This window comes from Xanthomonas sontii (assembly GCF_040529055.1).
GTDB classification, from domain to species: Bacteria; Pseudomonadota; Gammaproteobacteria; order Xanthomonadales; family Xanthomonadaceae; genus Xanthomonas_A; species Xanthomonas_A sontii.
The window spans coordinates 2,967,039-3,023,540 of record NZ_CP132342.1 but is presented as its reverse complement, the minus strand read 5'-3'; the positions used below and the strand labels follow the sequence as shown (position 1 = coordinate 3,023,540).

The following is a 56,502-nucleotide window of genomic DNA, read 5'->3' as shown; positions in this document are numbered from 1 at the left end:
GGCGCCACTGGCGGCGATGCCCTGCACTTCCGCGGCGTCGACATGGGTGGCGTGCACCAGGCACCAGCGCGCATCCACCGGCGCGTGCGCCAGCAGCCATTGCACCGGGCGCTGCCCGCTCCAGGCCAGGCAGGCGTCGACTTCGCGGGTCTGCTCGGCGATATGGATGTGCACCGGGCCGTCGCACAGCGGCAGCAGCGCCGCCAGTTCGTCCGGGGTGACCGCGCGCAGGCTGTGCGGGGCCAGGCCCAGCACCGCGTCGTCCAGCCTCTGCAGGGCGCGGCGGCTGCCGTCCAGCAGTGCGGCGAACCCGTCGACGTCGTGCAGCAGGCGCTGTTGCGCCGGGTTCGGCGCGGCGCCGCCGAAATCGGCATGCGCGTAGAACACCGGCAGCAAGGTCATGCCGATACCGCTGGTCTGCGCCGCGGCAGCCAGGCGCTGCGCCATCTCGGCGCGGTCGGCGTAGGGCCGGCCGTCGGCGGCGTGATGCACGTAATGGAACTCGCCGACCCGGGTGAAGCCGGCCTCGAGCATTTCCACGTAGGCCTGCTCGGCGATGGCCTGCAGATCGTCGGGGCTCAGCCGCTGCAGGAAGCGGTACATCAGCTCGCGCCAGCTCCAGAAGCTGTCGCCGCTGCGCCCGCCGATCTCGGTGAGCCCGGCCATGCCGCGCTGGAAGGCGTGGCTGTGCAGATTGCCCAGCCCGGGCACCACGATGCCCAGGCATTGATCGCCCAGGGCTGCGGCCACGCCGTTCTGCACCGTGGCGATACGGCCGCCGCGCACGCCGATGCGCACGTCGCGCGCCCAGCCCTGCGGCAGCAGCGCGTGCGCGCACCAGAAATCGCCCGATCCCGCGTTGCCGCTGGCCTGCTGCTGCGCCTCGGTCTGCACTGGACACCCTCCATCGACCACAATATTGTATATACAAAATAACCGACGAGCCTGCCCGTGACCATGCCCTGCGACACGCTCTGGCACAACGCGCACCTGATGACGCTCGACGCCGAGGACGGCGGATTGGGCCTGGTCCACGACGGCGTGGTGGCCTGCCGCGACGGCCGCATCGTCTATGCCGGCGCCGCCGCGCAGTTGCCCGGCCCACTGTCGGCGCAGCGCAGTATCGACTGCGGCGGACGCTGGATCGGCCCCGGCCTGATCGATTGCCACACCCACCTGGTCTATGCCGGCAACCGCGCCGGCGAGTTCGAGCAGCGCCTGCTCGGCGCCAGCTACGCCGACATCGCCCGCGCCGGCGGCGGCATCGTCTCCACGGTGCGCGCCACCCGCGCCGCCGACGAGGACGCCCTGCTCGCCGCCAGCCTGCCGCGACTGGACGCGCTGCTGGCCGAAGGCGTGACCACGGTGGAGATCAAGTCCGGCTATGGCCTGACCCTGGACGACGAACTGCGCCTGCTGCGCGTGGCGCGGCGCCTGGGCGAGCTGCGCCCGGTGGACGTGTCGCCGACCTTCCTCGGCGCGCACGCGGTGCCGCCCGGCGCCGAGGCCCAGGCCTATATCGACGAGGTCTGCGAGCGCATGATCCCGGCGGTCGCCGCGCAGGGCCTGGCCGAGGCGGTGGACGTGTTCTGCGAGCACCTCGCGTTCACCCCGGCGCAGACCGAGCAGGTGTTCCAGGCCGCGCAACGCCATGGCCTGGCGCTGAAGATCCACGCCGAGCAACTATCCAACCAGGGCGGCGCGGCGCTGGCCGCGCGTTACGGCGCGCGCTCGGCCGACCATGTCGAATACCTGGACGACGCCGGCGTCGCCGCCATGGCCGCGGCCGGCACCGTCGCGGTGCTGCTGCCGGGCGCGTTCTATTTCACCCGCGACACCCAGCTGCCGCCGATCGCCGCACTGCGCGCCGCCGGCGTGCCGCGTGCGCTGGCCACCGACTGCAACCCCGGCACCTCGCCGCTGACCAGCCCGCTGCTGGCGATGAACCTGGCGGCGACGCTGTTCCGGCTGACCGTGGCCGAGTGCATCGCCGGCTTCACCCGCGAGGCGGCGCGTGCGCTCGGGCGCCAGGACCAGGTCGGCCGGCTGCGCGCCGGACTGGCCTGCGACCTGGCGATCTGGGACATCGCCGAACCGGCCGAATTGGTCTATCGCATGGGCTTCAACCCGCTGCATGCGCGTATCTGGAGAGGACAATGAGCGACGACGAGATCCTGCTGCGCCCCGGCGCGGTCAGCCTGGCGCATTGGCGCGCCGTGTACCGCGGCGCCAGCGTGCGCCTGGACCCGGCCTGCGCCGACGCGGTGCTGCGCAGCGCGCGCACCGTGGAGGCGATCGTCGCCACCGGCGCGCCGGTGTACGGCATCAACACCGGCTTCGGCAAGCTGGCCAGCGTGCGCATCGAACGCGAGGACCTGGAGGCCCTGCAGCGCAACATCGTGCTGTCGCACGCGGCCGGGGTCGGCGCGCCGATGCCGGTGCCGGTGGTGCGACTGATGATGGCGCTGAAGCTGGCCAGCCTGGCCCAGGGCGCCTCCGGCTTGCAGCCGCAGACGCTGGCGCTGCTGGAAGCGCTGCTGCAGCACGAGGTGATCCCGGTGGTGCCGTGCCAGGGCTCGGTCGGTGCCTCCGGCGATCTGGCGCCGCTGGCGCACCTGGCCACGGTGATGCTCGGCGTCGGCGAGGCCTTCGTCGGCGACGCACGCCTGCCGGCGGCGCAGGCGCTGGCCCAGGCCGGGCTGCAGCCGCTGACGCTGGGCGCCAAGGAGGGCCTGGCCCTGCTCAACGGCACCCAGTTCTCCACCGCCTACGCGCTGGCCGGCCTGTTCGAGATCGAGCGCGTGTTCCATGCCGCGCTGGTCGCCGGCGCGCTGTCCACCGAGGCCGCGAAAGGCTCGGACACCCCGTTCGATCCGCGCATCCACGCGCTGCGCGGCCAGCCCGGGCAGATCGCCACCGCCGCGGCGCTGCGCGATTTGATGCACGCCTCGGCGATCCGCGATTCGCACCGCGACAACGACGTGCGCGTGCAGGATCCGTACTGCCTGCGCTGCCAGCCGCAGGTGATGGGCGCGGCGCTGGACGTGATGCGCCAGGCCGCCACCACCCTGGCCACCGAGGCCAACGGCGTCTCCGACAACCCGCTGGTGTTCAGCGACACCGGCGAGGCGTTGTCCGGCGGCAACTTCCACGCCGAGCCGGTGGCCTTCGCCGCCGACATGCTGGCGCTGGCGGTGTGCGAGATCGGCTCGATCAGCGAGCGCCGCGTCGCCATGCTGGTGGATCCGGCGCTGTCCGGATTGCCGGCGTTCCTGACCCCCAAGCCCGGCCTCAACTCCGGCTTCATGATCCCGCAGGTCACCGCCGCGGCGCTGGTCTCGGAGAACAAACAGCGCGCCTATCCGGCCAGCGTCGACTCGATCCCGACCTCGGCCAACCAGGAAGACCACGTGTCGATGGCCGCGCACGGCGCGCGCCGCCTGCTGGCGATGGCCGAGAACGCGGCCAACGTGGTCGGCATCGAGTTGCTGGCGGCCGCGCAGGGCTGCGACTTCCACGCACCGCTGCGCTCCAGCGCCGCCCTGGAAGCGGCACGCGCGCTGCTGCGCGCCCGCGTCCCGGCGCTGCAGGACGATCGCTATTTCCACCCGGACATGCTGGCCGCCACCGCGCTGGTGCGCGATGGCGCGCTGGCCGCGGCGGTGGGGATGCGGCTGCCCGAGGTTAGCGTCTGATCTGAAGACCCCGTCGCAGGAGCAGCTCTGCCCCTTTTTGGGATCAGCCGCGACCGGGCTTTACCAGGTAATGCCCCGTTCGCGGCTGAAGCCGCTTCCACAGAACAGCACAACGCGAGGCCGTATGACATCCCTGCCCGACTGGCTCAGTGTGCACCGCGGCGATGCGCCGCTGATCCTCAGCTTCCCGCATACCGGCACCGACCTGCCGGAGGCGCTGGCCGACCGCTTCGTCTCGCCGTGGCTGGCGCAGCGCGATGCCGACTGGTGGGTGCATCTTCTGTACGACTTCGCCGAAACGCTCGGCGCGACCATCGTGCGCACCGCGATCTCGCGCTCGGTGATCGACGTCAACCGCGACCCGGCCGGGGTGTCGCTGTATCCCGGGCAGAACACCACCGGGCTGTGCCCGCTGACCACCTTCGACGCGCAGCCGCTGTACCGACTCGGCGCCGAGCCGGATGCGACCGAGATCGACGCGCGCCGCGCGCAGTGGTTCGCGCCCTACCACGCCGCACTGGACGCGGAGATCGCGCGCCTGCGCGCCCTGCACCCGGCCATCGTGGTGTACGACGCGCATTCGATCCGCTCGCGCATTCCGCACCTGTTCGACGGCGAGTTGCCGCAGTTCAACATCGGCAGCGCTGGCGCCTCCGGCGCGGTGGACAGCAGTTGCGCGGCAGCGCTGACCGATGCGGTGGAACGCGTCTGCGCCGGCAGCGGCTTCAGCCACGTGCGCAACGGCCGCTTCAAGGGCGGCTGGAGCACCCGCCACCACGGTGCGCCGGCCGACGGCGTGCACGCGATCCAGATGGAACTGGCCTGCCGCGGCTACATGCACGAGCCCGACACGGTCGACCCCGGCAACTGGCCCTCGCCGTGGCAACCCGAATACGCCGCGCCGCTGCGCGCGGTGCTGCAGCAGGTGCTGCAGGCCTGCCTCTACTTCGTCCGCAGCCCCGCCGCATCCGCCCGCGCCGCCAACTGACGCGCGCGCACCGCGTTCCGCCTTCCGCGCATCCACCTGAGGATTCCCGCATGACCCGCCTCGACGCCACCCGCATCATCCAAGCGCCCACCGGCAGCACCCTCACCGCCAAGAGCTGGCTGACCGAAGCGCCGCTGCGCATGCTGATGAACAACCTGCACCCGGACGTGGCCGAGCGGCCGCAGGAACTGGTGGTGTACGGCGGCATCGGCCGCGCCGCGCGCGACTGGGAGAGCTTCGACGCCATCGTCGAGACGCTCAAGCGCCTGGACGACGACCAGACCCTGCTGGTGCAGTCGGGCAAGCCGGTCGGCGTGTTCCGCACCCATGCCGACGCGCCGCGGGTGCTGATCGCCAACTCCAACCTGGTGCCGCGCTGGGCCAACTGGGACCACTTCAACGAACTGGATAAGAAAGGCCTGGCCATGTACGGCCAGATGACCGCCGGCAGCTGGATCTACATCGGCGCGCAGGGCATCGTCCAGGGCACCTACGAGACCTTCGTCGAAATGGGCCGGCAGCACTACGGCGGCGACCTGTCCGGCAGGTGGCTGTTCACCGGCGGCCTCGGCGGCATGGGCGGCGCGCAGCCGCTGGCCGCGGTGATGGCCGGCGCCTCGTGCCTGGCGGTGGAGTGCCGCAAGAGCAGCATCGACATGCGCCTGCGCACCGGCTACCTGGATACCTGGACCGACTCGCTGGACGAGGCGCTGCGCCTGATCGCCGAGGCCTGCGCGGCGAAGACGCCGCGCTCGGTCGGCCTGCTCGGCAACGTCGCCGACGTGCTGTCCGAGCTGTTGGCGCGCGGGATCAAGCCGGACCTGCTGACCGACCAGACCTCCGCGCACGACCCGGTCAACGGCTACCTGCCGCAGGGCTGGACGGTCGAGCAGTGGGACGCCAAGCGCGTCTCCGCGCCGAAGGAGGTGGAACAGGCCGCGCGCGCCTCGATGGCCAACCACATCCGCGCCATGCTCGGTTTCCACGCCCTGGGCGTGCCGACCGTGGACTACGGCAACAACCTGCGGCAGATGGCGCTGGAGGAAGGCGTGGCCAATGCCTTCGACTTCCCGGGCTTCGTCCCCGCCTACATCCGCCCGCTGTTCTGCCGCGGCGTCGGCCCGTTCCGCTGGGCCGCGCTGAGCGGCGACCCGGAGGACATCGCCAGGACCGATGCCAAGGTCAAGGAACTGATTCCCGACAACCCGCACCTGCACCGCTGGCTGGACATGGCCGCCGAGAAGATCCAGTTCCAGGGACTGCCCGCGCGGATCTGCTGGGTCGGCCTGGGCGACCGCGACCGCCTGGGGCTGGCGTTCAACGAGATGGTCGCCAAGGGCGAACTGAAGGCGCCGGTGGTGATCGGCCGCGACCACCTGGACAGCGGCAGCGTCGCCTCGCCGAACCGCGAGACCGAGGCCATGGCCGATGGCTCCGACGCGGTCTCCGACTGGCCGCTGCTCAACGCCCTGCTCAACACCGCCAGCGGCGCCACCTGGGTCTCGCTGCATCACGGCGGCGGCGTCGGCATGGGTTTCTCGCAACACGCCGGCATGGTCATCGTCTGCGACGGCACCGAGGCGGCGGCCAAGCGCATCGCCCGGGTGCTGTGGAACGACCCCGCGACCGGCGTCATGCGTCATGCCGATGCGGGGTATGCCATCGCCCTCGACTGCGCCCGCGACAAGCACCTGGACCTGCCCGGCATCCTGCGCTGAGGCCGGCGCCCGTCCGCCGCCTGTGCGCGGCGGGCGGGCGCACAACGCGGCAAAGCGGAACTGCGTCACCCCTCGCACGATACAGCCTCAAGTTCGGCCGAGCTGCGCCGACAAGGGATGCATCGTTTCAAGGAGCCTGCATGGGCATCCTGATCTACCTCACTCCTGCCGTGGCGCTGTGGGCTGCCGTTGCCACAGCGTTCGCGCATGGCTTGTTCCAGCGTCTGGGGCATGCCTATCGGCGCGACGCGACTGCGAAGGAGACGATCGCGCGGTATCAGGCGGCGCTGAGCCAGCTGAAGGCGCAGGCCGCCGCCAGCGCGCAGGAACTGGAAACGCTGCGCCAGGACCACGAGCGCCTGCGCGCGACCTACGAATACGAGGCAGCGCCCGCAGCGGCGGCGTCCGCCGATGCCGCACCGGCCGCGGCGCCTTCGCCCGTTCCCCCGAAGCCGGGGCCGGCACCGGCGGCGCCTCCGGCCGCGCCGCCATCGACCATCGCCCTGGCGCAGATCGACATCGCCGACGAAGTCGGCACCCTGCTCGCCCACGTCGCCCGCGTGGCGCGCAGCATTCGCCGCTACAGCGCCTACAGCCGCGGCCACAACGGCCCGGAGCCGGCCAGCGCGCGCTACGACCTGCACTGGCTCTCCGACTGCCTGCACAACCTGGACCAGGTCGGCCATGCGCTGGCGCGCAACAACATGGAAACCCTCACCGCCGCCTGCACCGAACTGCTGACCATGTACGAGCAATACCTGCGCGACGGTTCCGGCTACAACAGCCGCGACACCTTCCAGCGGCTCAGCACGCAGGTGCCGCTGGCCGAAGTCACCGATGCGATCCGTTCCATCGCGGCCAAGGCCTCGCTGGCGCGGCAGGCGCAGGCCGCCCACGAAGAGGCCGCGCATGCGCACGAACGCGTCGCCGACAGCCGCCAGGCCGACGCATTGTCGATGCTGTAACCGCGACGTCCGCGCCGGCCACCGGCCGCGGCCCGCGTTGACCCGGCCTCCCGCCCGTGCTGTGATGCCTGCCGGTCAGGGCGGAGCGGGATCATGGCAGACAGCAAGGCGGCCTTCGAGAAAGCGGTCCAGGACATCAAGCAGCGGGCCGAGCGCCCCGACAACGACACCCTGTTGCGGCTGTACGCGCTGTACAAGCAAGGCTCGGAGGGCGACGTCAGCGGCGCCAAGCCGGGCTTCTTCGACTTCGTCGGCACCGCCAAGTACGAGGCCTGGGCCAAGCTCAAGGGCGTGCCGCAGGCGGAAGCGCAGAAGAAATACGTGGACCTGGTGAAGAAGCTGCTGGCCTGATGGCCCGCGACACCCGGCGGCGCATCCTCGAGACCGCCCTGGCGATGTTCAACGCGCAGGGCGAGCCGCACGTCACCACCAACCACATCGCCGACGAGCTGGAGATCAGCCCCGGCAACCTGTACTACCACTTCCGCAACAAGGACGACATCATCGAGCACCTGTTCGCGCGCTACGAGGAGCGCATGGACGCGGCGCTGGCGCTGCCGAGCGCGCGTCTGCCGGGGCTGGAGGATATCTGGCTGCAGTTGCACCTGGTGTTCGAGTGCATCTGGGACTACCGCTTCCTGTACCGCGACCTGGTCGAGATCCTCAGCCGCAGCCGGCGCCTGCGCCTGCGCTTCGCACGCATCCTGCGCCGCGCCGACGCCAGCGTGCAGGCGGTGTTCGAGGGCCTTGCGCAGACCGGCGCGATGCGCGCCAGCGCCCAGGAACGCGGCGGCGTGGCCACCAACGTGCTGGTGGTGGCCACGTTCTGGCTCAACTACGCGGCCGCGCGCGGCGAGAAGGACGAGCAAGTGGCGATTCGCCACGGCATCGTGCAGGTGATGCAACTGATCGCGCCGTTCCTGCGCGACGCCGAACGCGCGCACCTGGCGGCGTTGATGGACGCCTATCTGGATTGAAGCGCCCTGCCCTGCGCGCAAGCACAGGCGGGGCGGTGCCGCTCAGTCGGCGGCGGCCTGCGCGGCTGGCCCGTCAAGCCGGTAGACCTTGCAGACCAGGCCAGGCGGGGTGCGGTAGGTGCGAAAGCCGATGGCCTCGTAGTACGCCTGCCCGAGCGCATTGTCGGCGGCGATGCTGGCGTCGATCTGCGCCAGCCCGGCGCTGCGCGCGACCGCACAGGTGGCCCGAAACAGCGCGCTGCCGACCCCACGGCGCGCCGCGCGCGGGTCGACGTGGGTGCCGATGATGCCCCAGCCATCGGCCACGTCGTAGGCATTGCCGGGACGCGCGATGCGCAGCGACTGGAAGCCGAGGACACGCCCGTCGGCGTCCTCGGCCAGCACGCATTGGAGACGATCGGGATGCTGCAGGTAGGTCGCGCGCACCGTCGCCAGATCGGTCGGCGCCTTGCGCAGGCCGGCGGCGAAGATCGCGTCCTGCACCGCGACCATCGCCTCGGCATCGTCAAGCGTGGCGGGCCGGATCTGCATGGTGCCGTCTCTCGTCAGGTCGTGGCCGGCGAGTATGCCCGAGCGTGGCCGGCCGCCATGCGTGCGGAGGCGCCGGGTCAGGCGCCAGCGCGACGACGACCAGTCACACGCTTGGCCGGGCTGCGCTTGGCCGCCGCCGGCTTGGCGCCGCGCTTGCCCGTCGCGGCGCGCTTGCGCGACTGCGGACGCGCCTGCAACCCCAGCTTGACCAGCACCGGCTGCAGGCGCGCCTCGACCTCGGCGCTCAACGGCTGCACCTGACCACGCAGCGCCGCCGCGCCCTCGCGCACGCTGCTCTCGGCCTCGTCGGCCAGTTGCGTGGCCAGCGCCTTGAGCGTCGCCGCGCCCTGTGCGGCATCGGCGGCGGCGGCCAGCGCGCGCTTGCGGGTCAGCGCGACCACGCCCAGCCCGGCCAGCCACAGGTGCCGCGGGTTCAGCCGGTCCGGCCGCAGCGCGGAGGTGGAACGCTTCTTGGTCGCCATCGCAGGATCTCCAGAGGGGGCCGGCAGTGGCCCCGATGCGCACCATGCTGGCGCCGGCGGCTTGAGCAAACACACTATCGGCGCCCCACCCTTGCCACGCGCCGGCAGCGGCGCCATGCTCGGCGCGGACGCCGTGGCCCGGCGCCGCACAGGGAGATCCACATGGCAGCAAAATCGGGCGCGTGGGCGCCGTTTCCGTACGACGCCAAGGCCTACGCCTACGCTGGTGATGCGCTGAAGAAAGCGTGGCCCAAGCTGCACGCTGGCGACCGCGAACCCTATCCGGACCCGGCACGCGCGCAGGCCCTGCTCGACGCAGCCGGCAAGGCCGGCAAGGGCCACGACGCGCAGACCCTGTCGGCCGCGCTGATCGAGGCCTGGCGGGCGTTCCACCAGGGGCAGTTCCAGCAGGCCTACGAGGCCGGCAAGGCGCTGGGCGTGTTCGGCGCCTCGGTCGCGGTCAAGGCGATCGGCATCCACGCCGGCTATCTGGTCGAGGACGAAAAAGAGCAGTTGCAGCGGCTGCAGCAGGCCGCGACGCTGGCCGAGGCGGCGATCGCCGCGCTGCCGGACGAGGCCAACAGCCACTATCGCCACGCCTTCGCACTCGGTCGCTACAGCCAGGGCCTGAGCATCGTCAAGGCGCTCAAGCAGGGCATCGCCAGCAAGGTGCGCGCCTCGCTGGAAGCGGCCCTGGAGCTGGAGCCCAAGCATGCCGAGGCGCACATGGCGCTGGCCCTGTACCACGCCGAGATCATCGGCAAGGTCGGCGCGATGATCGGCGGCCTGACCTACGGGGCGAAGGCGGCCACCGCCGAACAGCATATCCAGCAGGCGCTGAAGCTGGTGCCGGACGCGCCGATCGCCCACGTCGAACACGCCAACGTGCTGCTGTTGCTGTACGGCGACAAGCGCGAGGAAGACGCCGCCGCGGCGTTCGAGAAGGCCGCCAAGCTCAAACCGCGCGATGCGATGGAAGCGCTGGACGCAGCGTTTGCTCGCGATCAGTTGGAGTAGACGCCGGCGCAAGTTGAGCGTATCGCGATGTTTTCTCGTAGGGGCGGCTTCAGCCGCGACAGGCCTTCCGGTGAACGCCTGTCGCGGCTGAAGCCGCTCCGTCAACAAATCACACATGCGTAAACGCACGCACCGCGACGGGATCGGCGTGTTCGCGGCACAAGGCCAATCACACCCTTCCCGCATCCACCCCGTCGCGCCGCCGCGAAGCCGCATCGCGACCTCGCAGCGGCGGCGCGCATCAGCCTGCCGGCGGCAGCGCATAGGCGATCACGTAGTCGCCGCGCTTGGTCTCCATGAAGTGATGGCCGGCGGCGACGATGACCAGGTACTCGCGCCCGTCGACCGCGTACACCATCGGCGTGGCCTGGCCACCGGCCGGCAGCTTGGCCTGCCACAGGGTCTTGCCGGTGGCCAGATCGATCGCGCGGATCAGGTCGTCGGTGGCCGCGGCGATGAAGATCAGGCCGCTGGCGCTGACCACGGCGCCGCCGTTGTTGGGCGTGCCGATCTCGATCGGCAAGCCGGAGTGGATGCCGAACGGGCCGTTGCCGCGCGCACTGCCGAACGGACGGTCCCATAGAGTTTTGCCACTGGCCAGGTCGATCGCACGGATGCCGCCGTAGGGCGGCTGCTTGCACAGCAGCCCGGTGAACGGCAGGCGCCAGCCGGCGTTGACGTTGATCGCGTACGGCGTGCCGGCCTGCGGATCGCCGGCGCCCTCGGCGCCGCCGCTGTCGCCGCGCACCTGGTCGCGCGGCGCCCAGCCCAGCTTGTCGGCCTTGGCCCGCGGCACCAGCCGGTTGTAGTTGGGCATGTCGTTGTAGTTGGCGACGATCACCCCACGATGCGGATCCACCGCCACGCTGCCCCAGTCCGAGCCGCCGTTGTAGCCTGGGTACTCGATCGAATGGCGGTCGGCTTCCGGCGGCGTGTAAATGCCCTTGTAGCTGGCACTGCGGAACTGGATGCGGCACACCAGTTGGTCGATCGGGGTCATGCCCCACATGTCGCGCTCGGTCAGGTCGCGCTTGCGCAGCGAGTGGTACAGCGAGAACGGCTGGGTCCTGGCGCGGCGCTGCGGCTCCACACCGCCGCCCGGCACCGCGCGTTCCTCGACCCCGACCAGCGGCTTGCCGGTGCGCCGGTCGAGCACGTACAGCTCGCCCTGCTTGCTCGGCAGCAGCACCGCCGGCACGGTGGTGCCGTCGTGCGGGAAATCCAGCAACGTCGGTTGCGAACCCAGGTCGTAGTCCCACACGTCGATGTGGGTGGTCTGGAAATTCCACACCGGCTTGCCGGTGGTGACGTCCAGCGCGACCAGCGAGGTCGCATAGCGGTCTTCCTGCGGAGTGCGCGAACTGCTCCAGTAGTCGGCCGAGGAATTGCCCATCGGCAGGTAGACGTAGCCGAGCTGTTCGTCGCCGGCCGCGCTGGTCCACATGTTGGGCGTACCACGGGTCCAGGTCTGTCCCGGCGGCGGCGCGCCGGTCCAGTCCGGATGGGTCATGTCCCACGCCCAGCGCAGCGCGCCGGTGACCGCGTCGAAGCCCTGGATCACGCCCGACGGTTCATAGCGCTTCTGTCCGTCCAGCACCTGGTGGCCGGTGACGACGACCCCGCGCACGATGGTCGGCGTCGAATTGATCGAGACATAGCCGGGCGGCGTGGAGCCCATGCCGACGGTGATGTCGACCTGGCCATGCTGGCCGAAGTCCTCGCAGGGCTTGCCGTCGGCCGCATCGACCGCGATCAGGCGTCCGTCCAAAGTGCCTTCGATGATGCGCTGGCGGCAGGCCGTCGACGCCGTTGCCTGGGCGTCGGGCACCGCGTAATAGCTGACGCCGCGGCAGGCGGCGGTATACGGGATCGCCTTGTCGGCCACCTTGGGATCGTAGCGCCAGCGTTCGCGGCCGCTGCGCGCGTCCAGCGCGATCAGCTGGTTGCGTGCGCTGCACAGGTACAGGCTGTCGCCGATCTTCAGCGGCGTGGTCTCCGCGCCCCAGCGCTTGTCCGGCAGGTCGCCGGTGCGGAAGGTCCAGGCGGTGCGCAACTGCGCCACGTTGCCCGGAGCGATCTGCCGCAGCGGCGTGTAGCGACTGCCGGCATTGTCGCGGCCGTAGGCGGCCCAGTCGGCATCGGCGGGCGCGTCGGCCGGCTGCGCGCCGGTGCGCGGGCTTGCCAGCGCCGCGGCCATGCCCGCCGCATGCGCCAGCGTGCCGTCGGCCTCGGTCACGCCGTACGGCAGGAACGCCAGCGCGAACGCACCGACGAACACCAGCGCCAGCACCGCGGCAAGCGAGCGCGACAACCTGCGCGAGAACGGCCGGTCCAGCCGCGGCAGCAGCAACGCCAGCAGCAGCGCCAGGAACACCATCAGGCCCATGCGCGGCACCCAGCGCCAGTAATCGGTGCCCGACTCCCATGCCGCCCACAACAGCGACAGCAGGAAGGTCGCGGCGAACCACAGCGCGCCGCTGCGCCGCGCGCGCCACAGTTGCACGCCGGAGATCGCCAGGCCGAGGCCGGCGACCAGGTAGTACCAGGAGCCGCCCAGCGCCAGCAGCCAGGCGCCGCCAATCGCCAGCACTGCGCCGATCAGCACGCAGGCGCCGCCGAGCAGGTGCAGCGGCCAGCCGCCACGACGCTGCGTTCGTTCGAATTCGTTCATTGCCACTCCTTGCAGGACACGGCCACGCGGAACATCCGCCGTGGCAGCGGCGCACGCGCGCCGCCTCGCGTTTATCCCAGGCTGCAAGTGAACATCACGCGTTTCCGGGCGACACACAGTGACACGCAATCTTGCGGTCTTCGTGATGCGGCGCCGACCTGGGCATCACGCGGCATGTGTCGTGGAGAGCAGCGATTGCCCGACGGCATGGTGGCAGGCGATGTGGCGCAGCGGCACAACGCGTGACAGTCGTGGCGCCGCCGGGGTGCGCGCGAAGCAAGTCGCCCGCATCGTCATGGCCACTCCGAAAACGACGACGCCGGCACGAGGCCGGCGTCGTCGTTCGCTCAGCAGCGGATCACGCCTGCGGCGGTGCTGCCTCGCCAGTGCCTTCGGCGGCGCCCTCCTCGCCCGGCAGCACGTCCTCCTCGACCAGCGAGCCGTCCAGGCGTTCCACCGCCTGCAGCTTCTCGCCCTTGGACAGGCGGATCAGGGTCACGCCCTGGGTGTTGCGGCCGACGCGGGAGATTTCCGAGGCGCGGGTCCGCACCAGGGTGCCGCCGTCGGAGATCAGCAGCACTTCGTCGCGGGTACTCAGCAGCACCGCACCGACCAGCTTGCCGTTGCGCTCGCTGGTCTGGATGCCGATGACGCCCTGGGTGCCGCGGCCCTTGCGCGGATACTCGCCCAGCGGGGTGCGCTTGCCGTAGCCGTTCTCGGTCGCGGTGAGGATGTAGGCATCGGCCTCGTCGCCGTTGCGCGCCTCGGCATCGACCTCGGTGTCCGCTGCGGCGTCGACGTCGTCGGCGTCCTCGTCCTGGCCCACCGCCGGCTCGGCCACGATCAGGCTGACCACGTACTCGCTCTTGGCGAGGCGAATGCCGCGCACACCGCGGCTGCTGCGACCGGTCGGCTTGACCCCGCCGCGGCTCTTGCGCCGCGCGCCACGGGCGTCGTCGCCCTCCTCGCCAGCGGCCTCGTCGTCGGCCACGGCGCCGTCGTCGGCACCGGCCTCGTCGACGGCCGCATCATCGGCCTCGTCGTCCTTGGGCCGTTCGGAGAAGCGCACGGTCTTGCCGTTGGAGGCGAACAGCAGCACGTCGCGCTCGCCGTCGGTGAGCGCCACGCCGACCAGGGCGTCGCCCTCGTCCAGGTTGATCGCGATCTTGCCGATCTTGCGCTGGAACGCGAACTCGCTCAGCGGGGTCTTCTTGACCATGCCGTTGCGGGTGGCGAAGAACACGTAGCGGCCTTCGGCGTACTCGCGTACCGGCAGCACCGCCTGCACGCGTTCGCCGTTCTCCAGCGGAATCCAGTTGACGATCGGGCGGCCGCGCGCATTCGGCCCGGCCTCGGGCAACTGGTGCACGGGCAGCCAGAACACCTTGCCGCTGCTGGTGAAGGTCAGCAGCGTGTCGTGGGTGTTGACCAGCCACAGCTGGTCGATGAAATCCTCTTCCTTGGTCGCCGCCGCGCTGCGGCCGCGGCCGCCGCGGCGCTGCGCGCGGTAGGCGCTGACCGGCTGGCGCTTGGCGTAGCCGGCGTGCGACAGGGTCACCACCACGTCTTCCGGCGCGATCAGGTCGAGGATGTCCAGATCCTCTTCGCTGTGGCGGATCTCGGTGCGGCGCGCGTCGCCGTATTCCTCGCGGATGTTGACCAATTCCTCGCGGATCACCTGCAGCAGCACATCCGGGTTTTCCAGGATGCGGATCAGCCCGGCGATGGCGTCCAGCAGCTGCTTGTATTCCTCGGTCAGGCGCTCCTGCTCCAGGCCGGTCAGGCGGTGCAGGCGCATTTCCAGGATCTGCGTAGCCTGCACTTCGGTCAGCTGGTAGCCGCCGCCGACCAGGCCGACGCCGCTGGGCAGGTCTTCCGGGCGCGAGGCCTCGGCGCCGGCCGCGTTGAGCAGCGCGCCGACCAGGCCCGGTTGCCAGGTCTTGGCCAGCATGCGCTCGCGCGCTTCGTTCGGGTTCGCCGAGGTCTTGATCAGCTCGATCATCTCGTCGATGTTGGCGAGCGCGACGGTCAGGCCTTCGAGGATGTGCGCGCGGGCGCGCGCCTTGCGCAGTTCGAAGATGGTGCGGCGGGTGACCACTTCGCGGCGATGGCGGACGAAGGCCTCCAGCATCTGCTTGAGGTTCATCAGCTGCGGGCGGCCATCGACCAGCGCCACCATGTTGATGCCGAACACCGACTCCATCTGGGTCTGCTGGTACAGGTTGTTCAGCACCACGTCGGCGGCTTCGCCGCGCTTGACCTCGATGTAGATGCGCATGCCGTCCTTGTCGGATTCGTCGCGCAGCTCGCTGATGCCCTCGAGCTTCTTTTCCTTGACCAGCTCGGCGATCTTCTCGATCAGCCGCGCCTTGTTGACCTGGTACGGGATCTCGGTGACCACGATCGCTTCGCGGCCGTTGTCCTGGATCTCGATCTCGGCCTTGGCGCGCATGCGCACGCGGCCGCGGCCGGTGCGATAGCCGGCGACGATGCCGGTGGTGCCGTTGACGATGCCCGCGGTCGGGAAATCCGGGCCGGGGATGTGTTCCATCAACCCGTCGACGTCGATCTGCGGGTTGTCGATCAGCGCCAGGCAGGCGTTGATCGACTCGGTCAGGTTGTGCGGCGGGATGTTGGTGGCCATGCCCACCGCGATGCCGGCCGAGCCGTTGACCAGCAGGCTCGGGAAGCGCGTCGGCATCACCGACGGTTCCTGTTCCTTCTCGTCGTAATTGGGCTGGAAATCGACGGTTTCCTTGTCGATGTCGGCCATCATCTCGTGCGCGAGCCGCGACATGCGCGCCTCGGTGTAACGCATCGCCGCCGCGGAATCGCCGTCGACCGAACCGAAGTTGCCCTGTCCGTCCACCATCAGGTAGCGCAGCGAGAACGGCTGCGCCATGCGCACCAGGGTGTCGTACACCGACTGGTCGCCGTGCGGGTGGTACTTACCGATGACGTCGCCGACGATACGCGCCGACTTGTAGTAGGGCTTGTTGCTGTGCGCGCCCAACTCGTTCATCGCGAACAACACGCGGCGATGCACCGGCTTGAGGCCGTCGCGCGCATCCGGTAGGGCACGCCCCACGATCACGCTCATGGCGTAATCGAGGTAGCTCTTGCGCATCTCGTCTTCCAGGTTGACCTGGATGATTTCCTTGGCGGATTCTGCCATTCGGGTTCCGTAAGTCTGGTGGCGGATCGACCACCACGCCGGCCCGCGACAGGCGGGCCCGCCGCGGCCGCACGCCTAGGGCGCACGGCGGTCGATCGAACCGCCGGATTCTATCATGACAGGCGCCCAATTGCCCGGTTTTTGCCGGCGCGAACAAGCACTTGCGCGCCATCGGCCGCCTCTGCCGGGCGCGGCGGCGCTCCCCTGGAACTCAGCCGCCGAAGGCGGCGCGCATGCGCGCCGGGTCCGGCTGCTCGATGACCCCGCGCTCGGTGACGATGGCATCGATCAGGTCCGCCGGGGTCACGTCGAACACCGGGTTCCAGGCGGCGATGCCGTCGGCCACGGTGCGGGTGCCGCCGACGCCGAACAGCTCGCCCGGATCGCGTTGCTCGATCTCGATCTGCGCGCCGTCGGCGGTGTCCATGTCCACGGTGGACGACGGCGCCACCACCATGAACCTGACGCCATGGTGGCGCGCGGCGATCGCCAGCTGGTAGGTGCCGATCTTGTTGGCGGTGTCGCCATTGGCGCAGATGCGGTCGGCGCCGACGATCACCCACTGCACCGCGCCGGTCTTCATCAGGTGCGAGGCGGCCGAATCGGCGATCAGGGTGGCATCGATGCCGTCCTGCTGCAGTTCCCACACGGTCAGCCGCGCGCCCTGCAGCCACGGCCGGGTCTCGCCGGCGAACACCTTGGCGATGCGCTGCTGGGCGACGCCGGCGCGGATCACGCCCAGCGCGGTACCGAAGCCGGCGGTGGCCAGCGAGCCGGTGTTGCAATGGGTCAGCACGCCGCTGCCCGGCACGATCAGGCCGGCACCGAGCGCGCCCATGTGCCGGTTGGCGGCCAGATCCTCTTCGGCGATCGCCTGCGCCTCGCGCTCCAGCACGGACGGCCAGTCGCTGCCTGCCGCGCCCAGCGCGCCGCGCATGCGCGCCAGCGCCCAGGCCAGGTTGACCGCGGTCGGGCGCGCGGCATTGAGCCGTTGCAGGGCCGGCTCCAGCTTCAGCAACGCCTCGGCGCCGTTCTCGGCCTGCACCTCGCGCGCGGCCAGCACCGTGCCCCAGCCTGCAGCGATGCCGATCGCCGGCGCGCCGCGCACGGCCAGGGCGTGGATCGCCGCGGCGACTTGGTCGCTGTCGGTGCAGCGCACGTGTTCGACCGCGAACGGCAGCTTGCGCTGGTCCAGCAGCTCCAGCGCGTCGCCGGTCCACAGGATCGGGCGGATATGGTCGTAGCGGGCGTAATCGATATCGAGGGCGGCGTTCATCGCGCCATTGTAAACGCCGGCGATTGCGGATTGAGGACGCCGCGCGGTGTCGCAACGCCGCGCCAGCGCTCAGTTGACGCTGAACTCGGCGCGGCAGCCCTTGTCGACCCAGATGCCGTCGCGGTCCCAGCCCCAGCTGTCGTCCTGCACGCAGGGCGCGCCGGACAATTGCCGGCGCAGTTCGACACGATCCTGCACGCTGACACCGCAGCGGCGCCGCGCCTTGCCCTTGGATTCGCACAGCAACGGCCGCGGGCCGGCGGGGAAGCCGGAGCCGTCGGCGGCGCCGATCTCGAACTCGCCGCGGCAGCCGCGCGCGACCCAGATCTCGTTGCGGCGCACGCCCCAGCTGCGCTCCTCGCGGCACGGCACCGACGACAACTGCCGCATCAATCGCACCGGGGCGCCGCGCAGCATCACAGGGCAGCTCTCCAGGCGCCCATCGGATTCGCAGCGCAACACGCGGCGCATCGCACTGCGCGGCGCCTCCACCGGATTGGGACGGAATTCGGCGCGACAACCGAGGGTGACCCACACGCCGGTGGCGTCGGAACCCCACTCGCTGCCACGGATGCAGTCGTTGTCTGAGAGTTGTCGCACCAGTTGCACGCCCTGGTCGGTGGACATCGGACAGTGCACCCAGGTCATGTCGCGCGACTCGCAGCGGACCACCGCGGCATCGTACGCATCGGCGTCCTGCGCCGGCGACGGCATCGGCCACACGCTTGCCGCCAACCCCAGCCAACACCAGCCACCGAGCCCGTACGCCCACTTCATGCTTGGCTCTGCCCCTATGCCTAGAACCTGAACAACGAAGACCTGCTGGCGCGCAGCGTGCGCTTGCCGTGCCCGATCAAACCATCATCGGTGTGGACAACGCAACAACGCGCCGCGAAAACACGTGACGGCCGGTTCAGGCATGCGCGAAATCGTAGGCGAGCACGTCGCCGATCTGCGCGGTGCCGCGCATCGCCATCAGCAGCCGGTCCACGCCCACCGCCACGCCGGCGCAGTCGGGCAAGGCCGGCAGCGCCTGCAGCAGCCGCTCGTCCAGCGGCGGCAGCACCGCGCCGCGCGCCTGACGCAGCGCGTGGTCGCGCAGGAAACGCCGGCGCTGCTCGGCGGCATCGTTGAGCTCGTGGTAGCCGTTGGCCAGTTCGTAGCCGCCCAGGTACAGCTCGAAGCGCTCGGCCACCGGCGGGTCGCCGTCGCGCACGCGCGCCAGCGCGCACTGGCTGGCCGGCCAGTCGTGGACCACGGTGAGGCGGTCGGCCGGGAACGCCGGCTGCAGGCGGTGGGTCATCAGCAGGTCCAGCCAGTCGTCGCGGCCCAGGCCGTCGGCATCGATGCGGATCTCGCGTAGCGGCTGCTGCAGCGCCTCCAACGGCGCAGTGAACGGATCCAGGCCCAGCCCCTGCTGGAACAGCTCGCGGTAGCTGAGCACCCGCAGCGTGGCACTGCGTCCGACCAGGGCCAGCGCGGTGCGCACCAGCTCCACGGTCTCCTCGATCAGTTGCCGGTGATCCCAGCCGACCCGGTACCACTCGAGCATGGTGAACTCGGGATTGTGGCGGCCGCCGGCCTCGCCGTTGCGGAACACCCGCCCCAGTTCGTAGCAGTCGCCGATGCCGGCGGCGAGCAGCCGCTTCAGCGGGTACTCGGGCGAGGTGCGCAGCCAGCGCAGCGCCGGACCTGCGTCGACGTGGCCGCTGAAGCGGGTCTGGAAGCTGTCGATGTTCGGCTCGGTGTTGCCGGCCGCCGACAGCATCGGCGTCTCCACTTCCAGCACGCCGCGCGCGGCGAAGAAGCCGCGGATGGCGGCATTGAGCCGGGCGCGCAATTGCAGGGTGGACAGCAGGTCCATCACGGCGCCGTGTCGAGCCGGCGGCTCAGCTGGTCGCGCGCGTCGTCGCGATAGCCCAGGCCCAGGTACAGGCGCTTGGCGGCGGCGTTGTGGTGATTGACCTCCATCCGCAGCATGTCCACGCCCAGCGCGCGGGCGCGCGCCTCGACCAGCGCCACCGCGCGCCGGCCCCAGCCGCGGCCGCGTGCGGCCGGGCCCAGGTACAACTCGTCGAGCAGCAGATAGCGCCCGCCCAGTTCGACGCTGAAACAGGCGGTGATCAGCGCATAGCCCACCACCGCGCCGTCCGGCGCCAGCCACAGCAGCGCCTCGCCCAGTGCCGGCTGGGTCAGCAACGCCTGCAGGCCGCGCGCCACGCGCTCGGCGTCGAACGCGATGCCGTCCTCGGCGTAGAACGCCTGCAGCATCGCCAGCAAGGCCGGCTGATCGGCCGCGCCGGCAGTGCGCCAGCGCAACTCTTCCTGCGCCGTGCCGAGCGCACTCATGTGCCCTGCCCCTGCGACTGCAGGAACGCCAGCAACTGCGCCTCGTCCCACACCGCCACGCCCAGCTCCTGCGCCTTGTCGAGCTTGGAACCGGCAGCCTCGCCGGCGACCACGAACGCGGTCTTCTTCGACACGCTGCCGGCGACCTTGGCGCCCAGCGCCTCCAGTTGCGCCTTGGCCTCGTCGCGGGTCAGCGCGGTCAGGGTGCCGGTCAGCACCACGGTCTGCCCATCCAGCGGGCCGGCGCGACGCTGCGTCTGCGCAGGCGCGGCATCGAGCAGACGTTGCATCGCCGCCTCGGCGTCCAACAGCGCCTGCTTCTGTGCCCGATCAGCCAGGTAAGCAGCCAGGTTGGCGGCGCCGGCCGTGGACAGCCCCGCCCCGGTCCAGCCACTTTCGTTGGCGCGCAGCAAGGCGTCCAACGTGCCGTAGGTGGCGGCCAGGCGCTGCGCGCTCTTCCCGCCGAGCTTGTCCACCGGCAGCGTGCCCAGCAGATGCGCCAGATCCAGGCGCTCGCGCAATTCGGCCGGCGGTGCGCCCTCGTCGGAGAAGCCGATGCCGGCATTGATCAGGCCATCGACCACCGCAACGTTGCCGCGCTGCTCGAAGAAGGTCGCGATCGAGCGCGCCACCTCGCCGCCGATGTCCGGCAAGGCCTGCAGCAGCACCGCCGGGGTGCTGCGCACGAACGCCAGCGAGCCCAGCCAGTAGGCCAGCGCCTTGGCCGTGGTCTCGCCCAGGTGCGGAATGCCCAGCGCGAACAGGAAACGCGGCAGCGTGGTGGCGCGGCTGGCGTCGATGCCGGCGACCAGATTCTCGGCCCACTTGGTCGCGAGCTTGCCCCCCAGGTCCACCGTGAGATGCGCGCGCAGGAAGTCGGCGTGCCGCCACTGGGCGGCCTCGTCTTCCAACGCGGCGCGGCCGGCCGCGTCCAGCGCCAGCGCGCCCTTGCTGTCCTCCACCGCCTGCAGCAGGTCGGCGGCAGTGGCCGCGTCCAGCGCAGCCTTCATCCGTACCAGGTCCTCCACGCTCAAGGCGTACAGGTCGGCCAGCGACTGCACGAAGCCGAACTCGACCAGGGCATCGGCCTGGCGCTCGCCCAGGCCTTCGATGTCCATGGCGCGGCGCGAGGCGAAGTGACGCACGGCCTCCTTGCGCTGCGCCGCACAGGCCAGGCCGCCGCTGCAGCGCCAGGCCACCGCGTCCTCTTCCTTGACCAGTTCCGAACCGCACACCGGGCACGCCGTCGGCATCGTCCACGGCGCGGTGCCCGGCGGACGCCGTTCCTCGATCACCCGCACCACTTCCGGGATCACGTCGCCGGCGCGGCGCACGATCACGGTGTCGCCTTCGCGCACGTCCAGCCGCGCGATCTGGTCGGCGTTGTGCAACGTCGCGTTGGTAACCGTGACGCCAGCGACCTGCACCGGCTCCAGCCGCGCCACCGGGGTGACCGCGCCGGTGCGGCCGATCTGCACCTCGATCGCGCGCAGCACGGTGGATTGTTCCTGCGCCGGGAACTTGTGCGCCAGCGCCCAGCGCGGCGCGCGCGAGACGAAGCCCATCGCCTGTTGCTGGTCGTAATCGTCGAGCTTGTAGACCACGCCGTCGATGTCGTAAGGCAGGCTGTCGCGAGCGGCGCCGATGCGACGGAAATACGCGATCAGGCCATCGAAGCCGGTAGCGGTATCCGCCTCCGGGGCGACGGGGAAGCCGTAGTCGCGCAGCAGTTGCAGCGTCTGCGAATGGGTTTCGGGCAGCTCCAGGCCACGGACCTCGCCCACCGAATAGGCGAAGAACGCCAGCGGCCGGCGCCGGGTGACCGCCGGATCGAGCTGGCGCAGCGAGCCGGCGGCGCCATTGCGCGGGTTGGCCAGCAGCTTCTCGTTGCGCTCCAGCGCCTGTGCGTTCCAGGTAGCGAAGGCGGCGCGCGGCATGTAGATCTCGCCGCGCACTTCCAGCACCGCCGGCGGCGGCACGCCGAGGTCGCGCAGCTTCAGCGGCACCGAACGCACTTGGCGCAGGTTGGCGGTGACGTCCTCGCCGGTGCTGCCGTCGCCGCGGGTGGCGCCCTGCACGAACACGCCATCCTCGTAGCGCAGGCTGATCGCCAGGCCATCGAGCTTCGGTTCCACCGAGAACACCGGCGCGGCCAGTTCGAGTTCGCGCTCGATGCGGCGCTCGAAATCGGCGACCTCGGCGAAGCGCGTGCGGTCGTCGGCGTCCTCGGCCACGCCCGGAGTTTCGAAGGCATTGGCGAGCGAGAGCATCGGGATCGCGTGGCGCACTTCGGGAAAGCCGCCGTCCGGGCGCGCACCGACCTTGCGCGTCGGCGAATCCGCGCTGGCCAGCTCCGGGTGCGCGGCTTCCAGGGCCTCCAACTCGCGCATCAGCGCGTCGTACTCGGCATCGGGAATCGACGCGTCGTCGAGCACGTAGTAGCGGTGATTGGCGTCGTCGATGCGCTGGCGCAACTCGGCGGCACGCTGCTGGGGATCGGGAATTGCGGTCATGCGCAGCGGAAACGGGGGTAACGGAGAGGGGGGCGATAGTAGCTTGAAGGCTGGGATTGGGGAGTCGGGATTGGGGATTGGCTTGACGGCTGGGATTGGCGCGTTGGGAGTGGGGATTCGCTTGACGACCGAGATTGGCGAGTTGGGATTGGAGATTCGCAAGAGCCCAAGCTCGGACTTCTCACGTCGGCGGCGGTCGTACCCTCATCCGCCCCTGCGGGGGCACCTTCTCCCGAGGGGAGAAGGGAGAAGCCAAGGCCCCTCTCCCCCGGGAGAGGGGTTGGGGTGAGGGTACGGGGCGCGCAGCGCCATCGACGTCACCACCCCCGACTTTTGCCAATCCCTAATCCCTAATCCCCAATCCCGAATCCCCAATCCCAGCCTCAAGCCACTCCTGAAATCCCAAATCCCGAATCCCGGCCCCTCACTCCCTTGCCCCGCCATTAACACCTCGTTAACGTGACCTCCCCCGCCCGCTCTGGAGAGCCACGTGTCGCTACCGGTCTCGCGCCGTTCCTTCCTGTCCCTGGCTACCTCCGGTTTGGCGCTGGGCGCCGTGGGCCTGGCGCCCGTCGCCGAGGCGGCGCGGCGCAAGGCCACCGACACTGCTGCGGCAACACCTGGCGTAGTGCCAGCAACCGGCACGGTGTACCTGAACTTCAACGAATGCCCGCTGGGTCCCTCGCCCGCGGCGCTGGCGGCGGCACAGGCGATCCTGCCGCGTAGCGGGCGCTATCTGTTCGAGCTGTCGGACGAGCTGATCGCCGCCTTCGTCGGCCAGCAGCGCCTGCCGGCCGACCACGTGGCGGCGTATCCCGGTTCCAGCGAGCCGCTCGCCCGCGCCGCGCGCGCCTTCACCTCGCCGCGCGCCGGCGTGGTGGTGGCCGATCCGACCTTCGAGGCGGTGGCCGATGTGGCTGCCGCGCATGGCGCACCGGTGCGGCGGGTACCGCTGCGCGCCGACGGCGCGCACGACGTCAAGGCCATGGCCAGCGTCGATCCGAATGCCGGCCTGATCTACCTATGCAATCCGAACAACCCGACTGGTTCGATCACCAAGCGCGCCGACATCGAATGGCTGCTGGCCAACAAGCCTGCGTCCAGCGTGTTGCTGGTCGACGAGGCCTACCTGCACTACAGCGACGAGCCGTCGGTGATCGACCTGATCGGCCAGCGCCAGGACCTGCTGGTGCTGCGCACCTTCTCCAAGCTGTATGGCATGGCCGGGCTGCGCCTGGGCTTGGCGGTGGCCGCGCCGGGGCTGCAGACCAGGCTGGCCGCGTTCGGCCAGAATCCGGTGTCGGTGCCTGCGCTGGCCGCCGGCATCGCCAGCCTGCAGGACCTGCAACTGGTGCCGACCCGCCGCGCCGAGAACGCGCGCATTCGCGACGCCACCATCGCCTGGCTGCAGAGCAAGGGCTACAAGTGCCTGCCGTCGCAGGCCAATTGCTTCATGGTCGACGTCAAGCGCGACGGCGCCGCCTTCGCCGCGGCGATGGCCAAGCAAGGCGTGATCGTCGGCCGCAGCTGGCCGATCTGGCCGAAGCTGGTGCGCGTCACCGTCGGCAGCGAAGCGGAGATGCTGCGGTTTCGGGAGGCGTTTGTTAAGGCGCGCAAGTAGCTTGGGGGCCGGGAATGGGGAATGGAGAATCGGGAATCGTAAAAGCGGGTTGCCTTGCGGCTGAGGCGTGGAGAGGCTTGCCCTGGCCTTCCCATTACAGGTCCACGGTTCACTAGCCTGGCGTCAGTGCGCCAGGCTTGGAGAGTCGGGATAAGGGTACGCAAGAGTCAAAGCCAGGGGTTCTGGCGTTCGGCGGCGGTCGTACCCTCATCCGCCCCCTTCGGGGGCACCTTCTCCCGAAGGGAGAAGGGAAGAGCGCGGGGGGTCAGAGGCGGGGATACGCTTTTACGATTCCCCATTCCCGTTTCCCCATTCCCAGCACCAAGCTACCAGCGCGGCGCCTTCGTCAATGGCGGTGCCTGGTGCTGGCGGTCGTAGGCGCGCAGGTCGTCGCGGATGTGGGCGATGCGCTGGCGTCCGAGGGCGTTGCGGCTATCGTCCAGGACCACGCCGTCGAGCAGTTCGCCCATGCGCTGCACGGTCGGCAGCATCTTCTCCCAGGCGTCGAGCGCGGTCAGCGGCGCCGGCAGGGTCAGGAAGAAGGCGATCGCCGGGGTCTCCATCTCGCGGATGTGCGCCATGTCGAAGCTGCCCGGCTTCATGATGCTGGCCATGCTGAAGATCGGGCCGCGCTCGGGATGCCCTTCCACCAGGCGGTGGAACACGTTCATGTGGCCGAAGGTCAGGCCGGTCTTCTCCGCGGCCACCACGATGTCCTCGCCGCGCAGCACCTGCCCGGCGCGGGCGGCGACATACAGCGAGACGATCTTGTCGAAATCCTGGCTCGGCCGCTTGCCGAGGTCGGCGCCGGGCGCCTCTGCCGCAGGCAGGCCCAAGTCGGGCTGGTGCGCTTCGCCGTCCGCGCCGGGCGCGGCCAGCGCGTCGTCGCCGGCGGCCGGGGCGGCGTCGCCCAGCGAGGGTTCGCGGCGCGGCGCGGCCGGATCGGCCGGCTCCACGCGCCGGCCCTGGCTCGGTTTCTTCGGGCGGCCGAACAGGAAGATCGCCGCAATCAACAGCAAGCCGGCGGCGAGGATGCCGATGCGTAGCATTGCCATGTCGGACATTCAGGGGTTACTCCGGCAAGGGTACACAGGGGGAAAATAACTGCTGGGTGCGCACCGGGTCCGCCAACGCGGGAACCAAGCCTCGACGCACATCACGTCCTTTAGCATGTCACGTCAGGCCGCGCCCGCCAAACGCGCGGCCTCCTCGAGGTCCACGCTGACCAGGCGGCTGACGCCGGGCTCGCGCATGGTGACGCCGCTGAGCTGATGCGCCGCCTCCATCGTCGCCTTGTTGTGGCTGACGAACAGGAACTGCACTTTCTCGCTCATTTCCTTGACCATCGCCGCCAGGCGGCCGACGTTGGCCTCGTCCAGCGGCGCGTCCACCTCGTCGAGCAGGCAGAACGGCGCCGGGTTGAGCTGGAAGATCGCGAACACCAGGGCAACCGCAGTCATCGCCTTCTCGCCGCCGGACAGCAGCGAGATGCTGGACACGCGCTTGCCCGGGGGCCGCGCCATGATCGCCACGCCGGTGTCCAGCAGGTCCTCGCCGGTCAGTTCCAGGTAGGCGTGGCCGCCGCCGAACAGACGCGGATACAGCGCCTGCACGCCGGAGTTGACCCGGTCGAAGGTGTCCTTGAAGCGGCCGCGGGTCTCGCGGTCGATCTTGCGGATGGCGTCTTCCAGGGTCTCCAGCGCGGTGTTCAGGTCGACGTCCTGCGCTTCCAGGTACTCGGCGCGCTGCGCGGCCTCGCCGTACTCGCTGATCGCCGCCAGGTTGACCGGTTCCAGCCGGCGCATGCGTCCATCGATCTGCTGCACCGCCTGCTCCCACTCGACGGGGTCGGCATGTTCGGGCAGGCCGTTGATCACGTCCTCGAGCACGAAGCCGGCCTTGACCACCGCCGCCGACAGCTGCTCGGCGCTGAGCACCAGCGCCTGCTGGTCGAGCCGGCGCTGGGCGATGCGTTCGCGCTGCGCCAGCGCCTGTTCGTCGCGCTGCTGGCGGGTCTGCTCCAGCGCGCGCAATTCATTGTCGATGCCATCCAGCAGCGCGCGCGCCTCGCCGAGCGCGCGGTCGGTGCGCACGCGCTCGCTCAGCGCGGCCTGGTGTTCGGCCTCCAGCGCCAGCACCGGCGAGTCGCCCTCGTTCAACTGCGCGCTGAGTTCGCCCAGGCGCGCGTCCAGTTGCCCGCGCTGGTTGCCCATCCGCTCCAGCGCCTGGCTCAGCGAGGCGATCTGGGTGCGCTGCGACTCCAGGGTCAGGGCCAGGGCGTGCGAGGCCTCGCGCACCCGCCGCGCGGCGTCGCGGGCCAGGTCGCGCGCCTCGGTGAGTTGGCGGCGCTCGCTTTCCAGCGCGTGCCGCACCGATTCCAGGTCGCCCATGCTGGTGACCGCGTCCTCCAGCTTGGAGCGTGCCTCGCGCGCTTGCTCGCGGCTGCTGTCCAGGGTTTCCAGCAGCTGCGCGACCTCCAGCTCGATGCGTTCGATGCGGGTGCGCGCGGCGTCGACCTTGCCTTGCTGGCTCTGCAACTGTCCGGCCAGTTCGGAGGCGCTGCGGTGCGCCTGGTACAGCTGGCGCTGCGCGTCCTCGCGCTGCTGCTCGCCGGCCAGCAACTGGGCGCGCATCTCGCCGAGGCGGTGTTCGAGATCGGCCTCGCGCTCCTGCAGCGTCTCGATCTGGCCGCGCAGGCTCTGGATCTCGCGCTCGCGCAGCAGTGCGCCCTGCTTGGCCGCGCCGGACCGCGACACGCGCAGCCAGCCCTGGCCCAGGCGCGCGCCGTCGCGGGTGACGATGGAATCGCCCTCGCCCAGCTGCGGCAGCAGCGCGCGCGCCGCACTCAAATCCTCGGCCGCGTGCAGCCGCGCCAACAGCCGACGGATCGCGATCGGCCCCTGCACCTTGGCCGCCAGCGAGGTCGGCGCGAAGGTCTCGGCCGCCTCCGCGCCGCTGACCAGGGCGATGCGGCCTTCGCCGAGTTCGCCAAGGGCGTCGACCAGTTGTTCCGGCGCCTCGACCAACACGCCTTCGATCAACTGCCCGAGCGCGCCTTCGACCGCGTTCTCCCAGCCGCTCTCGACGTTGAGCCGTTCGCCGACGCGCGCCGCCGAATCCAGCCCGCGCGCCTGCAGCCAGGCCACCGCCGCGCCCTGCTCCTGGCCGAGTGCGGCCTGCTGCAGGGTTTCCAGCGACGACAGCCGGCCGCGCGCGGCCTGCGCCTGCTTGCGCACGTCGGCCAGTTCGGCCTGCGCGCTGCGCTGCTGGTCCTGCAGCGCCGCCACCGCCTGCTTGCGCGCCTCGACCTGCTCGGTCAGCCCGTCCAGCGCGGCGCGCTGGGTCTCGTGCTGCAGTTCCAGTTGCGCGAACGCCTCGGCCAGCGCGTCCAGGTCCAGCCCGGCGCGCTCGGCCAGCAGCGCCTCGCGGCGGCGCTCGGCCTCCAGCGACTGCCGGTCCAGGTAATCGACGCGGGTGCGCTCCACTTCGCCGGCACGCGAGGCTTCGGCGGTGTTGCGCTGGTGCGATTCCCAGCGCTGCTGCCAGTCGGCCAGGCGCGCCTCGGCCTCGCGCAGCGCTTCCTGCTTGTATTCGTTGTCTTCCTGCAGCTGCTCCAGCTGCGGGCCGGCCACGTCCACCGATTCGCGCAGCAGCGCCAGCTTGGCCTCGTCGGTGCCGATGTGCTGGCCGAGTTCGGCCAGCGCCGTCTGCGTCTCGTCGCGCGCCTTGTGCAGGCGCTGCGACAGGTCGCGCTGGTGCTGGATCTGCTGCTCGATCCGGGCCAGGGTGCTGCCGACCTTGTAGACCTCGGCCTGCGCGGTGCTGAGCGCCTCGGCGGCCTCCTCGCGACGCACGCGGCCGGTCTCGATGCGCGCCTCGGCATCGCGCTGCTCGGCGATCAGCTGCTGCAGGCGGGTCTCTTCCTGGCCCAGCGCCTCGCGCAGGCCCTGCAGGCGCCCGTCCAGGCCGCGGTACTCCAGCGCCTTCCACTGCGCATCCTTGATCCGCCGCTCTTCCTGCAGCGCCTGGTACTGCTCGGCCTGGCGCGCCTGCCGCTTGAGGTGCTCGAGCTGTTTGCCGATCTCCTCGCGCAGGTCGCCCAGGCGCTCCAGGTTCTCGCGGGTGTGGCGGATGCGGGTCTCGGTCTCCTTGCGCCGCTCCTTGTACTTGGAGATGCCGGCGGCCTCCTCCAGGTACACGCGCAGGTCTTCCGGGCGCGCCTCGATGATCTGGCTGATCATGCCCTGCTCGATGATCGAGTAGCTGCGCGGGCCCAGGCCGGTGCCCAGGAACAGATCGGTGATGTCGCGGCGCCGGCACTTGGTGCCGTTGAGGTAGTAGCTGCTGCTGCCGTCGCGGCTGACCTGGCGCTTGACCGAGATCTCGTTGAACGAGGCGTACTCGCCGGCGATGGTGTGGTCGGTGTTGTCGAAGATCAGCTCCACCGTGGCCTGCGACACCGGCTTGCGCGCCGACGAGCCGGAGAAGATCACGTCCGTCAGCGAATCGCCGCGCAGCCGGCTGGCCGAGCTTTCGCCCATCACCCAGCGCACCGCGTCGATGATGTTCGACTTGCCGCAGCCGTTCGGACCGACGATGCCGGTCATGTTGGTCGGCAGGTGCAGCGTGGTCGGATCGACGAAGGACTTGAAGCCGGACAGCTTGATGGTCGACAGGCGCATGGTGCAGGCAATCCATGGCAGACGCCGCCGGCATTCCGAGCTGCGCTGCCGCTAATGAAGATCCAGGTGAGGTCCTGCTTCCAACCCATTGATGCGGCTACACCGCCGGGCCGACATCGGACACGAGTCGCTGAGTATAGCGGCCCCCGCGCGAGGCTGGGGCGGCCTGCGCCGGGCGGCGGTGATGCGACGGCGGTCGCACTCGCAGCCGGCGGGTCTTGCGCCGGCCGCGCCCGGCCAGGGCTGCATGGCCCGCCGAGGGCGGCGCCGGTCGGCAAAAACGACACGGGCACCTTGCGGTGCCCGTGTCGGTACAGCGATGACGCAAGGATCAGGCGTCGGCTTCGACCACGACCTTGACCGTGGTTTCCACGTCGGCGTGCAGGCGCACCAGCACTTCGTACTCGCCGATGTTGCGGAACGCGCCTTCGCCCAGCACCACTTCGCCCTTCTCCAGCGGCATGCCGGCGGCGGTGAAGGCCTCGGCGATGTCGCGCGGGCCGACCGAACCGTACAGCTTGCCTTCGGTCGACGCGTTGGCCTTGACGGTCACGCTGGCGCCTTCCAGCTTGGCGGCGCGGGCTTCGGCGTCGTCGTGGATCGACTTGGCCTTGGCTTCGTACTCGGCGCGCTTGGCCTCGAACTCGGCGATGTTGGCGGCGGTGGCCGGCACGGCCTTGCCCTGCGGCACCAGGTAGTTGCGGCCGTAGCCCGGCTTGACGTCGACCTTGTCGCCGAGGCCGCCCAGGTTGGTCACTTTCTGCAGAAGAATCAGTTGCATGGTCTTGCTCCGTTATTCGTTAGCGTCGGCACGCGGCCGGCGCAACGGGTGCTGTCCGAATAGGAGAAGCCGGGATTCGGGATTGGGGAGTCGGGATTGCGCCCGACGGCACCGCACTTTTCTAATCGCCAGACTTCGCTTGAATGCCCGCACCGGAGGGTGCGGGCCGTATCGCTCCGGGAAACCCGGAATTAAACGTCGTGGTTGTCCGTGTACGGGATCAGCGCCAGGAAACGCGCGCGCTTGACCGCCGTGGCCAGCTGACGCTGATACTTGGACTTGGTGCCGGTCACGCGGCTCGGCACGATCTTGCCGTTCTCGGTGAGGTACTGGCGCAGGGTGTTGAGATCCTTGTAGTCGATCTCCTTGACGCCCTCGGCGGTGAACTTGCAGAACTTGCGACGACGGAAGAACTTGGACATGAGCGTGCTCCTTAGGCGGCTTCGGCGGCGTCGCCGTCGGTTTCGGTGGCGGCGGCGGGCGCATCGCCCTCTTCGTCGTCGCGACGACGGCGCTCACCGCGCTCGGGCTTGTCGGCCTTCTCGTCCTTGCTCTTCATGATCAGCGACTGCTCGGTGTCGGCACCGTCGCGCTTGATCACCAGGTGGCGCAGCACGGCGTCGTTGAAGCGGAAGCTCTCGACCAGTTCGCTCAGCACGGCCTGGTCCACTTCGATGTTCAGCATGACGTAGTGGGCCTTCACCAGGTTCTGGATCGGGTACGCCAGCTGGCGACGGCCCCAGTCTTCCAGACGGTGGATGGTGCCCTTGCCGTTCTCGACCAGCGACTTGTAGCGCTCGATCATGGCCGGGACCTGCTCGCTCTGATCCGGGTGGACCAGGAACACGATTTCGTAATGACGACTCATGGTGTTTACCTTTCGGATGTGGCCTTGCGGCCGGACAGCCCCCCGCGGTGCGACGGCGGTGGGGCAAGGACTCCTGCCGGGAAGGCAGGAAGCCGCACATTATGACCGAGATGCCCGGTCACCGACAAGCCAGCCGTCCGCGGCGCCGGACAGGGACGCCACCGCAGCGCACGAAACCAATCGAATCAACGACTTGGATCAACCCATAGCCACATGCAGGCGATGCTGGCCGCACTGCAGGCAACGGAACACGCACGCGACCGTCGCAATACACCAGGGACACAGAGACTGCGGGGCGTCGCCGGCGCAGTAGAACGCCCCCCTGGTAGCGCCATGCGCGGGTTTCGCCGCAGCCGTCGCAGACGCCGTGTTCCTGCGCGAAGCACAGCGCTTATGCGTTGGGGTGATGGAGGAACTCAGGCACTTACTGCGACAACCGGGCCGCCCTGCCCCGCGTCCTCCACAAGGAGGCCGCGCCGCCGCAGCGGCGACGCTCAGGCCGCGCCGGCGTGCGCGGCGTCGGTGGTGAAGCTCTCGCCGCAACCGCACTCGGCGGTGGCATTCGGATTGCGGAACACGAAGGTCTCGCCCAGGCCCTGCTTGGCGAAGTCGATCTCGGTGCCGTCCACCAGCGGCAGGCTGGTGGCATCGACATAGATGCGCACGCCATCCTGCTCGAACACCGCATCGTCCGCACGCGCCTCGCGCGCCAGGTCGGTGACGTGGCCCCACCCCGAACAGCCGGTGCGCTCCACGCCAAAACGCAAGCCCAGCGCGCCAGGCGTCTGCGCGACGAAGCGCTGCACGCGGGCATGGGCGACGGGGGTGAGACGGATGGCCATGACGAACGACTCCGGCGACTGCGAGCGGACATTATAGGAAGGTTGGCGGCCGATCGCCGCCACGCCTCGCAAGCGCTGCGCTCCAGCCAGTACACTTGCCCCTTCCATATCGAGTCTCTGCGGCGAGGATTCAAGTCATGACGGTGGTGAGCGTTGCACATGCGCTGGCCGGGAAGATCCCGGAAGGCGGCGAAGTCACGGTGCGGGGATGGGTGCGCACGCTGCGCGGATCTGCCGGACTGGCTTTCATCAACGTGTCCGACGGCTCCTGCTTCGCCCCGATCCAGGTGGTGGCGACCGACGCCCTGCCCAACTTCGACGAGGTCAAGCGGCTCACCGGCAGCTGCTCGCTGATCGCCAAGGGCGTGCTGGTGAAGTCGCAGGGCAAGGGCCAGTCGTACGAGATCCAGGCCAGCGCGGTCGAGGTGGTGGGCTGGGTCGAGGACCCGCTGACCTACCCGATCCAGCCCAAGCCGATGTCGCCGGAGTTCCTGCGCGAGGTCGCGCACCTGCGCCCGCGCACCAACCTGTTCGGCGCGGTGACGCGCATCCGCAACTGCCTGGCGCAGGCGGTGCACCGCTATTTCCACCAGAACGGCTACAACTGGATCAGCACGCCGATCATCACCACCTCCGACGCCGAAGGCGCCGGGCAGATGTTCCGCGTCTCCACCCTGGACATGGCCAACCTGCCGCGCGACGCGCAGGGCCAGGTCGACTTCGGCCGCGACTTCTTCGGCAAGGAGACCTTCCTGACCGTGTCCGGCCAGCTCAACGTCGAGGCCTACTGCCTGGCGCTGAGCAAGGTCTACACCTTCGGCCCGACCTTCCGCGCCGAGAACAGCCACACCACCCGCCACCTGGCCGAGTTCTGGATGATCGAGCCGGAGATCGCCTTCGCCGACCTGGCCGAGGACGCGCGCGTGGCCGAGGACTTCCTCAAGTACCTGTTCCGCGCGGTGCTGGACGAGCGCGCCGACGACCTGGCGTTCATCGCCGAGCGCGTGGACAAGACCGCGATCAGCAAGCTGGAGACCTTCATCAACTCGCCGTTCGAGCGCATCGAGTACGGCGACGCGATCGGCCTGCTGCAGAAGTCCGGGCAGAAGTTCGAGTTCCCGGTGGAATGGGGCCTGGACCTGCAGACCGAGCACGAGCGCTGGCTGACCGAGCAGCACGTCGGCCGCCCGGTGGTGGTGACCAACTACCCCGAGCACATCAAGGCCTTCTACATGCGCCTGAACGACGACGGCAAGACCGTCGCGGCGATGGACGTGCTGGCCCCCGGCATCGGCGAGATCATCGGCGGCAGCCAGCGCGAGGAGCGCCTGGACGTGCTCGACGCGCGCATGCTGCAGTTCGGCCTGGATCCGCAGCACTACGGCTGGTACCGCGACTTCCGCCGCTACGGCACGGTGCCGCATGCCGGCTTCGGCCTGGGCTTCGAGCGCCTGGTGGTGTACGTGTGCGGGCTGAGCAACATCCGCGACGCCATCCCCTACCCGCGCGCCCCGGGCAGCGCCGAGTTCTGAGCCGGCACGGGGAGCGCGCGCCATGATCCTGTTCTTCGCGCTGTGCTTCGTCGGCGTGGCGATCGCCGGGGCCAGCGCGTTCCTGATCTTCTGGCCGCTGACCCTGGTGCACATCCGCGACCGCCATCCGCCGCTGGTGGCGGCGTTCGGGCCGGGCGCCTTCCTCAAGCCGGTCGCGCTCGGCTGGCTGCTGGCGCGGCGCTACCGTCCGCTCGGCGACCGCGGATTGTCCGGGCTGGCGACGCCGGCCTGGCTGTCGCTGATGACCATCTTCTTCGGCCTGGGCATGGCCGCCCTGCTCTGGTTGCTTTCCCTGGTGATTCCATGAACTCAGATTCTCCCGCCCACGATCAGTGGTACCTGGCCAGCCTCGGCCGCCTGCTGGTGTGGGCACGCCTGCGCGTGCGCGACGCCGGCACCGCCGAGGTGCTGGACAGCGACGGCAACACCCTCAGCTACGACAGCGAGGACACCGCCCGCGCGGCCCTGTTCGATGCCGAATTCGTCGCCTTCGATGGCCTGGACGAGGACGATGCGCGTGCGCGCGGCTTCTCGCTGGGCGAGGTGTCGCCGCCGCAGGCCGACGACGACGCCGGCCTGCGCGGGCGCATGACCCAGACCCTGGGCGCGCGCGCCTGATCCGGGGATGCACGTTGCACCCGCCTTCGCCGAACACGACCTGGGCGCGCTCGATGCGCTGATCGCGGACCAGCCGTTCGCCACCCTGGTCACCGTCGCCGACGGCCTGCCCTGCGCCACGCCGCTGCCGGTGCTGTACCGGCGCGACGGCGAACGCATCCTGGTCGAAGGCCATTGGTCGCGGGCCAACCCGCAGGCGCGGCACGCCGGGCCGGCCTTGCTGATCGTGCACGGCCCGCATGCCTACGTCTCCCCGGGCTGGTATCCGGACAAGGAAGCGATGGCGCGGGTGCCGACCTGGAACTACGCCACCGCGCACTTGCACGGGCAGCTGCACCCCAGCGACGACGAAGCGCTGCTGGCCACCGTGGTGGCGCGGCTGAGCGAACGCCACGAACGCGCATTGGGCAGCGACTGGCGCTACGAGCCGGACAACGACGCGCACCGGCGCCAGTTGCGCGGCATCGTCGGCTTCCGCCTGGAGGTCGAGCGGGTCGAATTGAAGTTCAAGCTCAGCCAGAACCATCCGCCGGCGAACCAGGCCGCGGTACGCGAGGCGCTGCAGGGTCAGGCCGACACCGGCGCGCAGGCCGTCGCGGCGCTGATGCACGCGCGACGTCCGGACTGAACCACGCCGCCACGCAGCGCGGCCGACCATGCAGTTGTGCCTCACCGCCACGGGACGCGCGGCGGCGTGCGCCGCCTCACCCACACCGGCTGGCCGGTCCCTGCCGGTCGTGCCCGACATGGCGCGCACTGGCCCTGCCTCCCTCCAGCGGCGACAGACCTTCGCGGATCGCGTAGCGCGTCAATTGCGCGATGCTCTGCATGCCCAGCTTGAGCATGATGTGCTCGCGGTGGGTGCCGATGGTCTTGACGCTGATGTGCAGGCGCGCGGCGATCTCCTTGGTCGACAGCCCCTCGGACAGCAACTGCACGATCTCGCGTTCGCGCGAGGTCAGCAGCGTGTAGGCGGAGACGGCATCGCCGGGCGGACAGCGGTACTCGCTGACCAGCGACTGCGACAGTTGCGGGCTGATGTACAGCTGGTCGTTACCGACCTGCTGGATCGCGCGCAGCAATTCGTGGAAGGTGCTGTTGCGCGCCAGGTAGCCCTTGGCGCCGGCGTCGATGGCCGCGCGCACGTTGGCCGCGGCATCTGAGGCGGCGATGCAGATCGCCTTGCTGCGCGGGCTGCGCTGCAGCAGCCGGCGGGTGGCCTCGATGCCGTTGAGGCCCGGCAGCATCACGTCCATCAGCACGATATCCGGCTGCCGTCGGGTCACCAGTTGCACGCACTCCAGTCCGTCGACCGCGTGGCCGACCACGTCGATGTCCGGCGTGTTGTTGAGCAGGGCCACCATGCCCTCCAGCACGATGCTGCGTTCGGCGGCAATCACGATACGTGTGTTCATTCTCTACCTGTGTTGGCAATGGAACTCCCAACGCGCGACCGCGCGGCAACCCGCGTCCCCCTGCAGCGCGACGCGCCCCTTTTTCACTCGATGCGACAGCGCTGAACCTGCGCTTGGATTACGTTCTCAGCTTGTCACGCTGCGTCATGGCGGCCATCGGCTTCAGGCTGATATGGATGGCGACGACGGCTGAACTTGTGCGGATTGCCGCATTCGTCTCGGTTCGTAGACAGAATCCCGTGCTACCGCGCACGCGCTGCGACGCAGAACGAAATCCTGCGCCGACGAACGATGATGGAAACATCGGCGATACGCCGGTGTCGCGCCGGCGGGTTCATTCCGCTGCCGGCGATGGCGATGGCGGCGGCGGCAGACGCGCGGCTTCCACCTGCAGCATTCCGCGGGCGAACTCGGCGAGCCGCTGCTGGATCGCCGCCGGCGGCGTGCCGGCCTCGATCGACTGCTGCAGGGCCATCAACTGCGCGGCCAACTCCCCCTGCCAGCGCATGCGCTCGGTGTCGTTGCTGGCGCGCTGCACTTCCAACGACGCCTGCGCCTGCGCCGAGGTGTCGCCGCGCACCAGCGTCTCCATCAGATCGACCAGACGCTGCAGCAGGCGGTACACCGCGGTCGCGGAGAAGCCGCCCAGCATCGCCAGGGTCGGCTTGCCGAAACTGCGCATGCTGCCGCTTTCGAACAGATCCGGCGGCAACACTTCGACCAGGATCAGCCCGGCGATCAGGCCCAGGATCATGCGCGCGCCGTAGGAGGCGTCGTACTTGGGGTCGTAGCTGGCGTCGGCGACGTAGCGGTGCACCTGGAACAGCGAGGAGAACGAGGCGCCCAGGCCGGCGCAGAACAGCAGGAACAGCGCATTCCACAGCAGCACGCTGCCCGAGGAATCCAGGAAGCCCAGGCGCACGTTGTCCGCACTGACCTTGCTGGACAGGGCCGTCGCCACCACCGCGAACAGGAACAGCAGCGAGGTCGTGGTCAGCGCGCGCACCAGCGGCAGCGGGCCGAGCAGGGTCGCCCAGTGCGGGCGGCGACGCTCGGCATCGAGCAGGAACACCGCCTGCGGCGTGGCCGGGCGGATCAGTTGCGCCAGCCGCCGGTGGGTGACCGCCAGTTCGTGCGCGTGCACCTCGATGTCGCCGCCATCGGCGACCGGCGTGCCGGCGCCCAGTAGCGCCGACAGGCGGGCGATCAGCTCCGGCGGCACCGCCATGCCGTGCTCCAGCGCATAGCGCGCCATCGCTTCGCACTCGGCGCGCAGTTGCGGCAGGATGCCAGGCGGCGGCAGCCGCGGTCCGGCACGGCGGGCCGAGGTGAGCCGGCGCCACGCGGCGCCGGCCAGCGTCTTGATCCAGACGTTCATCGCATCACTCCTGGACGGACACGGTGGCCGGCACCTGCGCGCGGCGGATCAGGGAGTGGCGGGCGCGCGTTCCAGCAGCCCGCTTTCGCGACGCGTCCCGGCGCGGTCCACGGTCTGCAGGTCGAGCTTGCCGTCCGGTCGTGCGCGCAGGGTCAGCTGACCGTCGCTCAGGCGATCGCAATAGCCGCCATCGGCGATGCCCAGCGAATACAGCGCCGTTGCCTCGCGCACGCCAACGTAACGCCCCTCCAATCGGCACTGGCGCGGCGGGCCATAGCGCAGTTGCACGGTGGGATTGCCAGGTGCCTGCGGCGTCGCGGCGACGCTCAGTTCCACGTCGATCGCCCTATCGCCGGAGTCGGGACGCATCATCCCTCGCCACTTGCCCTGCAGCGGGCTGGGCTGGCCCGGATCGCTATGCAGCACTACCGGCAGATCCTTGCCGTCGACGTTCAAGCGCAGGTCGTCGCCGCTGCGCTGCACGCGCAGCGGCTTGCCCATCATCTTGTCGCAGTAGGCCCCGCCATTGATCGACTCCAGTGCGAAACCGGCACCCGGCTGCGGCTTGACCAGCAAGGCGCAGTTCAACGGCGAGGCGAATATCAGTCTGGCATTTCCCTCGCGCTGGACCAGGCGCACGGCGGCCAGGCGCTGCGCATCCAGCGCCAGGGTGCCGCTCCATTCGCCGGGCGGCAGCGCGTCTGCGTTGGCCGCTGCGGCCGGCGCAGCAGGCGTCGGCGCCTGCGGTGCGGCACCGGCGGCGAACGGCATGGCCAGGCACAGCGCCAGCCAGAGCGGGAAACGCGCAACACCACGCGAACGGATACGCATGCGACTCTCCTGTTGGATACGAAAGGAAACGATGGGCACGGTCAGGACAGACCGAACCAGAGCAGCGCCACCACGGCCGCCACCAGGCACAGTACGGCAAGCAGCCACAGCGCCCGGCGTCGACGCCGGCGCAGCCGCTGCGCGCGGGCCAGCGAGCGCAGGTCGATGTGCAGTTCTCGGCACCACAGGTCGGTGTCGTGCCGGGACAGGATGAAGCCGTGTCTACGCATGTGCGGTCTCCTGGGCGGGATCGTGCGGGGCGGGCGCATCGGACAGCTGCCACAGCTTCAGCCGCTGACCGTCGAACAGCACCTCGCCAACCGGGGTGTGGGTGCCGCGGAACAGGATCTGCAGGCGGTGCCCGGGCCGCCGCGGCCGGCGCGGCAACACCTGCAGCAGCAGGCGCGGCGCCTCGTCCGGCACCTCCTCCACGTCCAGTTCGACGTCGAAGGCCAGGGCCAGTTCGCCGATCTGCGGCAATTGCCAGGCGCGCAGCTCCCACAACGGGATCTGCAGCGACGGCGGCTCGGCCGCGTCCGTCGCCACCGGCAGCGTCTCGCCTGCGCCGAAGCAGGCGCGCAAGGCCTGTGCGTGACGCGCGCGGCAGCGCCGCTGCGCATCCAGCAGGGCCGCCGACAGCCCCTGCAGCAGCAGGTCGAACTCGCAGCGCAGGCTGGCCATCAGTCGTCCTTCATCCAGCCGGGCTTGCGCGGGAAGCCCACGTGGTAGCACAGCCACTGCATCACCACCTGGTGCTCGCCGATCTGCAGCACGGCGAAATTCTTCTCGGTGCCGATGATCGCGCCCTTCGGCGAATCGCTCAGGCAGCGGTTGAGCAAGGCCCGCGCGGCTTCGATCTGCTCGGGCGATTGCATCTGCGTCGGGTTGTCGCTGCCGACCACGACCCGCTTGACGAACTTGACTTCAGTAAGGTCGAACATCGTTGACGAGTCCCCCGACGAGATGGTTCAACGGACCGCTATGGACTTACGCGGGAACCGGCTCGGGCTTGCCGATCTTGCGCGGCGCCACCGAGGTCTGCAGGATGTCCAGCACCCGCGCCAGACCTTCCGGCGGTCCCTTGTCCGCGGCATGCACCGAGACGTGGTACTTGGCCGAGTTGTCCGAGCTGCGCGTGTTCTCCTTGCTGGTGGAGACCGAGCCCTGGATATGCACCTTGGCCTTGAATAGGCCGAAGCCGTATTCCACGTCCGCCGACATCGACGCCGAGGCATCGGTCTTCTCCTTCGAGGAGAAGGACGACTTCACTTCCATGTCGAAGGTGATGTCCACGGTCTGGATGCTCAGGCTGGGCACGTTGACGATGGCCAGCAGCGGCACTTCCAGTTCGACCTCCTCCTCGGCGATGCCGCCGGCCTTGTCCGGGTCGTCGACCGGCCGCTTGAAGCGAAAGCTGGCGGTACGGGTGGCGCCGGTTGCCTGCGGATTCTTCGGGTCGGGGTTGTCCGGCGGCAGGAAGCCGATGACGCGGATGAAATCGGCGGTGGCGCGGGCCAGCTTGACCTGCGCGTCGCAGGCCGCATCGAGCGGCCCGCCGATCAGGTCGCCCATCGGCAGACCCTTGAATTGACTTGACATATTGACGAGTTCGTCAGCCATTGCAGTGACTCCTTCAGTTGGTGGGATTGGTTACATCGTCCGTGCCCGCGACGTCCGGCTTGTCGGCCATGACCGTCTTGAACACGCCCTGCGTCTGCGCCAGATGGTTCAGCAATCTGGCCGCTCCGTCAGTCGGTTCGGTCCCCTCCACGCGCAACACGACGTGGACGGCACTCTGGCGCTGGCTCCGCGCGCTGGCGCTGGTATCCACGCGCACGCTGGAACGGGTGGCGGTGCGCTTGGCCTGCCAGGCACCGCGCGGGCCGGGCGACTCCGGCGCGAAGAAGCCGTCGGCCGACTGCAGGCCGCCGAGGTCGCCGAGCTGCGCATCGAAGCTGATCTCCACGTCCTTGATCCGCAGCACGTTGGTCGAGACCAGCGGCAGCAGCGGCGCGCGGTAGTAGTCCTCGTCGCCTTCGGCGGCCTGCGGGTGCTGCGACGGCAGGCGGATGATCACGCTCTTGGGCCGGTGGAACTCGTCGAAGTAATCGCCGAGGTTGGCCATCTGGTGCTGCTCGATGCGGTCCTGCGCCTCGATCACGGCGCCGGCCAGCGCTTCGATCAGGTCGTTCAATGCGGTCGGTCCAGCCATGGTCGCTCCTGGAGAAAGAAGGCCGCCGTCGGCGACGGCAGCGGATCGGCGGCGCTTGCCGCGCGCGCACTCAGCTCAGGTCGGGGAAGGAGTCGGTGCGCGCCAGCCAGCCCTTGAGGAACTTGCCCAGCGGCGGCTTGGCCGCGACCAGGCGCTGGTAGTAGTCGCGCCGGCCCTGCTTGTAGCGGGCATAGAGATCGCGCTGGTCGGCGGCCTTCAGCGCCGCCAGGGTGGCCGGGCCGAACTTGCCGTCCTCCGGCAGCTGCAGCGCCGGCGTCTGCGCGTTGAGCACGCGCTGCAGCAGCTTGATGGCGTTGTTGCCGGCGTTGACCTGGAAGTCGAACAGGATGTTGGCCAGCGGCTGCAGCGCGATCTCGTCGCCGTGCACCGCGTTCCAGTAGCAGGTCTTGTAGATCACCCCGGCCTGCGCGTCGGTGAGCGCGCGCAGGTTGTCCAGGGTCGGCTCCAGTTGCAGCAGGCTCTTGGCGTACAAGCGAAACGTCGCCAGGGTGATGCCCTTGTTGGTGGCGCCGCCCGGATCCACCGGATCGTTGACGAAGCCGCCCTCGTGCTTGAGCAGGGTCGGAAAGAACGCGTTGAAGTCGGCCATGGGATCCTCCGCTGATGCCCGGTGTGGGCGTGGAGGAAGTCTGCGCAGCGCGCCGCATCGGCGGGATCGGCAAAAGCCCGATCCGGCGGCGGCTGCGCACTGAGGCGCCGTGTGCATGCGGATCCCCGCGATCCGGGCAACGGCGTCAGCGCGCGCCGCGCACCGGCCGCAGGCTTCTGGAATAATGCAGGGCTATGAGCAAAATCGAACAACTGCTGGACAACAACCGCTCCTGGTCCGAACGCATCAACCGCGAGGATCCGGAGTTCTTCAGCCGCCTGTCCAAGCAGCAGACGCCGGAGTACCTATGGATCGGCTGCTCCGACTCGCGGGTGCCGGCGAACCAGATCATCGACATGGCGCCGGGCGAGGTGTTCGTCCACCGCAACATCGCCAACGTGGTCGTGCACACCGACCTGAACTGCCTGTCGGTGATCCAGTTCGCGGTCGAGGTGCTGAAGGTGCGGCACATCCTGGTGGTCGGCCACTACGGCTGCGGCGGCGTGCACGCGGGCCTGACCCGCGCGCGGCTGGGCCTGGTCGACAACTGGATCCGCCACGTCACCGACGTGGCCGAGAAGCACGAGCACTGCCTGCAGCAGGCCGGCGACCTCAACGTGCAGCACGCGCGCCTGTGCGAGCTCAACGTGCTCGAGCAGGTCGTCAACGTCAGCCGCACTTCGATCGTGCTCGACGCCTGGGCGCGCGGCCAGGAACTGACCGTGCACGGCTGGGTCTACAGCCTGCGCGACGGCCGCGTGCACGACCTGGGCATGGAACTTGACCGCATCGACGACCTGGCGCCGCGCTACGATGCCGCCCTGGCGCGCATCAGCCAGGACCGCGAGGACCGCTGAGCGGCGCGCCGTTCCGCCATCTCGATCAAGGATCCGCATGCTCCCCGGCCCGCTCAACCTGCACGCCTGGATCGACGCCCACCGGCACCTGCTGAAGCCGCCGGTGGGCAACAAGTGCATCCACGCCGGCGACTTCATCGTGATGGTGGTCGGTGGGCCGAACGCGCGCAGCGACTACCACTACGACGAAGGCCCGGAGTGGTTCTACCAGCTCGAAGGCGAGATGGTGCTGAAGATCCAGGAAGACGGCGCGGTGCGCGAGATCCCGATCCGCGCCGGCGAGACCTTCCTGCTGCCGCCGAAGGTGCCGCACTCGCCGCAGCGCGGCGTGAACTCGGTCGGCCTGGTGATCGAGCGGCGGCGCCTGCCGCACGAGCAGGACGGCCTGCTGTGGTTCTGCGAGCGCTGCAACCACCTGCTGTACGAAGCCTACTTCCCGCTGCAGGACATCGAGACCGACTTCCCGCCGGTGTTCGCGCGCTTCTACGCCTCCGAATCGCTGCGCACCTGCGCCCGCTGCGGCCACGTGCATCCGCGGCCGGCGGCCGACGCGCCGTGACCGCCCTGCCCCCGCGCCGTTCCGGCTCGCGATGCTGCGCAGCCTGATCGCGCTCAAGCCGCGCGACGTGCCGGTGCGCGTGGCCCTGCGCAACACCGCCGCGGTGGTCGCGCCGCTGGCGCTGGGCGTGGCCGCCGGCCATGCCGAGTTGGGTCTGGCAGTGTCCACCGGTGCGCTCAACACCATGTTCTCCGACCAGCCCGGCCCGTACCGGGCGCGGATGCAGCGCATGCTGATGGCCGCGCTGGCGGCGGGCGTGGCCGCGCTGCTGGGCATGCTGATCGGCGCGCACACCGTGGCGCTGGCGCTGAGCGCGCTGCTGCTCGGCCTGGGCGGCGGCCTGCTGGTGGCGCTGGGCCCGGTGGCGGCGCGGGTCGGGCTGACCAGCATGATCCTGCTGGTGGTCAGCGCCGACGTGCGCCTGCCGCCACTGCAGAGCGTCGGCGTGGCCACGCTGATCTTCGCCGGCGGCGTGCTGCAGATGCTGATGGCGCTGGCCGCCTGGCCGCTGCAGCGCTACCGCCCGGAACGCTTCGCCCTGGCCGACCTGATGCGGCAACTGGCCGGCATCGCCCGCCAGCGGCCCGGCGCGACCGCCGCGCCGCCGGCCACCGAGGCGGTGCTCGAGGCGATGGTGATGCTGCACGGCGAGCACCGCTCGCGCGGACGTGCGGTGCAGGCGTTCCGGGTCATCGCCGAGCTGTGCGAACGCGCGCGGCTGGAGCTGCTGACCCTGGCCGACCTGCACGGACGCCTGGACGCAGGATCGCCCGCGCGGCTGCCGATCGAGCGCGTACTCGAACGCAGCGCGGTGGTGCTGGACCAGCTCGCGCACGCGCTGGACAGCGCCGAGGACCCAGACGCGGCCACTGCGTCGATGACCGGGTTCGACGATCTGGTGGATGCGCTGGCGCAAGTGCAGGCGCAGACCGAGGACACCCGCGAACGCCGCCTGCTGCGCATTGCCGTGGCCCGTGCGCAGGGCCTGGGCGGCCAGCTGCGCGCGCTGGCGCGCAATGGCCGCTGGGCCAGCAGCCGCGGCGAGATCCAGGCCGAACTGGCCGAGGCGCAGTTGCCGGCGGCGCTGCGTCCGCTGGCGCCGCTGCAGACCTTGCGAGCGAATCTGAAGCTGTCCTCGGTGGCGTTCCGCCACGCACTGCGCTGCGGCGTGTGCCTGGCGCTGGCGGTGCTGTTCGCCCGCTGGCAGGCGATCCCGCATGGCTACTGGATCCCGATGACCACGGCGATCGTGCTGAAGCCGGATTTCGGCGGCACCCTCAGCTTCGGCGCGCTGCGCGTGGCCGGCACCTTCGGCGGGCTGCTGCTGGCCACCGTGCTGGCGCACTTCGTGATGGACGGGGCGGTGGTGCGGCTGCTGTTGCTGACCGTGTTCTGCCTGGGGTTCCGCCTGCTGACCCAGGTCAACTACGGGCTCGGCGTGGCCTGCCTGACCGGCATGCTGGTGCTGCTGCTGTCGTTCGAGGGCATGGCCCCGGGCGAGGCGATCGGCGAGCGCATCCAGGCCACCGTGCTCGGCAGCGCGCTGGCGCTGGCGGCCTACGCGCTGTGGCCGACCTGGGAACGCAAGCACATCCGCGCGATCCTGGCGCAGTTGCTGCTCGCCTACCGCGACCATCTCGATGCGGTGCTGGAAGGCCGCCTGCAGGCGCTGCCGGACACCCGCGCGGCCTCGCGCACCGCGCGCACCAACGCGCAGGCCTCGATCGAACGCCTGCGCGGCGAGCCGCGGCGCAAGCGCAACCTGCGCGAACTGACCCTGGCCGAATCGGTGCTGGCCAACGGCAACCGGCTGATCCGCGCCTCGCTGGCGCTGGAGGCGGTGCTGCGCGATGCGCCGCCGCTGCCGCCGTTGCCGGAACTGCAGCAGTTCCGGCAACAGGCGCATGCCGCACTGACCGAACTGGCCGAAAGCCTGCGCAGCGGCACGCCGCCGGCGCAGGCCAGCCTGCGCGCGGACGAGCGGCGCCTGGCCGAGGCGCTGGCCGCGCAGCCGCAGGACGGCAGCGACGGCGGCGCGCTGCCCGCGCTGGCCGACACCAGCGACCGCGTCGCCGACAGCATCGGCACCCTCACCCATCTGGTCCGCAGTGCGCTGCTGCCGGCGACCGCGGCCAACAAGGAACATCCACCGGCGACTGCGCACCGCAGCGGGTGAACACCGCTGCGGCCTGCGCGTTCGGCAAGGCCCGCGCGGCAGCGCCCGCCCACGCCGCCCGGCAGTCACCTCACGTCGTCCCGCACGCTCTAGACTCTCGCCCTGCTTCCCGGAACCCAATGCCGATGAACGAGATCCTGTCCCGCCAGCACGCCATCGCCCTCGACGCCGCCGATCCGCTGCGCGCCTTGCGCCAGGAGTTCCTGTTCCCGCAGCACCAGGGCGCCGACCAGGCCTACTTCGTCGGCAACTCGCTGGGCCTGCAACCGCGCGGCGCGCGCGCCGCGGTGCAGGAGGTGCTGGACAAGTGGTCGTCGCTGGCGGTGGAAGGCCATTTCAACGGCGACACCCAGTGGATGACCTACCACGAGCTGCTGGCCGCGCCGCTGGCGCGCCTGGTCGGCGCGCACCCGCACGAAGTGGTGGCGATGAACACGCTGACGGTGAACCTGCACCTGCTCATGGTCAGCTTCTACCGGCCCACCCGCGAGCGCCCCGCGATCCTGATCGAGGCCGGCGCGTTCCCCTCCGACCAGCATGCGGTGGCCTCGCAGATCCGTTTCCACGGCTTCGACCCGGCCACCGACCTGATCGAAGTGCAGCCCGACGGCGCCGATGGCACCGTGTCGCTGGCGGCGATCGAGCGCGCCATCGCCGAGCACGGCCCGCGCCTGGCGCTGGTGCTGTGGCCGGGCGTGCAGTACCGCACCGGCCAGGCCTTCGACCTGGCCGCGGTGGCGCGGCTGGCGCGCGCGGCCGGCGCCGCGGTCGGCTTCGACCTGGCCCACGCGATCGGCAACGTGCCGCTGCACCTGCACGATGCCGCCCCGGACTTCGCGGTGTGGTGCCACTACAAATATCTCAACGCCGGCCCCGGCGCGGTCGCCGGCGCCTTCGTGCACGAACGCCACGGCCACGGCGAGACCCCGCGCTTCGCCGGCTGGTGGGGCCACGACAAGCGCACCCGTTTCCGCATGGCGCCCGAATTCGTCGCCGCGCCCGGTGCCGACGGCTGGCAGCTGAGCAATCCGCCGATCCTGAGCATGGCCCCGCTGCGCGCCTCGCTGGACCTGTTCGAGCGTGCCGGGCTGGACGCGCTGCGGCAGAAATCGCAGCAACTGACCGGCTACCTGGAGACGCTGATCCGCGCCCGCCTGGCCGACACCCTGCAGATCATCACCCCGTCCGACCCGGCGCAACGCGGCTGCCAGCTATCGCTGCGCGTGGCCGGCGGGCGGGAGCGCGGTCGTGCCCTGTTCGAGTACCTGCAATCGGTCGGCGTGCTCGGCGACTGGCGCGAGCCGGACGTGATCCGGATCAGCCCGGTGCCGCTGTACAACCGCTACCGCGACGTCTACCGCTTCGTCGAGGAAGTGGAAACCTGGGCCGGCGTCTGAGCCGCCTTCTTCGCGCGGCGGCCTGCCGCGCCTTCCGGACACCGCATTGAACGCATCCCCCCGCAGCATCACCCTGATCGGCGCCGGCCTGGCCGGCTCCCTGCTCGCCATCCTGCTCTCGCGCCAGGGCTGGCAGGTCACCGTCTACGAGCGTCGTGGCGACCCGCGCGTGCACGATTACGAGCGCGGCCGCTCGATCAACCTGGCCCTGGCCGAACGCGGCCTGCACGTGCTGCGCCAGGCCGGCGCCGATGCCGCGGTGATGGCCAAGGCGGTGATGATGCGCGGGCGCATGGTGCATTTCGCCGACGGCCACCAGCAGCTGCAGCGCTATGGCCGCGACGACAGCGAGGTGATCTGGTCGGTGCACCGCAACGATCTCAACATCACCCTGCTGCAGCTCGCCGAGCAGGCCGGGGCGCGCATCCATTTCTACCGGCGCCTGCACACGGTGGATTTCGATGCCGGCTATGCGCGTTTCATCGACGACCGCGACGACCAGCCCCACGACATCCGCTTCGACAGCATGATCGGCGCCGACGGCGCCGGCTCGGCGCTGCGCGCAGCGATGCAGCGCAAGGCGCCGATGGCCGAGCACATCGAGTTCCTCGACCACTCGTACAAGGAACTGGAGATCCCGCCCGGCGCCGACGGCAGCTTCCGCATCGAAGCCAACGCCCTGCATATCTGGCCGCGCGGGCACTACATGTGCATCGCCCTGCCCAACCACGAAGGCACCTTTACCGTCACCCTGTTCCTGCCCAACAAGGGCGAGCCCAGCTTCGCCACCGTGCGCAGCGGCGACGAGGCGCTGGCGCTGTTCGCGCGCGACTTCGCCGATGCACTGCCGCTGATGCCGCAACTGGCCGAGCACTGGGAGCAGCATCCGCCGGGCCTGCTCGGCACGCTGCGCCTGGAGCGCTGGCACCTGGACGGCCGCGCGGTACTGCTGGGCGACGCCGCGCACGCGATGGTGCCGTTCCACGGGCAAGGCATGAACTGCGCGTTCGAGGATTGCGCGGCGTTGGCCGCGCACCTGCAGCGCGAGCCGGACCTGGCGCGCGCCTATGCCGCCTTCGAGGCCGAGCGCAAGCCCAACGCCGGCGCGATCCAGCAGATGGCGCTGGAGAACTACGTGGAAATGCGCGACCGCGTCGGCGACGCCGGCTTCCTGCTGCAGCGCGAACTCGGCCAGGCACTGCAGGCGCGGCATCCGACCCGCTTCGTGCCGCACTACACCATGGTCACCTTCCTGCGCACGCCGTACGCGCAGGCGCTGGAACGCAGCGAAGTGCAGCGCGACATCCTGGTCCAGGCCACGCAGGGCCACAGCGATCTGTCGCGGATCGACTGGCAGTGGCTGGAGCGCATCGTGCACGCGCGGCTGGCACCGCTGGAGGGGGCGCATTGAACCGGCGTAGCCTATCCGGACACCCGCTCCTACACGCATCCCCACGCTACTAGCCTCGCCTGCCTCGCACCATTCGATTCGTCATGCCCGACAGCTTCCTCTTCTACGACCTGGAAACCTTCGGCGCCGATCCGCGGCGCACCCGCATCGCGCAGTTCGCCGCGGTGCGCACCGATGCCGAACTCAACGTGATCGAGGAGCCGATCAGTTTCTTCGTCAAGCCCGCCGACGACCTGCTGCCCTCGCCGGTCGCCACCCTCATCACCGGCATCGCCCCGCAGCAGGCCTTGCGCGAGGGCGTCAGCGAAGCCGAGGCGTTCGCGCGCATCGCCGAGCAGATGGCGCGGCCAAAGACCTGCACGCTGGGCTACAACTCGCTGCGCTTCGACGACGAGTTCGTGCGCCATGGTCTGTTCCGCAACTTCTACGATCCCTACGAACGCGAGTGGCGCAACGGCAACTCGCGCTGGGACCTGCTGGACATGCTGCGACTGATGCACGCGCTGCGCCCGGAGGGCATCGTCTGGCCGCAGCGCGAGGACGGCGCCACCTCGTTCAAGCTGGAGCAACTGGCATTGGCCAACGGCGTGCGCGACGGCGATGCGCACGAGGCGCTGTCCGACGTATACGCCACCATCGGCATGGCCCGGCACTTCCGCCGCAGCCAGCCGCGGTTGTGGGAGTACGCGCTGAAGCTGCGCGACAAGCGCTTCTGCGGCAGCCTGCTCGATGCGGTGGCGATGCAGCCGGTGCTGCACGTGTCGATGCGCTATCCGGCCGCGCGCCTGTGCGCAGCACCGGTGCTGCCGTTGGCGCGGCATCCGCGCATCGACAGCCGGGTGCTGGTGTTCGACCTGGAAGGCGACATCGAGCCGCTGCTGCGCTATACGCCGGAACAGATCGCCGACCGCCTGTACACCCCGCAGGCCGACCTGCCCGAGGGCGAACAGCGTATCCCGCTCAAGGAAGTGCATCTGAACAAGGCACCGGCGCTGGTCGCCTGGGCGCACCTGCGCGAAGCGGATTTCGCCCGGCTGCGGCTGGACCCCGCGCAACTCCTGGCCAAGGCCGCGCGCCTGCGCGAGGCCGGTCCGGCGCTGGCCGAGAAGGTGCGGCGGGTGTTCGCCAGCGAGCGCGCCGCGGTAACGGCCGATGTGGACGCCTCGCTGTACGACGGCTTCCTGGCCGATGGCGACAAGCGCACGATGGCCCAGGTCCGCGCCACCCCACCGGCGCAACTGGCCGCGCTGGAAGGCCAGTTCCGCGATCCGCGCCTGCCCGAGCTGCTGTTCCGCTACCGCGCGCGCAACTGGCCGCAGAGCCTGTCCATCGCCGAACAGGCGCGCTGGGACGACTACCGGCGGCAGCGCCTGCAGCAGGACAGCGGCCTGTCCGAACTGAGCTTCGACGCCTTCTACGCGGAACTGGCCGGTTTACGCCTGGCTCACCCGCAGGATGCTACCAAGCAAGCCCTGCTCGACCAGTTGGCCGCCTGGAGCCACGACCTGCAACGCAGCCTATGACCAGCTATTTCAGCGACGCCAGCTTCAAGTTCCTGCGTGCCCTGGCGCGGCACAACGACAAGGCCTGGTTCAACGACAACCGGCACAAGTACGAAGAACACGTGCGCCAGCCGTTCCTGCGCCTGATCACCGACCTGCAGCCGGACCTGGCCCAGGTCAGCGAGCACTTCCGCGCCGACCCGCGCGGCGTCGGCGGCTCGCTGTTCCGCATCCACCGCGACGCGCGCTTCTCCCACGACAAGTCGCCGTACAAGACCTGGCAGGGTGCGCGCCTGTTCCATGAGCGGCGCAAGCAGGTGCCGGCGCCCTCGTTCTACATCCACCTGCAGCCGGGCGAGAGCTTCGTCGGCGCCGGGCTGTGGCATCCGGAACCGGACACGCAGCGCAAGGTGCGTCAATTCATCTTCGACAACCCCGGCAGCTGGAAGGCCGCCGCGCATGCGCCGGCGCTGCGGCGCCGCTTCGATTTCGAGGAAAGCGAGATGCTGGTGCGGCCGCCGCGCGGCTTCCCGGCCGACTTCGAGTGCATCGACGACCTCAAGCACAAGAACTGGGTGTTCTGGCGCCAGCTCGACGATGCGGCGATGACCGGCCCACGGCTGCGCACGCAGGTCGCCGCCGACCTGCAGACGCTGGGCCCGTTCGTGGACTATCTGTGCGCGGCGCTGGACCTGGAGTTCTAGAACGGCAGTGCTTCCCCGTCGGAGCGGCTTCAGCGGCGACAGGCATTCCCGGTCACGCGTCGCGGCTGATCCGCTCCTGCAGAACGCCCACACGCAAGGAGACATGCGATGAAGAAATGGCTGGCCTTGCTGTTCCTCGCCCTGCTCGCCCTCGGCGGCTACGTCGTCGCCGGACCCTACCTGGCGATCCGCGGCATCGACCAAGCGCTGCGCGAGCGCGATGCCGCGGCACTGGAGCGCTACGTCGACTTTCCCACGCTGCGGGTCAACCTCAAGGCCCAGGTGGACGATGCGCTGGTGCGCCGCGCCGGCCCCGACCTGCAGTCCAGCCTGTTCGGCGGGACGCTGCTGTCGCTGGCCGGCGGCCTCGGCGGCATGAGCGTGGATGCGCTGGTCACCCCGACCGGCATCGGCGCGCTGATGCAGGGCGACGCGCTGTGGAAACGCGCCAGCGGCGACACCGTCGGCGGCGATACCTACGCCGCGCCGCGCCCGCCGCAACCGTTGCGCCAGGCCGAGCACCGCTTCGAATCGACCACGCGCTTCGTCGCCACCGTGCATACCGCCGACGGCACCGCCGTGCCCTTCGTGTTCACTCGCGAGGGCCTGCACTGGAAGCTCAGCAACATCCTGTTGCCGTTGTAGGGCGACTTGCCATCGTCCTGGCGCGTGGTGTCGCCCGGGACCGCATGCATTGTCTCCCCGGTCGTGCTTGCACCGGCGGCGGCATGGCGTGGACTGAACCGTCTGGCCGACGCAGCCATCCCCCGGCAGCAGCCCTGGCTAACGCACCCCGTCCGCTCCCGTCCTGCCCGCCATCGCTTGCTGCACGCGCCGGAACGGCGTGCGCAGTTGCCAGCGCGCCGACCACGGCAGGCAGGCCAAGGCCGCGTGCACGTCCAACGCCGGCAGTGCACCGGTCCAGGCGAACACCACCTGGTTGTCCATCTGTGGCTCGTCCAGGCGCAGCACGCGGCCGCCGAACAGCGCGCGCAGATGCGCCAGGTGGCGGCGCGTGTCGGTGTCGTACAGGTTCACCGCCAGTACCCCACCCGGTGCCAGCGCCGCGTGGCAGTCCTCGTAGAAGCCGCGGCTGAGCAGCGCGGCCGGGATGCCGTCGGCATCGTAGGCGTCGAGCAGCAGCAGGTCGTAGCGGTCACGCCGTTGCCGCAACAACCGCGCGCCGTCGCCGTGCACGGCCTCGAAGCGCGCATCGTCGTCCGGGATGCGGAAGGCCGCGCGCAGGGCCAGCACGTCGGCGTCGGCCTCGATCGCCTCGATCCGCGCCTGCGGCAGGTGCCGATAGCAGAACTTGGCCTGCGAGCCGCCGCCGAGGCCGACGATGCCGATCCGCCGCGGGTCCGGGCGCAGCAACAGCGCGCCGAGCATGCTGCGGGTGTAGCCCACCTGCAGCACGTCCGGCCACCAGGTGTACATGCGGCTCTGGGTCACCTCGCCCTTGAACTGCAGGCTGGTGTAGCGCCAGCCGTGGCGCACGTAAGGCCGCCCGGGACGCAGGTCGGCAGGCGCATCCGCTCCCTGCCGCAGCAGGCGGCGCAGCGCGGCCCAGCGGCCGCCGCCGGGCGCCGCAGTCACGGCTTGGCGATGTCGTTGGCGACCCCGTGCGGCACATGCCCGGCGGCGACGCGCTCGCGGGCGGCGCTGTCGATGTTGTGCTGCGAATCGTCGAAGAAGATGTCCGCGCCGAAGGCCTGCAGGAACGGCCCCTTGTGGCGGCCGCCGAGGAACAGCGCCTCGTCCAGGCGCACGCCCCATTCGCGCAGGGTGCGGATCACCCGCTCGTGCGCCGGCGCCGAGCGCGCGGTGACCAGCGCGGTACGGATCGGCGAGGCTTCGCCGGCCGGGAACGCGGACTGCAGCGCGTGCAGCGCCGACAGGAAATTGCGGAACGGCCCGCCGGTCAGCGGCTCACGCGCGTTCTCGCGCTCGTAGCGGCCGAACGCTTCCACGCCCTGCTCGCGCGAGAAACGCTCGCCCTCGTCGCCGAAGATCACCGCATCGCCGTCGAAGGCGATGCGCAACTGGGTGGACAGGCGATCGGCATCGATCGCGCCGGCGGCCGCGGCCGCTTCCTGCGCGTGCTCGCCGGGCGGCTTGGGCAGGATGGTCGCCGCGGCGATGCCGTGGCTGAGCGCGCGGCGCACCGATTCCGGGTTGGCCGAGAGGAACAGATCGGTACCGAACGGCTTGACGTAGGGCCAGGTCGCCTCGCCGGAGGTGAAGGTGGCGCGGACGATGCCCAGCCCGTAGTGCTGGATCGAATTGAAGATGCGCAGCCCGGTGTCGGCGGAATTGCGCGACAGCAGGATCACCTCCACCGGCGGCGTCTCCGGCGGCGTGCCCTGGTTCAGCGCCAGCAGCTTGCGCACCACCGGGAACGCCACACCGGGCGCCAGCACATCGTCCTCGCGCTCGCGCTGATACGCGCTGTACGCCTCCACCCCCTCCCGCTCGAACAGGGCATGGCCCTCTTCCAGATCGAACAGGGCGCGCGAGGTGACCGCGACGGTGAGCAGACGTGGGGAGTTGTCGGACATTTGGGCGGGGAATGGGGAATCGGGAATGGGGAATAGGTAAAGCGGTCTACAGGCACGGAACCGAGCAGGAGAAACGGGAGACACGGAAACCGCTCTTGCGATTCCCCATTCCCGATTCCCCACTCCCCGCCCCTACACCATAAATTGCTCGCTCAAGATCCGCTCCTCCAGATTGTGCTCCGGATCGAACAGCAGGGTGACCAGGCGGTCGCGGGATTCGCGGATGGTGACTTCGACCACGTCGCGGGTCTCGTGCGAGTCGGCGGTGACGCTGACCGGGCGCTTGTACGGGTCCAGCACGCGGAAGCGCACCTCGATGTCGGCCTTGAGGATCGCGCCGCGCCAGCGCCGCGGCCGGTACGGCGCGATCGGGGTCAGCGCCAGGGTGTGCGAGCCCAGCGGCAGGATCGGTCCGTGCGCGGAGGAGTTGTAGGCGGTGCTGCCGGCCGGGGTCGACACCAGTACGCCGTCGCAGATCAGTTCGTCGACCCGGGTCTGGCCGTTGAGATCGATGCTCACGTGCGCGGCCTGACGGGTCTGCCGCAGCAGCGAGACCTCGTTGTAGGCCAGCGAGCCGGTGGTGGCGCCGGATTCGGTCTGCGCCAGCATTTCCAGCGGGCGCAGCTTGGCCGGCTCGGCCAGGGCCAGGCGCGCGACCAGGTCGTCGTCGCGGAACTGGTTCATCAGGAAGCCGACCGTGCCCAGCTTCATGCCGAACACCGGCTTGCCCAGGCTGCCGTGGCGATGCAGGGTCTGCAGCATGAAGCCGTCGCCGCCGAGCGCGCACAGCACATCGGCATCGGCCGGCTCGCAATCGCCGTAGCGCCCGACCAGTTGGGTACGCGCGTGCTGCGCCTCCGGCGCGACGCTGGCGAGGAAACAGATGCGGGGCGAGGACGGCAGGACGGAAGCATTCATGGCACCGATCATACCCGGGGCGCCATGACCGGCGCGCGGCGGCGAACCGGCGGCACGCGCTTGCAGCCGAGACAGCGGCCAATCCGCGGCAGTTGCATGCCGCGTCCGCACCGCGCTGTGATGGGACCTGCGGCGACAGCCATTGCAGGCCGGTATCCGGTACCGGGCCGAGTCGCTCCGCCCGCCTTATCTGCCGGACACGAAGTCGCGGCACGCAGTCTCGGTCGCCTGCTCCTGCATCGCCTGGCGCACCGATGCCGGCACCAGCGGGCCCAGATGCTCCCGCACCTGCTGCGCCAGTTCCACGGACCGGATCTCGCCCATCCCCTCCTGCGTGCGCGCATCGGCCAGGCACAGCCAATACCAGGCGCGCGCCAGATCCCGGCACGCTTCCGGGCCGCAGGCCTGGATCCAGGCCAGTTCGGGTTCCCAGCCGGCACCCGAGCACCAGCCGGGGCGGCTCCATTCGGCCAGCAGCGCGGCATGGTCCGGGATGGTGCCCACGCCGAGGAAGCGACGGCGGCCGTACGCGCGCATGGCCACGCTGCAGCCACGGATGTCCAGCCAGGTGCGGGCATAGACCGCACGCTTCAGTGCTGCCAGTGCCGCGGCCTGCTCGCCGTTGGCGTCCAGCTGCAGAAACAGCGCATAGGCGGCATCGCCCACCGATTTCCTGGCAAGTGCACGCAAGCGTCGCAGGTCGCCCTGCCGTGCCTGCTGCAGCGCACGCTGCAGCCGCAGCTCCAGCGGAGGCTGCAGTGCCAGGAAGACGATCAACAACAGGAGCACTGCGGGGATGGCCAGGTACAGCATGTACGCCTCGAAATGCGGCGCTGCAGCCGTGTGCTCGCCCGATGGCGCGGATCGTATCAGCGCGGGCTGTCAGAATCCCGCGGCCTTGCATGACGCGGTCGGTCGCCGCAGCGGTGCGCCGCCGGCCTGGCTCCAACGAAGAACGTGGGGCGAGCGCGGATCCCCGCCACCGACGCGTGACAGCAATCGCCTGCCACGCGCCATGCCTCACCATCGGGCGACGCGGTGCCACAGTGGGCCAGGCCCGCGCGCGCGGGCCTGGCCATCGGCGCGATCGGTCAGACGCCGTGCGCCGCCAGCTGGCCGAGTCGCTGCACCGCCACCGACACCGTCGGGTAGTCCAGGGTCTTCTGCGCAGCCAGCTCCTGCAGCATGCTCAGGGTGAAACGCAGGCTGCTGTCGTCGCGCTGCAGCCAGTGCTGCACCTTGGCCTCGGCGGTGCCGCCCGGCAGGCTCAGCGCCTGGCCGGCCAGCACGCTGTGGTGCTTGGCCAGTTCGTCGCGCAGCACGCCGCGGGCCACCGCATGCCAGCGGCCGTTGACCTCCAGCGCGTCGATCTGCTCGAACAGCCACGGCAACTGCAGCGCCTCGCCGAGGCGGAAGTGCACCTTCGACACCTCCACCGGCTTGAGCTTGCGGGTGCGCGCCATTTCGATGATGTCGAACGCCGGCTCCAGGAAGCGCAGTTCCGACAGCTGCTGGGCGAGCGCCGGCGGCAGGCCCTTGTCCTGCCACTCCTGCACCAGCGCCTCGTAGCGCGGACGCTGCGAATCGGGCAGCACGCCGGAGGCGACGCGGATGTCGTTGAACGGCTCGTAGTAGCGCTCCACCGCCGCGGTGATGCCCGGCATCGGGCCCGGACGGAACAGCAGCCAGCGCACGAAGGCGCGCTGCAGCGTCCAGATCACCTCCAGCGCGTCGATCTGCACCGACTCGGGCACCTTGCCGTCCAGCGCATCGATCTGCGTCCACAGCGCGCGTGCATCCAGCGTCTCCCGGCTGATGGTGTAGGCCTTGGCGACCTCGGCGATGCTGCGGCCGGTGTCTTCCTGCATGCGCATCAGGAAGGTGGCGCCCATCCGGTTGATGGTGGTGTTGGTCACCGCGGTGGCGATGATCTCGCGCTTGAGGCGGTGCCGCTCCATCGCGTCGGCGTACTTCTTCTGCAGCGGCTGCGGGAAGTAGCGCTGCAGTTCCTTGGACAGGTACGGGTCCTCGGGGATGTCCGACTCCAGCAGCTGCTGGAACGCCACCAGCTTGGAATAGGACAGCAGCACCGCCAATTCCGGCCGGGTCAGCCCCTGGCCACGCGCCTTGCGCGCGGAGATCTCCGCGTCCGAGGGCAGGTATTCGATCTGCCGGTCGAGCAGGCCCTGCGCCTCCAGGGTGCGGATGAAGTGCTGCTTGGAGCCCAGGCGGGTGACGCTCATCCGCTCCATCAGGCTCAGCGCCTGGTTCTGGCGGATGTTGTCCCACAGCACCAGCTCGGCCACTTCGTCGGTCATCGACGCCAGCAGCTTGTTGCGCGCGTCCAGGGTCAGCTTCTTGGCCTGCACCACGTCGTTGAGCAGGATCTTGATGTTGACCTCGTGGTCGGAGGTGTCCACGCCGGCCGAGTTGTCGATGAAGTCGGTGTTGAGCAGCACCCCGACCTGCGCGGCCTCGATGCGGCCGAGCTGGGTCAGGCCGAGGTTGCCGCCCTCGCCCACGACCTTGCAGCGCAGCTCGCCGCCGTTGACGCGCAGGCCGTTGTTGGCACGGTCGCCGACGTCGCCGTGGGTCTCGCTGGCGGCCTTGACGTAGGTGCCGATGCCGCCATTCCAGAACAGGTCCACCGGCGCCTTGAGGATGGCGTTCATCAGGTCGTTCGGCGAGAGTTGCTTGACCCCCGGCTCCAGGCCCAGCGCCTCGCGCACCGGCGCACTGATCTCGATCGACTTGAGCGTGCGCGGGTAGATGCCGCCGCCGGCGCTGATCAGCTTGGCGTCGTAGTCGGCCCAGCTGGAGCGCGGCAGCTTGAACAGGCGCTCGCGCTCGGCGAAGGACGCCGCCGCGTCCGGGTTCGGGTCGAGGAAGATGTGGCGGTGGTCGAACGCGGCCAGCAGGCGGATGTGGCGCGACAGCAGCATGCCGTTGCCGAACACGTCGCCGGACATGTCGCCGATGCCCACGCAGGTGAAGTCCTCGCTCTGGCAGTCGCGGCCCAGCGCGCGGAAGTGGCGCTTGACCGACTCCCAGGCGCCGCGCGCGGTGATGCCCATGCCCTTGTGGTCGTAGCCGACCGAGCCGCCGGAGGCGAACGCGTCGCCCAGCCAGAAGCCGTGGTCCAGCGCCAGGCCGTTGGCGATGTCGGAGAAGGTGGCCGTGCCCTTGTCGGCGGCGACCACCAGGTACGGATCGTCCTGGTCGTGGCGCACCACCTGCGGCGGCGGCACGATCTTGCCGCCGACGATGTTGTCGGTGATGTCCAGCAGGCCCTGGATGAACAGCTTGTAGCAGGCGATGCCTTCGGCCAGCACCGCGTCGCGGTCGCCGCCGACCGGCGGGCGCTTGCAGAAGAAGCCGCCCTTGGCGCCGACCGGCACGATCACCGTGTTCTTGACCATCTGCGCCTTGACCAGGCCCAGCACCTCGGTGCGGAAGTCCTCGCGCCGGTCGGACCAGCGCAGGCCGCCACGCGCCACCGCGCCGAAGCGCAGGTGCACGCCTTCCACGCGCGGGCCGTACACGAAGATCTCGCGGTACGGACGCGGCTTGGGCAGGTCCGGCACCTTGGCCGAATCCAGCTTGAAGCTGATGCAGTGGCCCAGCCCGCCGTCGGCGCTGCGCTGGTAGTGGCTGGTGCGCAGGGTCGCCTCGATCACGCCCTTGAAGCTGCGCAGGATGCGGTCCTCGTCGAGGCTCGCCACCTGGTCGAACAGTTTCAGCAGCGCCGCCGAGACCGCCTCCAGCTGCGCGTCGCGGCTGCCGCTGCGCGCATCGATCACCGGCTGCAGCGCCTTCAGCGCCGCGGCATCGTCCTTGGCCAGCAGGTGCAGTTGCGCCGTCAGCGCGGCCTGTCCCTCGGCGATCTGTGCCTTGCTCTCGTTGCCGGTGGCCGGATCGAAGCGCGCCTCGAACAGCTCCACCAGCAGCCGCGCCAGCAGCGGATAGCGGTTGCAGGTCTCTTCCACGTAAGCCTGCGAGAACGGCACGCCGGTCTGCAGCAGGTACTTGCAGTAGCCACGCAGCACCGCGACCTGGCGCCAGCTCAGGCTGGCACCGACGATCAGGCGGTTGAAGCCGTCGTTCTCGGCGTCGCCGCGCCAGATCCGCACGAACGCCTCGCACAGCGGCGCGTCGGCCGCGGCCACATCGATGCTGCCGGCCAGCGGCTCGACCTCGAAGTCCTGGATGGACAGCGCGGTGCCATCGACCACCAGCCGGTACGGACGCTCGGAGATCACCCGCAGGCCCAGGTTCTCCATCATCGGCAGCACGTCCGACAGCGGCAGGTCGTCGTGCTGGCGGTACAGCTTCAGGCGCAGGCTGTCGGCGCCGTCGCGACGCAGCGCCTGCAGGCTCAGGTGCAGGTCTTCCGGACCGCGCAGCGCGGCCAGGCGTTCGACGTCGCGCGCGGCGATCTGCGCGGTCGACTCCTCGATGTAGCCGGCCGGCAGCGCGCGGCCGTAGCCGGCGGCCAGGCGCAGGCCATCGCGCTCGCCGCAGCTGGCCACCAGCGCCTCGCGCAGGTCGTCGTGCCAGTTGCGCAGCAGGTGCGCCAGGCGCGATTCCAGTTCGGTGGTGTCGAACTCCAGCGCCTCGCCCGGCTTGGGCCGCACGATCATGTGCAGCTGCGC

General features: G+C 70.1%; 51 protein-coding genes (2 of these 51 running past the window's edge). 21 read left to right on the top strand and 30 right to left on the bottom strand.

Annotated elements, in window-relative coordinates; translation table 11 throughout:
* Positions 1-894: the 5' portion of a formimidoylglutamate deiminase gene (locus tag RAB70_RS12760; protein WP_148828299.1), read on the bottom strand. The gene continues 504 nt to the left of window position 1, outside the view; the window shows 894 of its 1,398 coding nt (coding positions 1-894); the start codon lies at positions 892-894; the stop codon falls past the left edge of the window.
* 63 nt (positions 895-957) lie between these two features.
* Between RAB70_RS12760 and hutI the strand changes: the two genes are divergently transcribed.
* The 7 genes from hutI to RAB70_RS12725 all read left to right on the top strand — a co-directional run bounded on the left by hutI (position 958) and on the right by RAB70_RS12725 (position 8,343).
* A complete protein-coding gene (hutI, locus tag RAB70_RS12755; RefSeq protein WP_148828306.1) occupies positions 958-2,160 on the top strand; it encodes an imidazolonepropionase in 1,203 nt (400 codons plus the stop codon).
* Entirely contained in the window at positions 2,157-3,695 is a 1,539-nt protein-coding gene (hutH, locus tag RAB70_RS12750) for a histidine ammonia-lyase (protein ID WP_148828298.1), read from the top strand. Before hutI ends, hutH begins: the two co-directional genes overlap by 4 nt.
* Before the next feature lie 124 nt (positions 3,696-3,819).
* Positions 3,820-4,683 (top strand): N-formylglutamate deformylase, encoded by an 864-nt coding sequence (gene hutG / locus RAB70_RS12745; RefSeq protein WP_148828297.1) that lies wholly within the window; start codon positions 3,820-3,822, stop codon positions 4,681-4,683.
* 50 nt (positions 4,684-4,733) lie between these two features.
* Positions 4,734-6,401, top strand: coding sequence for a urocanate hydratase (gene hutU, locus RAB70_RS12740; RefSeq protein WP_148828296.1), 1,668 nt, complete (start codon positions 4,734-4,736; stop codon positions 6,399-6,401).
* A 140-nt stretch (positions 6,402-6,541) separates the two neighbouring features.
* Positions 6,542-7,366, top strand: a complete 825-nt coding sequence (locus tag RAB70_RS12735) for a hypothetical protein (protein WP_148828295.1) — start codon at positions 6,542-6,544, stop codon at positions 7,364-7,366.
* A 93-nt stretch (positions 7,367-7,459) separates the two neighbouring features.
* Positions 7,460-7,717 (top strand): acyl-CoA-binding protein, encoded by a 258-nt coding sequence (locus tag RAB70_RS12730; RefSeq protein WP_017909407.1) that lies wholly within the window; start codon positions 7,460-7,462, stop codon positions 7,715-7,717.
* Complete coding sequence (locus RAB70_RS12725; RefSeq protein ID WP_017917668.1) at positions 7,717-8,343, top strand: TetR/AcrR family transcriptional regulator; 627 nt, start codon at positions 7,717-7,719, stop codon at positions 8,341-8,343. Before RAB70_RS12730 ends, RAB70_RS12725 begins: the two co-directional genes overlap by 1 nt.
* Before the next feature lie 42 nt (positions 8,344-8,385).
* On the opposite strand, the gene RAB70_RS12720 is transcribed toward RAB70_RS12725, so the two are convergent.
* Positions 8,386-8,874 (bottom strand): GNAT family N-acetyltransferase, encoded by a 489-nt coding sequence (locus RAB70_RS12720; protein WP_148828294.1) that lies wholly within the window; start codon positions 8,872-8,874, stop codon positions 8,386-8,388.
* A gap of 77 nt (positions 8,875-8,951) precedes the next feature.
* On the bottom strand, positions 8,952-9,356 hold the full coding sequence (locus RAB70_RS12715) for a hypothetical protein (protein ID WP_148828293.1): 405 nt from the start codon (positions 9,354-9,356) through the stop codon (positions 8,952-8,954).
* A 162-nt stretch (positions 9,357-9,518) separates the two neighbouring features.
* On the opposite strand from RAB70_RS12715, the gene RAB70_RS12710 reads away from it, so the two are divergent.
* Positions 9,519-10,373, top strand: a complete 855-nt coding sequence (locus tag RAB70_RS12710; RefSeq protein WP_148828292.1) for a hypothetical protein — start codon at positions 9,519-9,521, stop codon at positions 10,371-10,373.
* Positions 10,374-10,614: 241 nt separating this feature from the next.
* Here RAB70_RS12710 and RAB70_RS12705 read toward each other — a convergent pair whose 3' ends face one another.
* The 7 genes from RAB70_RS12705 to ligA all read right to left on the bottom strand — a co-directional run bounded on the left by RAB70_RS12705 (position 10,615) and on the right by ligA (position 22,357).
* Complete coding sequence (locus RAB70_RS12705) at positions 10,615-13,044, bottom strand: membrane-bound PQQ-dependent dehydrogenase, glucose/quinate/shikimate family (RefSeq protein WP_148828291.1); 2,430 nt, start codon at positions 13,042-13,044, stop codon at positions 10,615-10,617.
* A 358-nt stretch (positions 13,045-13,402) separates the two neighbouring features.
* Positions 13,403-16,219 carry a DNA gyrase subunit A gene (gene gyrA, locus RAB70_RS12700; RefSeq protein WP_148828290.1) on the bottom strand — a complete coding sequence of 939 codons (2,817 nt, stop codon included), beginning with the start codon at positions 16,217-16,219 and terminating at the stop codon, positions 13,403-13,405.
* A gap of 211 nt (positions 16,220-16,430) precedes the next feature.
* Entirely contained in the window at positions 16,431-17,495 is a 1,065-nt protein-coding gene (mtnA, locus tag RAB70_RS12695; RefSeq protein ID WP_148828289.1) for an S-methyl-5-thioribose-1-phosphate isomerase, read from the bottom strand.
* A 69-nt stretch (positions 17,496-17,564) separates the two neighbouring features.
* Entirely contained in the window at positions 17,565-18,272 is a 708-nt protein-coding gene (locus RAB70_RS12690) for a DUF3011 domain-containing protein (protein WP_408068838.1), read from the bottom strand.
* A 136-nt stretch (positions 18,273-18,408) separates the two neighbouring features.
* Entirely contained in the window at positions 18,409-19,359 is a 951-nt protein-coding gene (gene epmA / locus RAB70_RS12685) for an EF-P lysine aminoacylase EpmA (RefSeq protein ID WP_148828288.1), read from the bottom strand.
* Positions 19,359-19,844, bottom strand: a complete 486-nt coding sequence (locus RAB70_RS12680) for a GNAT family N-acetyltransferase (protein ID WP_148828287.1) — start codon at positions 19,842-19,844, stop codon at positions 19,359-19,361. The genes epmA and RAB70_RS12680 overlap by 1 nt, the downstream gene beginning before the upstream one ends.
* Positions 19,841-22,357 (bottom strand): NAD-dependent DNA ligase LigA, encoded by a 2,517-nt coding sequence (ligA, locus tag RAB70_RS12675; RefSeq protein WP_148828286.1) that lies wholly within the window; start codon positions 22,355-22,357, stop codon positions 19,841-19,843. The genes RAB70_RS12680 and ligA overlap by 4 nt, the downstream gene beginning before the upstream one ends.
* 490 nt (positions 22,358-22,847) lie before the next feature.
* Between ligA and RAB70_RS12670 the strand changes: the two genes are divergently transcribed.
* Positions 22,848-23,978, top strand: coding sequence for a pyridoxal phosphate-dependent aminotransferase (locus tag RAB70_RS12670; protein WP_148828583.1), 1,131 nt, complete (start codon positions 22,848-22,850; stop codon positions 23,976-23,978).
* A 326-nt stretch (positions 23,979-24,304) separates the two neighbouring features.
* Here the strand turns inward: RAB70_RS12670 and zipA are convergent, their stop codons facing one another.
* The 6 genes from zipA to RAB70_RS12640 form a co-directional block, all read right to left on the bottom strand.
* Positions 24,305-25,042, bottom strand: coding sequence for a cell division protein ZipA (zipA, locus tag RAB70_RS12665; protein ID WP_148828584.1), 738 nt, complete (start codon positions 25,040-25,042; stop codon positions 24,305-24,307).
* Positions 25,043-25,156: 114 nt separating this feature from the next.
* Positions 25,157-28,660 carry a chromosome segregation protein SMC gene (smc, locus tag RAB70_RS12660; protein WP_148828585.1) on the bottom strand — a complete coding sequence of 1,168 codons (3,504 nt, stop codon included), beginning with the start codon at positions 28,658-28,660 and terminating at the stop codon, positions 25,157-25,159.
* A gap of 331 nt (positions 28,661-28,991) precedes the next feature.
* On the bottom strand, positions 28,992-29,441 hold the full coding sequence (rplI, locus tag RAB70_RS12655) for a 50S ribosomal protein L9 (protein ID WP_010342531.1): 450 nt from the start codon (positions 29,439-29,441) through the stop codon (positions 28,992-28,994).
* Between the two features lie 191 nt (positions 29,442-29,632).
* Positions 29,633-29,863, bottom strand: a complete 231-nt coding sequence (gene rpsR / locus RAB70_RS12650; protein ID WP_002804494.1) for a 30S ribosomal protein S18 — start codon at positions 29,861-29,863, stop codon at positions 29,633-29,635.
* An 11-nt stretch (positions 29,864-29,874) separates the two neighbouring features.
* Positions 29,875-30,309, bottom strand: a complete 435-nt coding sequence (gene rpsF, locus RAB70_RS12645) for a 30S ribosomal protein S6 (RefSeq protein WP_010342529.1) — start codon at positions 30,307-30,309, stop codon at positions 29,875-29,877.
* Positions 30,310-30,803: 494 nt separating this feature from the next.
* Positions 30,804-31,151, bottom strand: coding sequence for an iron-sulfur cluster assembly accessory protein (locus tag RAB70_RS12640; RefSeq protein WP_017907178.1), 348 nt, complete (start codon positions 31,149-31,151; stop codon positions 30,804-30,806).
* 137 nt (positions 31,152-31,288) lie between these two features.
* Here RAB70_RS12640 and asnS point away from each other — a divergent pair, with 137 nt between their 5' ends.
* The 4 genes from asnS to RAB70_RS12620 are packed head-to-tail and all read left to right on the top strand — an operon-like array spanning position 31,289 to position 33,950.
* A complete protein-coding gene (gene asnS / locus RAB70_RS12635) occupies positions 31,289-32,683 on the top strand; it encodes an asparagine--tRNA ligase (RefSeq protein WP_017907179.1) in 1,395 nt (464 codons plus the stop codon).
* 22 nt (positions 32,684-32,705) lie between these two features.
* A complete protein-coding gene (locus RAB70_RS12630; RefSeq protein ID WP_017907180.1) occupies positions 32,706-33,011 on the top strand; it encodes a hypothetical protein in 306 nt (101 codons plus the stop codon).
* Positions 33,008-33,322, top strand: a complete 315-nt coding sequence (locus RAB70_RS12625; protein ID WP_148828586.1) for a hypothetical protein — start codon at positions 33,008-33,010, stop codon at positions 33,320-33,322. The genes RAB70_RS12630 and RAB70_RS12625 overlap by 4 nt, the downstream gene beginning before the upstream one ends.
* Before the next feature lie 7 nt (positions 33,323-33,329).
* Positions 33,330-33,950, top strand: a complete 621-nt coding sequence (locus RAB70_RS12620; RefSeq protein WP_148828587.1) for an FMN-binding negative transcriptional regulator — start codon at positions 33,330-33,332, stop codon at positions 33,948-33,950.
* Positions 33,951-34,026: 76 nt separating this feature from the next.
* On the opposite strand, the gene RAB70_RS12615 is transcribed toward RAB70_RS12620, so the two are convergent.
* The 9 genes from RAB70_RS12615 to RAB70_RS12575 form a co-directional block, all read right to left on the bottom strand.
* Entirely contained in the window at positions 34,027-34,737 is a 711-nt protein-coding gene (locus RAB70_RS12615; RefSeq protein WP_148828588.1) for a response regulator transcription factor, read from the bottom strand.
* A 334-nt stretch (positions 34,738-35,071) separates the two neighbouring features.
* Entirely contained in the window at positions 35,072-35,992 is a 921-nt protein-coding gene (locus RAB70_RS12610) for a hypothetical protein (protein WP_249042269.1), read from the bottom strand.
* 171 nt (positions 35,993-36,163) lie between these two features.
* Positions 36,164-36,946, bottom strand: coding sequence for a hypothetical protein (locus RAB70_RS12605; protein WP_148828590.1), 783 nt, complete (start codon positions 36,944-36,946; stop codon positions 36,164-36,166).
* Between the two features lie 41 nt (positions 36,947-36,987).
* Complete coding sequence (locus RAB70_RS12600) at positions 36,988-37,176, bottom strand: hypothetical protein (RefSeq protein ID WP_017910929.1); 189 nt, start codon at positions 37,174-37,176, stop codon at positions 36,988-36,990.
* Complete coding sequence (locus tag RAB70_RS12595) at positions 37,169-37,627, bottom strand: hypothetical protein (protein ID WP_148828591.1); 459 nt, start codon at positions 37,625-37,627, stop codon at positions 37,169-37,171. Before RAB70_RS12595 ends, RAB70_RS12600 begins: the two co-directional genes overlap by 8 nt.
* On the bottom strand, positions 37,627-37,887 hold the full coding sequence (locus RAB70_RS12590) for a hypothetical protein (RefSeq protein WP_017910927.1): 261 nt from the start codon (positions 37,885-37,887) through the stop codon (positions 37,627-37,629). The genes RAB70_RS12595 and RAB70_RS12590 overlap by 1 nt, the downstream gene beginning before the upstream one ends.
* Positions 37,888-37,933: 46 nt before the next feature.
* Complete coding sequence (locus RAB70_RS12585; protein WP_026143450.1) at positions 37,934-38,566, bottom strand: DUF2589 domain-containing protein; 633 nt, start codon at positions 38,564-38,566, stop codon at positions 37,934-37,936.
* A 13-nt stretch (positions 38,567-38,579) separates the two neighbouring features.
* On the bottom strand, positions 38,580-39,158 hold the full coding sequence (locus RAB70_RS12580; protein WP_173003349.1) for a DUF2589 domain-containing protein: 579 nt from the start codon (positions 39,156-39,158) through the stop codon (positions 38,580-38,582).
* 70 nt (positions 39,159-39,228) lie between these two features.
* Entirely contained in the window at positions 39,229-39,768 is a 540-nt protein-coding gene (locus RAB70_RS12575) for a glycoside hydrolase family 108 protein (RefSeq protein ID WP_148828592.1), read from the bottom strand.
* Positions 39,769-39,962: 194 nt separating this feature from the next.
* On the opposite strand from RAB70_RS12575, the gene can reads away from it, so the two are divergent.
* The 8 genes from can (at position 39,963) to RAB70_RS12535 (ending at position 49,019) form a co-directional block, all read left to right on the top strand.
* A complete protein-coding gene (gene can, locus RAB70_RS12570; protein WP_017910923.1) occupies positions 39,963-40,625 on the top strand; it encodes a carbonate dehydratase in 663 nt (220 codons plus the stop codon).
* Positions 40,626-40,662: 37 nt separating this feature from the next.
* Positions 40,663-41,184, top strand: coding sequence for a 3-hydroxyanthranilate 3,4-dioxygenase (locus RAB70_RS12565; protein ID WP_148828593.1), 522 nt, complete (start codon positions 40,663-40,665; stop codon positions 41,182-41,184).
* A gap of 31 nt (positions 41,185-41,215) precedes the next feature.
* Positions 41,216-43,360: an FUSC family protein gene (locus RAB70_RS12560; RefSeq protein WP_148828594.1), complete on the top strand. Its 2,145-nt coding sequence runs from the start codon at positions 41,216-41,218 to the stop codon at positions 43,358-43,360.
* Positions 43,361-43,485: 125 nt separating this feature from the next.
* On the top strand, positions 43,486-44,757 hold the full coding sequence (gene kynU / locus RAB70_RS12555; protein WP_148828595.1) for a kynureninase: 1,272 nt from the start codon (positions 43,486-43,488) through the stop codon (positions 44,755-44,757).
* Positions 44,758-44,803: 46 nt separating this feature from the next.
* Positions 44,804-46,168 (top strand): NAD(P)/FAD-dependent oxidoreductase, encoded by a 1,365-nt coding sequence (locus RAB70_RS12550; protein WP_148828596.1) that lies wholly within the window; start codon positions 44,804-44,806, stop codon positions 46,166-46,168.
* An 83-nt stretch (positions 46,169-46,251) separates the two neighbouring features.
* On the top strand, positions 46,252-47,691 hold the full coding sequence (sbcB, locus tag RAB70_RS12545) for an exodeoxyribonuclease I (protein ID WP_148828597.1): 1,440 nt from the start codon (positions 46,252-46,254) through the stop codon (positions 47,689-47,691).
* Positions 47,688-48,374 (top strand): DUF2461 domain-containing protein, encoded by a 687-nt coding sequence (locus tag RAB70_RS12540; protein WP_148828598.1) that lies wholly within the window; start codon positions 47,688-47,690, stop codon positions 48,372-48,374. Before sbcB ends, RAB70_RS12540 begins: the two co-directional genes overlap by 4 nt.
* A 108-nt stretch (positions 48,375-48,482) precedes the next feature.
* Positions 48,483-49,019, top strand: coding sequence for a DUF2939 domain-containing protein (locus tag RAB70_RS12535; RefSeq protein ID WP_148828599.1), 537 nt, complete (start codon positions 48,483-48,485; stop codon positions 49,017-49,019).
* Positions 49,020-49,157: 138 nt separating this feature from the next.
* Here the strand turns inward: RAB70_RS12535 and RAB70_RS12530 are convergent, their stop codons facing one another.
* The 5 genes from RAB70_RS12530 to RAB70_RS12510 all read right to left on the bottom strand — a co-directional run.
* Entirely contained in the window at positions 49,158-49,970 is an 813-nt protein-coding gene (locus RAB70_RS12530; protein ID WP_148828600.1) for a fused MFS/spermidine synthase, read from the bottom strand.
* A complete protein-coding gene (locus RAB70_RS12525; RefSeq protein WP_017907609.1) occupies positions 49,967-50,932 on the bottom strand; it encodes a 5'-nucleotidase in 966 nt (321 codons plus the stop codon). Before RAB70_RS12525 ends, RAB70_RS12530 begins: the two co-directional genes overlap by 4 nt.
* Positions 50,933-51,064: 132 nt before the next feature.
* Positions 51,065-51,835, bottom strand: a complete 771-nt coding sequence (locus RAB70_RS12520; RefSeq protein WP_026143327.1) for an NAD kinase — start codon at positions 51,833-51,835, stop codon at positions 51,065-51,067.
* A gap of 201 nt (positions 51,836-52,036) precedes the next feature.
* A complete protein-coding gene (locus RAB70_RS12515; protein WP_148828601.1) occupies positions 52,037-52,663 on the bottom strand; it encodes a hypothetical protein in 627 nt (208 codons plus the stop codon).
* A 278-nt stretch (positions 52,664-52,941) separates the two neighbouring features.
* On the bottom strand, positions 52,942-56,502 hold the 3' portion of the coding sequence (locus RAB70_RS12510; RefSeq protein WP_408068877.1) for an NAD-glutamate dehydrogenase. Its footprint extends 1,380 nt past the window's final position; the window shows 3,561 of its 4,941 coding nt (coding positions 1,381-4,941); the start codon falls outside the window, past its right edge — the gene reads right to left on this strand; it ends in the stop codon at positions 52,942-52,944.

Coding starts and splice junctions, on each gene's coding strand:
- hutI (WP_148828306.1), top strand. CDS start 958: ATGCCCTGCGACACGCTCTGGCACAACGCGCACCTGATGACGCTCGAC.
- hutH (WP_148828298.1), top strand. CDS start 2,157: ATGAGCGACGACGAGATCCTGCTGCGCCCCGGCGCGGTCAGCCTGGCG.
- hutG (WP_148828297.1), top strand. CDS start 3,820: ATGACATCCCTGCCCGACTGGCTCAGTGTGCACCGCGGCGATGCGCCG.
- hutU (WP_148828296.1), top strand. CDS start 4,734: ATGACCCGCCTCGACGCCACCCGCATCATCCAAGCGCCCACCGGCAGC.
- RAB70_RS12735 (WP_148828295.1), top strand. CDS start 6,542: ATGGGCATCCTGATCTACCTCACTCCTGCCGTGGCGCTGTGGGCTGCC.
- RAB70_RS12730 (WP_017909407.1), top strand. CDS start 7,460: ATGGCAGACAGCAAGGCGGCCTTCGAGAAAGCGGTCCAGGACATCAAG.
- RAB70_RS12725 (WP_017917668.1), top strand. CDS start 7,717: ATGGCCCGCGACACCCGGCGGCGCATCCTCGAGACCGCCCTGGCGATG.
- RAB70_RS12720 (WP_148828294.1), bottom strand. CDS start 8,874: ATGCAGATCCGGCCCGCCACGCTTGACGATGCCGAGGCGATGGTCGCG.
- RAB70_RS12715 (WP_148828293.1), bottom strand. CDS start 9,356: ATGGCGACCAAGAAGCGTTCCACCTCCGCGCTGCGGCCGGACCGGCTG.
- RAB70_RS12710 (WP_148828292.1), top strand. CDS start 9,519: ATGGCAGCAAAATCGGGCGCGTGGGCGCCGTTTCCGTACGACGCCAAG.
- RAB70_RS12705 (WP_148828291.1), bottom strand. CDS start 13,044: ATGAACGAATTCGAACGAACGCAGCGTCGTGGCGGCTGGCCGCTGCAC.
- gyrA (WP_148828290.1), bottom strand. CDS start 16,219: ATGGCAGAATCCGCCAAGGAAATCATCCAGGTCAACCTGGAAGACGAG.
- mtnA (WP_148828289.1), bottom strand. CDS start 17,495: ATGAACGCCGCCCTCGATATCGATTACGCCCGCTACGACCATATCCGC.
- RAB70_RS12690 (WP_408068838.1), bottom strand. CDS start 18,272: ATGAAGTGGGCGTACGGGCTCGGTGGCTGGTGTTGGCTGGGGTTGGCG.
- epmA (WP_148828288.1), bottom strand. CDS start 19,359: ATGGACCTGCTGTCCACCCTGCAATTGCGCGCCCGGCTCAATGCCGCC.
- RAB70_RS12680 (WP_148828287.1), bottom strand. CDS start 19,844: ATGAGTGCGCTCGGCACGGCGCAGGAAGAGTTGCGCTGGCGCACTGCC.
- ligA (WP_148828286.1), bottom strand. CDS start 22,357: ATGACCGCAATTCCCGATCCCCAGCAGCGTGCCGCCGAGTTGCGCCAG.
- zipA (WP_148828584.1), bottom strand. CDS start 25,042: ATGTCCGACATGGCAATGCTACGCATCGGCATCCTCGCCGCCGGCTTG.
- smc (WP_148828585.1), bottom strand. CDS start 28,660: ATGCGCCTGTCGACCATCAAGCTGTCCGGCTTCAAGTCCTTCGTCGAT.
- rplI (WP_010342531.1), bottom strand. CDS start 29,441: ATGCAACTGATTCTTCTGCAGAAAGTGACCAACCTGGGCGGCCTCGGC.
- rpsR (WP_002804494.1), bottom strand. CDS start 29,863: ATGTCCAAGTTCTTCCGTCGTCGCAAGTTCTGCAAGTTCACCGCCGAG.
- rpsF (WP_010342529.1), bottom strand. CDS start 30,309: ATGAGTCGTCATTACGAAATCGTGTTCCTGGTCCACCCGGATCAGAGC.
- RAB70_RS12640 (WP_017907178.1), bottom strand. CDS start 31,151: ATGGCCATCCGTCTCACCCCCGTCGCCCATGCCCGCGTGCAGCGCTTC.
- asnS (WP_017907179.1), top strand. CDS start 31,289: ATGACGGTGGTGAGCGTTGCACATGCGCTGGCCGGGAAGATCCCGGAA.
- RAB70_RS12630 (WP_017907180.1), top strand. CDS start 32,706: ATGATCCTGTTCTTCGCGCTGTGCTTCGTCGGCGTGGCGATCGCCGGG.
- RAB70_RS12625 (WP_148828586.1), top strand. CDS start 33,008: ATGAACTCAGATTCTCCCGCCCACGATCAGTGGTACCTGGCCAGCCTC.
- RAB70_RS12620 (WP_148828587.1), top strand. CDS start 33,330: ATGCACGTTGCACCCGCCTTCGCCGAACACGACCTGGGCGCGCTCGAT.
- RAB70_RS12615 (WP_148828588.1), bottom strand. CDS start 34,737: ATGAACACACGTATCGTGATTGCCGCCGAACGCAGCATCGTGCTGGAG.
- RAB70_RS12610 (WP_249042269.1), bottom strand. CDS start 35,992: ATGGCGCGCTATGCGCTGGAGCACGGCATGGCGGTGCCGCCGGAGCTG.
- RAB70_RS12605 (WP_148828590.1), bottom strand. CDS start 36,946: ATGCGTATCCGTTCGCGTGGTGTTGCGCGTTTCCCGCTCTGGCTGGCG.
- RAB70_RS12600 (WP_017910929.1), bottom strand. CDS start 37,176: ATGCGTAGACACGGCTTCATCCTGTCCCGGCACGACACCGACCTGTGG.
- RAB70_RS12595 (WP_148828591.1), bottom strand. CDS start 37,627: ATGGCCAGCCTGCGCTGCGAGTTCGACCTGCTGCTGCAGGGGCTGTCG.
- RAB70_RS12590 (WP_017910927.1), bottom strand. CDS start 37,887: ATGTTCGACCTTACTGAAGTCAAGTTCGTCAAGCGGGTCGTGGTCGGC.
- RAB70_RS12585 (WP_026143450.1), bottom strand. CDS start 38,566: ATGGCTGACGAACTCGTCAATATGTCAAGTCAATTCAAGGGTCTGCCG.
- RAB70_RS12580 (WP_173003349.1), bottom strand. CDS start 39,158: ATGGCTGGACCGACCGCATTGAACGACCTGATCGAAGCGCTGGCCGGC.
- RAB70_RS12575 (WP_148828592.1), bottom strand. CDS start 39,768: ATGGCCGACTTCAACGCGTTCTTTCCGACCCTGCTCAAGCACGAGGGC.
- can (WP_017910923.1), top strand. CDS start 39,963: ATGAGCAAAATCGAACAACTGCTGGACAACAACCGCTCCTGGTCCGAA.
- RAB70_RS12565 (WP_148828593.1), top strand. CDS start 40,663: ATGCTCCCCGGCCCGCTCAACCTGCACGCCTGGATCGACGCCCACCGG.
- RAB70_RS12560 (WP_148828594.1), top strand. CDS start 41,216: ATGCTGCGCAGCCTGATCGCGCTCAAGCCGCGCGACGTGCCGGTGCGC.
- kynU (WP_148828595.1), top strand. CDS start 43,486: ATGAACGAGATCCTGTCCCGCCAGCACGCCATCGCCCTCGACGCCGCC.
- sbcB (WP_148828597.1), top strand. CDS start 46,252: ATGCCCGACAGCTTCCTCTTCTACGACCTGGAAACCTTCGGCGCCGAT.
- RAB70_RS12540 (WP_148828598.1), top strand. CDS start 47,688: ATGACCAGCTATTTCAGCGACGCCAGCTTCAAGTTCCTGCGTGCCCTG.
- RAB70_RS12535 (WP_148828599.1), top strand. CDS start 48,483: ATGAAGAAATGGCTGGCCTTGCTGTTCCTCGCCCTGCTCGCCCTCGGC.
- RAB70_RS12525 (WP_017907609.1), bottom strand. CDS start 50,932: ATGTCCGACAACTCCCCACGTCTGCTCACCGTCGCGGTCACCTCGCGC.
- RAB70_RS12515 (WP_148828601.1), bottom strand. CDS start 52,663: ATGCTGTACCTGGCCATCCCCGCAGTGCTCCTGTTGTTGATCGTCTTC.